At 35.8% G+C, this 57,671-nt stretch carries 55 protein-coding genes (2 of these 55 running past the window's edge); 36 read left to right on the plus strand and 19 right to left on the minus strand.

What is annotated here, in order from left to right:
- Positions 1-125, plus strand: partial view of a transglutaminase domain-containing protein gene (locus OCV67_RS00520; protein WP_147641898.1) — the end only. 1,339 nt of this gene lie to the left of the window's left edge; 125 of the gene's 1,464 nt are visible here — the last part of the coding sequence; its start codon lies off the left edge, out of view; the stop codon is at positions 123-125.
- Between the two features lie 58 nt (positions 126-183).
- On the opposite strand, the gene OCV67_RS00525 is transcribed toward OCV67_RS00520, so the two are convergent.
- Positions 184-825 (minus strand): type I phosphoribosyltransferase, encoded by a 642-nt coding sequence (locus tag OCV67_RS00525; RefSeq protein ID WP_147641899.1) that lies wholly within the window; start codon positions 823-825, stop codon positions 184-186.
- Positions 826-1,011: 186 nt separating this feature from the next.
- Between OCV67_RS00525 and OCV67_RS00530 the strand changes: the two genes are divergently transcribed.
- The 8 genes from OCV67_RS00530 (at position 1,012) to OCV67_RS00565 (ending at position 9,837) form a co-directional block, all read left to right on the plus strand.
- A complete protein-coding gene (locus OCV67_RS00530) occupies positions 1,012-1,953 on the plus strand; it encodes a glycoside hydrolase family 25 protein (RefSeq protein WP_147641900.1) in 942 nt (313 codons plus the stop codon).
- 153 nt (positions 1,954-2,106) lie between these two features.
- Positions 2,107-4,140: a carbohydrate-binding domain-containing protein gene (locus OCV67_RS00535; RefSeq protein ID WP_147641901.1), complete on the plus strand. Its 2,034-nt coding sequence runs from the start codon at positions 2,107-2,109 to the stop codon at positions 4,138-4,140.
- A 22-nt stretch (positions 4,141-4,162) separates the two neighbouring features.
- On the plus strand, positions 4,163-4,471 hold the full coding sequence (locus OCV67_RS00540; protein WP_178084944.1) for a YlmC/YmxH family sporulation protein: 309 nt from the start codon (positions 4,163-4,165) through the stop codon (positions 4,469-4,471).
- A gap of 130 nt (positions 4,472-4,601) precedes the next feature.
- Entirely contained in the window at positions 4,602-5,342 is a 741-nt protein-coding gene (rpsB, locus tag OCV67_RS00545) for a 30S ribosomal protein S2 (RefSeq protein ID WP_147641903.1), read from the plus strand.
- A 71-nt stretch (positions 5,343-5,413) separates the two neighbouring features.
- Positions 5,414-6,340, plus strand: a complete 927-nt coding sequence (gene tsf / locus OCV67_RS00550; RefSeq protein WP_147641904.1) for a translation elongation factor Ts — start codon at positions 5,414-5,416, stop codon at positions 6,338-6,340.
- A 571-nt stretch (positions 6,341-6,911) separates the two neighbouring features.
- Positions 6,912-7,532: a 4'-phosphopantetheinyl transferase family protein gene (locus OCV67_RS00555; protein WP_178084945.1), complete on the plus strand. Its 621-nt coding sequence runs from the start codon at positions 6,912-6,914 to the stop codon at positions 7,530-7,532.
- 275 nt (positions 7,533-7,807) lie between these two features.
- Positions 7,808-8,536: a LytR/AlgR family response regulator transcription factor gene (locus OCV67_RS00560; protein ID WP_147641906.1), complete on the plus strand. Its 729-nt coding sequence runs from the start codon at positions 7,808-7,810 to the stop codon at positions 8,534-8,536.
- Positions 8,533-9,837, plus strand: coding sequence for a sensor histidine kinase (locus OCV67_RS00565; protein ID WP_147641907.1), 1,305 nt, complete (start codon positions 8,533-8,535; stop codon positions 9,835-9,837). The genes OCV67_RS00560 and OCV67_RS00565 overlap by 4 nt, the downstream gene beginning before the upstream one ends.
- 88 nt (positions 9,838-9,925) lie before the next feature.
- On the opposite strand, the gene OCV67_RS00570 is transcribed toward OCV67_RS00565, so the two are convergent.
- From OCV67_RS00570 to OCV67_RS00635, 14 genes are all read right to left on the minus strand, one after another.
- A complete protein-coding gene (locus OCV67_RS00570; RefSeq protein ID WP_147641908.1) occupies positions 9,926-10,408 on the minus strand; it encodes a GNAT family N-acetyltransferase in 483 nt (160 codons plus the stop codon).
- Between the two features lie 15 nt (positions 10,409-10,423).
- Positions 10,424-11,227, minus strand: a complete 804-nt coding sequence (locus tag OCV67_RS00575; RefSeq protein WP_147641909.1) for a PHP domain-containing protein — start codon at positions 11,225-11,227, stop codon at positions 10,424-10,426.
- Positions 11,224-11,916, minus strand: coding sequence for a phosphonate C-P lyase system protein PhnL (locus OCV67_RS00580; protein WP_147641910.1), 693 nt, complete (start codon positions 11,914-11,916; stop codon positions 11,224-11,226). The genes OCV67_RS00575 and OCV67_RS00580 overlap by 4 nt, the downstream gene beginning before the upstream one ends.
- Positions 11,913-13,091, minus strand: coding sequence for a phosphonate metabolism protein PhnM (gene phnM, locus OCV67_RS00585; RefSeq protein WP_147641911.1), 1,179 nt, complete (start codon positions 13,089-13,091; stop codon positions 11,913-11,915). The genes OCV67_RS00580 and phnM overlap by 4 nt, the downstream gene beginning before the upstream one ends.
- Before the next feature lie 12 nt (positions 13,092-13,103).
- The gene (locus OCV67_RS00590) at positions 13,104-13,937 is read right to left on the minus strand and encodes an ATP-binding cassette domain-containing protein (protein ID WP_147641912.1); all 834 of its coding nucleotides are present in this window, start codon (positions 13,935-13,937) and stop codon (positions 13,104-13,106) included.
- The gene (locus tag OCV67_RS00595) at positions 13,924-14,772 is read right to left on the minus strand and encodes an alpha-D-ribose 1-methylphosphonate 5-phosphate C-P-lyase PhnJ (RefSeq protein WP_147641913.1); all 849 of its coding nucleotides are present in this window, start codon (positions 14,770-14,772) and stop codon (positions 13,924-13,926) included. Before OCV67_RS00595 ends, OCV67_RS00590 begins: the two co-directional genes overlap by 14 nt.
- A complete protein-coding gene (locus OCV67_RS00600) occupies positions 14,759-15,832 on the minus strand; it encodes a carbon-phosphorus lyase complex subunit PhnI (RefSeq protein WP_147641914.1) in 1,074 nt (357 codons plus the stop codon). Before OCV67_RS00600 ends, OCV67_RS00595 begins: the two co-directional genes overlap by 14 nt.
- Complete coding sequence (gene phnH / locus OCV67_RS00605; RefSeq protein ID WP_147641915.1) at positions 15,804-16,406, minus strand: phosphonate C-P lyase system protein PhnH; 603 nt, start codon at positions 16,404-16,406, stop codon at positions 15,804-15,806. Before phnH ends, OCV67_RS00600 begins: the two co-directional genes overlap by 29 nt.
- The gene (gene phnG, locus OCV67_RS00610; RefSeq protein WP_147641916.1) at positions 16,403-16,828 is read right to left on the minus strand and encodes a phosphonate C-P lyase system protein PhnG; all 426 of its coding nucleotides are present in this window, start codon (positions 16,826-16,828) and stop codon (positions 16,403-16,405) included. The genes phnH and phnG overlap by 4 nt, the downstream gene beginning before the upstream one ends.
- 7 nt (positions 16,829-16,835) lie before the next feature.
- Positions 16,836-17,696, minus strand: coding sequence for a PhnE/PtxC family ABC transporter permease (locus tag OCV67_RS00615; protein WP_147641917.1), 861 nt, complete (start codon positions 17,694-17,696; stop codon positions 16,836-16,838).
- Positions 17,696-18,490, minus strand: coding sequence for a PhnE/PtxC family ABC transporter permease (locus OCV67_RS00620; protein ID WP_147641918.1), 795 nt, complete (start codon positions 18,488-18,490; stop codon positions 17,696-17,698). Before OCV67_RS00620 ends, OCV67_RS00615 begins: the two co-directional genes overlap by 1 nt.
- Positions 18,487-19,269, minus strand: a complete 783-nt coding sequence (gene phnC, locus OCV67_RS00625) for a phosphonate ABC transporter ATP-binding protein (RefSeq protein WP_147641919.1) — start codon at positions 19,267-19,269, stop codon at positions 18,487-18,489. The genes OCV67_RS00620 and phnC overlap by 4 nt, the downstream gene beginning before the upstream one ends.
- An 11-nt stretch (positions 19,270-19,280) precedes the next feature.
- Positions 19,281-20,363 (minus strand): phosphate/phosphite/phosphonate ABC transporter substrate-binding protein, encoded by a 1,083-nt coding sequence (locus OCV67_RS00630; protein WP_147641920.1) that lies wholly within the window; start codon positions 20,361-20,363, stop codon positions 19,281-19,283.
- Positions 20,364-20,906: 543 nt separating this feature from the next.
- The gene (locus tag OCV67_RS00635; protein WP_262644126.1) at positions 20,907-21,701 is read right to left on the minus strand and encodes a hypothetical protein; all 795 of its coding nucleotides are present in this window, start codon (positions 21,699-21,701) and stop codon (positions 20,907-20,909) included.
- Between the two features lie 254 nt (positions 21,702-21,955).
- Between OCV67_RS00635 and OCV67_RS00640 the strand changes: the two genes are divergently transcribed.
- Positions 21,956-22,282: a winged helix-turn-helix transcriptional regulator gene (locus OCV67_RS00640; RefSeq protein ID WP_147641921.1), complete on the plus strand. Its 327-nt coding sequence runs from the start codon at positions 21,956-21,958 to the stop codon at positions 22,280-22,282.
- 109 nt (positions 22,283-22,391) lie between these two features.
- Here OCV67_RS00640 and OCV67_RS00645 read toward each other — a convergent pair whose 3' ends face one another.
- Positions 22,392-23,258: an AraC family transcriptional regulator gene (locus OCV67_RS00645; RefSeq protein ID WP_147641922.1), complete on the minus strand. Its 867-nt coding sequence runs from the start codon at positions 23,256-23,258 to the stop codon at positions 22,392-22,394.
- A gap of 346 nt (positions 23,259-23,604) precedes the next feature.
- On the opposite strand from OCV67_RS00645, the gene OCV67_RS00650 reads away from it, so the two are divergent.
- The 4 genes from OCV67_RS00650 (at position 23,605) to OCV67_RS00665 (ending at position 30,919) form a co-directional block, all read left to right on the plus strand.
- Positions 23,605-24,978 carry an MFS transporter gene (locus tag OCV67_RS00650; RefSeq protein WP_147641923.1) on the plus strand — a complete coding sequence of 458 codons (1,374 nt, stop codon included), beginning with the start codon at positions 23,605-23,607 and terminating at the stop codon, positions 24,976-24,978.
- Between the two features lie 22 nt (positions 24,979-25,000).
- Positions 25,001-28,015: a glycoside hydrolase family 2 TIM barrel-domain containing protein gene (locus OCV67_RS00655; RefSeq protein WP_147641924.1), complete on the plus strand. Its 3,015-nt coding sequence runs from the start codon at positions 25,001-25,003 to the stop codon at positions 28,013-28,015.
- Between the two features lie 19 nt (positions 28,016-28,034).
- Positions 28,035-29,330 carry a galactokinase gene (locus OCV67_RS00660; protein ID WP_147641925.1) on the plus strand — a complete coding sequence of 432 codons (1,296 nt, stop codon included), beginning with the start codon at positions 28,035-28,037 and terminating at the stop codon, positions 29,328-29,330.
- Between the two features lie 98 nt (positions 29,331-29,428).
- Positions 29,429-30,919: a UDP-glucose--hexose-1-phosphate uridylyltransferase gene (locus OCV67_RS00665; protein ID WP_147641926.1), complete on the plus strand. Its 1,491-nt coding sequence runs from the start codon at positions 29,429-29,431 to the stop codon at positions 30,917-30,919.
- 67 nt (positions 30,920-30,986) lie between these two features.
- Here the strand turns inward: OCV67_RS00665 and OCV67_RS00670 are convergent, their stop codons facing one another.
- Positions 30,987-31,205: a hypothetical protein gene (locus tag OCV67_RS00670; RefSeq protein WP_147641927.1), complete on the minus strand. Its 219-nt coding sequence runs from the start codon at positions 31,203-31,205 to the stop codon at positions 30,987-30,989.
- Positions 31,206-31,342: 137 nt separating this feature from the next.
- On the opposite strand from OCV67_RS00670, the gene OCV67_RS00675 reads away from it, so the two are divergent.
- The 22 genes from OCV67_RS00675 to OCV67_RS00775 all read left to right on the plus strand — a co-directional run bounded on the left by OCV67_RS00675 (position 31,343) and on the right by OCV67_RS00775 (position 54,131).
- The gene (locus OCV67_RS00675; protein ID WP_147641928.1) at positions 31,343-33,199 is read left to right on the plus strand and encodes an ATP-binding protein; all 1,857 of its coding nucleotides are present in this window, start codon (positions 31,343-31,345) and stop codon (positions 33,197-33,199) included.
- A gap of 15 nt (positions 33,200-33,214) precedes the next feature.
- Positions 33,215-34,225 (plus strand): eCIS core domain-containing protein, encoded by a 1,011-nt coding sequence (locus tag OCV67_RS00680; RefSeq protein WP_147641929.1) that lies wholly within the window; start codon positions 33,215-33,217, stop codon positions 34,223-34,225.
- A 55-nt stretch (positions 34,226-34,280) separates the two neighbouring features.
- Positions 34,281-34,832: a DUF4255 domain-containing protein gene (locus OCV67_RS00685; protein WP_147641930.1), complete on the plus strand. Its 552-nt coding sequence runs from the start codon at positions 34,281-34,283 to the stop codon at positions 34,830-34,832.
- Between the two features lie 19 nt (positions 34,833-34,851).
- Entirely contained in the window at positions 34,852-35,511 is a 660-nt protein-coding gene (locus OCV67_RS00690) for a hypothetical protein (protein WP_147641931.1), read from the plus strand.
- A 70-nt stretch (positions 35,512-35,581) separates the two neighbouring features.
- Complete coding sequence (locus OCV67_RS00695) at positions 35,582-37,306, plus strand: phage tail sheath family protein (protein ID WP_147641932.1); 1,725 nt, start codon at positions 35,582-35,584, stop codon at positions 37,304-37,306.
- A 17-nt stretch (positions 37,307-37,323) separates the two neighbouring features.
- The gene (locus tag OCV67_RS00700) at positions 37,324-37,755 is read left to right on the plus strand and encodes a phage tail protein (RefSeq protein WP_147641933.1); all 432 of its coding nucleotides are present in this window, start codon (positions 37,324-37,326) and stop codon (positions 37,753-37,755) included.
- A 22-nt stretch (positions 37,756-37,777) separates the two neighbouring features.
- A complete protein-coding gene (locus OCV67_RS00705) occupies positions 37,778-38,149 on the plus strand; it encodes a phage tail assembly protein (protein WP_147641934.1) in 372 nt (123 codons plus the stop codon).
- On the plus strand, positions 38,146-38,331 hold the full coding sequence (locus tag OCV67_RS13685) for a DUF6760 family protein (RefSeq protein WP_147642097.1): 186 nt from the start codon (positions 38,146-38,148) through the stop codon (positions 38,329-38,331). Before OCV67_RS00705 ends, OCV67_RS13685 begins: the two co-directional genes overlap by 4 nt.
- Positions 38,318-38,758, plus strand: coding sequence for a phage tail protein (locus OCV67_RS00710; protein ID WP_147641935.1), 441 nt, complete (start codon positions 38,318-38,320; stop codon positions 38,756-38,758). Before OCV67_RS13685 ends, OCV67_RS00710 begins: the two co-directional genes overlap by 14 nt.
- A complete protein-coding gene (locus OCV67_RS00715) occupies positions 38,755-40,074 on the plus strand; it encodes a hypothetical protein (protein WP_147641936.1) in 1,320 nt (439 codons plus the stop codon). The genes OCV67_RS00710 and OCV67_RS00715 overlap by 4 nt, the downstream gene beginning before the upstream one ends.
- Entirely contained in the window at positions 40,038-40,724 is a 687-nt protein-coding gene (locus OCV67_RS00720) for a CIS tube protein (RefSeq protein ID WP_147641937.1), read from the plus strand. Before OCV67_RS00715 ends, OCV67_RS00720 begins: the two co-directional genes overlap by 37 nt.
- Before the next feature lie 8 nt (positions 40,725-40,732).
- Positions 40,733-41,803, plus strand: a complete 1,071-nt coding sequence (locus OCV67_RS00725) for a hypothetical protein (protein ID WP_147641938.1) — start codon at positions 40,733-40,735, stop codon at positions 41,801-41,803.
- 13 nt (positions 41,804-41,816) lie between these two features.
- Positions 41,817-42,566, plus strand: coding sequence for a phage baseplate assembly protein V (locus OCV67_RS00730; RefSeq protein ID WP_147641939.1), 750 nt, complete (start codon positions 41,817-41,819; stop codon positions 42,564-42,566).
- A 32-nt stretch (positions 42,567-42,598) separates the two neighbouring features.
- On the plus strand, positions 42,599-43,009 hold the full coding sequence (locus tag OCV67_RS00735) for a GPW/gp25 family protein (RefSeq protein ID WP_147641940.1): 411 nt from the start codon (positions 42,599-42,601) through the stop codon (positions 43,007-43,009).
- Positions 42,996-45,392 carry a hypothetical protein gene (locus OCV67_RS00740; protein ID WP_147641941.1) on the plus strand — a complete coding sequence of 799 codons (2,397 nt, stop codon included), beginning with the start codon at positions 42,996-42,998 and terminating at the stop codon, positions 45,390-45,392. Before OCV67_RS00735 ends, OCV67_RS00740 begins: the two co-directional genes overlap by 14 nt.
- A 6-nt stretch (positions 45,393-45,398) precedes the next feature.
- Positions 45,399-46,859 (plus strand): baseplate J/gp47 family protein, encoded by a 1,461-nt coding sequence (locus OCV67_RS00745; protein ID WP_147641942.1) that lies wholly within the window; start codon positions 45,399-45,401, stop codon positions 46,857-46,859.
- A 12-nt stretch (positions 46,860-46,871) separates the two neighbouring features.
- Complete coding sequence (locus tag OCV67_RS00750; RefSeq protein WP_147641943.1) at positions 46,872-47,516, plus strand: phage tail protein; 645 nt, start codon at positions 46,872-46,874, stop codon at positions 47,514-47,516.
- Positions 47,513-49,198, plus strand: a complete 1,686-nt coding sequence (locus OCV67_RS00755) for a hypothetical protein (RefSeq protein ID WP_147641944.1) — start codon at positions 47,513-47,515, stop codon at positions 49,196-49,198. The genes OCV67_RS00750 and OCV67_RS00755 overlap by 4 nt, the downstream gene beginning before the upstream one ends.
- Complete coding sequence (locus OCV67_RS00760; RefSeq protein WP_147641945.1) at positions 49,198-49,947, plus strand: hypothetical protein; 750 nt, start codon at positions 49,198-49,200, stop codon at positions 49,945-49,947. Before OCV67_RS00755 ends, OCV67_RS00760 begins: the two co-directional genes overlap by 1 nt.
- Before the next feature lie 12 nt (positions 49,948-49,959).
- On the plus strand, positions 49,960-51,123 hold the full coding sequence (locus OCV67_RS00765; protein ID WP_147641946.1) for an MORN repeat-containing protein: 1,164 nt from the start codon (positions 49,960-49,962) through the stop codon (positions 51,121-51,123).
- 32 nt (positions 51,124-51,155) lie between these two features.
- A complete protein-coding gene (locus tag OCV67_RS00770) occupies positions 51,156-51,542 on the plus strand; it encodes a DUF4280 domain-containing protein (RefSeq protein ID WP_147641947.1) in 387 nt (128 codons plus the stop codon).
- A gap of 45 nt (positions 51,543-51,587) precedes the next feature.
- On the plus strand, positions 51,588-54,131 hold the full coding sequence (locus tag OCV67_RS00775) for a HAMP domain-containing protein (protein ID WP_147641948.1): 2,544 nt from the start codon (positions 51,588-51,590) through the stop codon (positions 54,129-54,131).
- A gap of 55 nt (positions 54,132-54,186) precedes the next feature.
- Here the strand turns inward: OCV67_RS00775 and OCV67_RS00780 are convergent, their stop codons facing one another.
- Positions 54,187-55,347, minus strand: coding sequence for a cation diffusion facilitator family transporter (locus OCV67_RS00780; RefSeq protein ID WP_147641949.1), 1,161 nt, complete (start codon positions 55,345-55,347; stop codon positions 54,187-54,189).
- A 55-nt stretch (positions 55,348-55,402) separates the two neighbouring features.
- Positions 55,403-57,671 carry the 3' portion of a translation factor GTPase family protein gene (locus tag OCV67_RS00785; protein ID WP_147641950.1) on the minus strand. Its footprint extends 293 nt past the window's final position, so only the last 2,269 of its 2,562 coding nucleotides appear in the window; its start codon lies off the right edge, out of view; its stop codon occupies positions 55,403-55,405.

Consider the following 57,671-nt stretch of genomic DNA (forward strand, 5'->3'; position numbering starts at 1 on the left):
TGCAAAGAAAATTAGTAAGGAGCTTGGAAATCAGCGATACGGATTTAAATTATGAGCTTAATGATGATAAGCGGTTAAACATCTGGGATTATGTTATTTTATTGCGCAGAATCAGAAGTATATAAAAAAGAGCGGTATTTCCGCTCTTTTATTTTTTTATATTTTGGTTATTTTTAAGCAGCATTATATTTTTGAATAGCCAAAGCTGTTAATAATTGCATCAACTTTTTGACCGGATTTACAAAGCTTGCAGTCATGAGCCGACATGGTTTCGTAATTATTCAGATCTTCAGAAGTAAAAATTGAATTGATTTGAATGCCGTTATGTTCGTTTATCGCACTGAATATAGAAGCAACACCGGCAAGCTGACCGTTATAATATTGCAGACACTCAACTGAACGGTTGATAGTTTTTCCCGTTGAAGCAGATGAAATCAAAAGAAGAATCTGTTTATTGAAAACGTGTTTTTGAATATTATCCCTGAAAATCATTTGATTGTTTGCATTGGTTTCCGGAGTAATTACACAAATGTCCTTTCCGCTGTTGATAGAGGTATGTCCTTCCTTTGCAAGCTCTCTTGCAAGAAAAGCGCCGATGATTTCAGTGCCTTCAAGACATATAATTGTATCGACAGACAAATTGGAAATATATGCTTTTGCAAGTTCTCTTGCAGTTTCCTTTGCTACCTTATGATGAGTTTTGATTTTTGTCATATCAATATAGTAATTAACATGTGAATGATTGGTTGCAAAATGTCCGGGAATTACTCCGATTTTTATTTTGCTGTTGGATTTTGATTTGATTTCTAATATTCTTGTTTCCATTATTTTGTTCCTCCATTAGAATTTTATTAATATAATTATAACAGATTATACATAATATGTCAATCTGAAATATAAATATTTATGCAAATTAAAATGATTTCTGGGAGAAGCTTTAATAAAGTCAGAATTTTATATTTACTTTTAATCGGTTTTATGATATTATTAATTTATGAAAAGGAGGCGGCAATGAAAGCGGTAATAAAAAATATTTTAATAATAGTTGAGCTTATACTTATTATTTTTCTGTCGGTGGTTGTTTACTTTTTATACCAAAAAAATAATGAAGCTGTAACTACAATGGGAGCCGGAAGTATATCGACTGATCAATATGAAGATATAGATAGAAAAGTAAACGAGAATTACTATGAGCTGAGCGGCAAGAAAATACTTCTGGAGGACGGTACATACGGAGAAATATGGATTCCTGTTTTGGAAAATGTTCCGGCTTTTTCCAAAGAAATTGACCAGATAAAAACAAGAAACGGACGAAAATACTATTTAGACGGTTCTGATATAACATCATTGCTCGGCGTAGATGTTTCTGTCCATCAGGAAAACATTGATTGGCAGAAGGTAAAAGAATCAGGAATAGATTTTGCCATGATTCGTCTGGGTTATAGGGGTTACGGCAGCGGCGAAGCCGGACTTGATGAAAATTATGCTGAAAATATTCAGGGAGCAAGAGAGGCGGGAATTGATGCCGGAGTATATTTTTTTTCCCAGGCAATAACAGTTGAAGAAGCAGTTGAAGAAGCGAATCTTGTTATTGAAAGCCTGAAAGGACTTGATATAAATTATCCTGTAGTATATGACTGGGAAATCATTTATGATGACACTGCAAGAACGGATAATGTATCTGTCGACGTTCTTACGGATTGCTGCGTGGCATTCTGTGAAACTATAAGAAATGCCGGATATACTCCTATGATATATCAAAATAAGCGTACTACTATTTTTAAGCTTGATTTGAACAGGCTGACGGACTATGATTTTTGGTTAGCGGAATATGGTTCGGAACCTACATACTATTATGACTTTGATATGTGGCAATATACAAGTACTGGAAGTGTTCCCGGAATAGAGGGAGATGTGGATCTGAATATAAGTTTCAAGGACTACAGCAAATAAACTTTGAAAGAGCAGTAATAAATACTGCTCTTTAAATTTCGTTTAATTTACTTTATTATTTCACATAATTTTAACTTGAATAAAATAATATTAAAATTAGATAGATAAAAGAAAGTCACAGAGGGGAAAACATGAAAAGGTGTGATTTTTCTTATGAACAAATTAAAAAAAATAATCAGTGTACTGATGATGATTACAATGGTATCTGTTGTATCGGCAGGGTGCAGCGGGAAGAATACAAATTCAGAATCTGTGTCTGGATCGGCAGAAACATCAGAGACATTATCTAGTACAAATACTGATAATACAGGATCTGTTTTAAATACTGTATCCAATACCTCATCAGATTATTTTGATGATGAAGATCTGCTGGAAAATTATAACGATGTTACAGCGGAAATATTAATGAAGGGCGATAATATTGAAATAAATGGACAAGGAGTCGTTTACAGCAATAATATAATATCTGTAACCAATGGCGGTACATTTATTTTTAGCGGAAACTTAAATGATGGTCAGATTTATATTAATAATGAAGAGCTTACACACATAATATTTAATGGGGTAGATATTAGTAATTCGTCTTCTTCGCCGTTATTTATTGAAAATGCAGATAAAACAGTCATAACATGTGTAGACGGAACGGAAAATATTTTAAGTGATGCTGAAAATTATGTGTATGAAAGTGATGAAGAAAACGAGCCTGACGCTGTTATATTCAGTAAAGATGACTTGTCTTTAAACGGAAGCGGTTTATTGATTATTAACGCTGAATATAATGAAGGCATTACCTGCAAGGACGATTTAAGAATTTCCGGGAGCAATATTAATATAAGTTCGGTAGGCAACGGTATTAAAGGAAAAGATTCTGTCGTTATAAAAGATTCGGATATAACTGTAAACTCACAGCAGGACGGTATAAAATCTTCCAATGCAGATGAAACAGACAAGGGTTATATAGTTTTTGAAAGCGGAAATTATAATATAACTGCCAAGGAGGACGCTGTTTCGTCGGAAAACATATTGACTATAAACGATGGCAGCTTTGTTTTAAAAAGCGGAAGTGAATCCATATCACAGAGCAATGATACAATGGATGCAGATTTCGGCAGATTCGGAGGAATGGAAGGTAATCAGAATAAAACTGAAAACAGTGAAAAAGGGATTAAAGCTGTTTCGGATATTATTATTAACGGAGGTACTTTTAATGTTGAAAGTACTGATGACTGTGTACATTCCAACGGAAATATAACAATAAACGGAGGAAAATTAACTTTAAATTCCGGAGACGACGGTATACACGGCGACGGTAATGTGGATATAAAAGACGGCGAAGTTAATATAGAGTCTTGTTATGAGGGAATTGAAGGAATAATTATTAATATAGACGGAGGAGAAATAAGCATTACTTCCAGTGATGACGGATTTAACGCCAGCGACGGCTCCGGAAGCAATATAATGGTGCCGGGAGAATTTGGAAATTCTTCGTCTTCCTGCGAATTAAACATAAATAATGGAAATATTTATGTAAATGCCGGCGGAGACGGTTTAGATTCTAACGGTATTATAAATATAAACGGCGGCACTACTGTCGTAGACGGTCCGGTAAGCGACGGAGACGGAGCTTTGGATTCTGGAAGTGAGATAATTATTAACGGCGGCATACTTATTGCGGCAGGAAGCTCTGGTATGGCGGAAACGCCTTCAGACAGTTCCGGTCAGAATACAATTGCAATTGCATTTTCTCAGAGTAATCGGGCACTAACTGCTGTATGCGTAAAAGATTCGGACGGTAATATTATTGTCTCATATCAGCCTTCAAAAGAATATTCATCGATTATAATAAGTTCTCCCAAACTTATTTCCGGCAGTGAGTACACTATTTACCGCGGTGGAAGTATTACCAGTGCAGATAATGATTACAGCATAGATGGAGAATATGAAGGGGGAGAACTGCTTGAAACTGTTGTTTTATCCGGTGCAGTAACTTATGCCGGAGACGGCTCAATAGGACAAATGGGCGGTATGGGTGGCATGAAACCGGACGATGGTTTTATACCTGACGGTAATGACGGAAAAACCGGCGGACATATGCCAAATGGAAATAACGGTATGGCTCCGCCTGATAATAACGGAACAGGCGGCAATATGGATCCGTTCGGAGAAAATATGGGAACTGAGCAGTAAACTTTTATTATCGGAGCATTTTATGATTTGCAATTTAAATGATTTGAAATGCAAGGAAGTAATAAATGTTGAAACCGGTGAAAAAATCGGATTTATTGACGATATTGAATTTGAACCGGAAAACGGAACAGTAATAGCTTTTATAATTTATGGAAGAATGCGTTTTTGGGGAATTTTCGGTAAAGAGGATGATATTATTCTTACATGTCAGGATGTTAGACTTATAGGGAAAGATACGATACTTGTAAAATTAACAGGCAGTTCTTATGTAAAATCATCCATAAGAAAAAATAAAAATCTGAAAAAATTAAAAAAAGGTATTGATTTTTAAAAAAACTTATGGTATAATTAAACGGTAATTCGCACGCTTATACTTTTGGCAGCCGGTGCCGCTGATTATTGCGGTTGCTGCTGAGCTAAGTTGGGCGGAGGAAAAAATAAAACCAACAGGAGGAACTACCATGGCAGTAGTATCAATGAAACAGCTTCTTGAAGCAGGTGTACATTTTGGTCATCAGACAAGAAGATGGAATCCAAAAATGGCTCCATATATCTTTACTGAAAGAAATGGAATTTACATTATTGATCTTCAGAAGACTGTAAAGAAGCTTGAAGAAGCTTATATGTTTGTACGTGACCTTGCAGCTGAAGGCGGCAATGTGCTTTTCGTAGGTACAAAGAAGCAGGCTGGCGATTCCGTTAAGGAAGAAGCTTTAAGAGCAGGAGCACACTATGTAAATGCTCGTTGGCTCGGTGGTATGCTGACAAACTTTAAGACAATTCAGACAAGAATTAAAAGACTTGAACAGCTTCACGCAATGGAAGAAGACGGTACATTTGAACTCCTTCCAAAGAAAGAGGTTGTAAAGCTTAATCTTGAAATTGAAAAGCTTGAAAAATTTATGGGCGGTATCAAAAATATGGATCAGATTCCTGCCGCACTGTTTATTGTTGATCCAAGAAAAGAAAAGATTGCAGTAGCAGAAGCTAAAAAGCTTAATATTCCAATTGTAGCTATAGTTGATACAAACTGCGATCCGGATGAAATTGATTATGTAATCCCAGGCAATGACGATGCAATAAGAGCAGTTAAGCTAATTGCCGGCGCTATTGCGAATGCTATTATTGAAGGCAGACAGGGTGAAGATACAACAGAGGCAGCAGAGGAAAATACTGAAGAAACAGCAGAAGCTGCTGAATAATTTTGAAATAAACCCGAATATTTAATACATATTCGGGTTTTTCGTAAGAATATAATCAGGAGGAACTTGTAATGGCTAATATAACAGCTAAAGATGTTGCTGAGCTGCGTAAGCAGACAGGCGTTGGAATGATGGATTGTAAAAAAGCTTTGATGGAAGCTGATGGCGATTTTGAAAAGGCAACTGTAATTTTAAGAGAAAAAGGTCTTGCAACACAGGCTAAAAAATCAGGAAGGGTAGCAGCAGAAGGTATTGTTATGTCAATGACAAATGCTGACCATACTGTTGGTGCTGTTGTTGAAGTAAATATTGAAACAGACTTTGCTGCAAATAATGATGAATTTAAGAAGTTTGTAAATGATGTTGCTCAAACTATTATAGATACAAATCCTGCCGATCTTGAAGCACTTAATGCAGCTCAGATTTCAGGTGGTACTATGACTGTTGCTGAAACACTTCAGGAACTTTTCCTTAAAATCCGTGAAAATATGCACATCAGAAGATTTAAGAGATTAGAGGGTATTCTTGTTCCTTATGTTCATGGCGGCGGTAAAATCGGTGTTATGGTAAATCTGGAAACACCTGCTGGTGCAACAGATGCGGTTTTGGCATGCGGTAAAGATTGTGCTCTTCAGGTTGCTGCACTTAAAGCTCCTTATTTAAAGAGAGAAGATGTACCTGCTAATGTTCTTGAATCTGAAAAGAAGATTATGCTTGCTCAGATGGATGAAGATCCAAAAATGGCAAATAAGCCTGAACAGGTTAAGGCTAAGATTGTTGAAGGTAAAATCGGTAAATATTATTCAGAAAACTGTCTGTTAGATCAGGAATTTGTTAAGGATGGTTCATTTACAGTTCAGAAATATGTTGATAATTGTGCTAAGGAAGCAAATACAACAATTAAGGTTGTTGATTATGTTTGCTTTGAGAGAGGCGAAGGCGTTGAAAAGAAAGAAGACAATTTTGCTGATGAAGTTGCTAGCATGATGAAAAAGTGAAAAATTTTTGAAAAGAGCATTGGAATCCCCGAAAAGTCCGTAATTAGGGCGTTTCGGGGATTTTTTGCGTTCAAAGAGAAGGTCCATAAATTATCGTAAATTACCGTATTTTCATATAAATTTGGGGGATTTTTTGGGGGAAGATTTGGGGGAAAGCGTTCCCCCAAATGCCATGTCAAACTTTGCGTCATTCTTTTCGGGAAGTCGCCTGATTATTACCCCCAACATAAAAATAGTTATCCCCCAAATTCAAAAAGTTTCCCCAAAAATCTCTTAAAAATATAGACCGTTATCATTGCTGTACTTGCAGCAGCACTTCTGATGAGGAAGGTCGTATTTCTTGGGATATACAGAATTTGACAATTTATTTATCCTTTGGTATAATAAAAAGAGAATATATTTGAAGAAATGCCTACAATTCGCAATAAAACACAGTCAACTATCAGCACAAAAACTACTCACTTTTCATAGTATATGATTGTAGACAGTGAAAAAATGAAGAATACAGTTCATGGTTGGTTATTTCTTCTTACATTATAAAGAAGGAATAGTTTTCATGGAAGTGAAGTTGATGTATATTGACAAAAATAAAGAGTTTAGTTGTTATGAACAATATTTGCCTTTAATTTCAAAAAGACGCAAGGATAAAATATCTCGATTTTATTTTGATAAAGATAAAACAGTCTCCTTGTTAACAGGTCTGCTTATCAGAAATGAAATATCACAGCGTTTAGGTATTATTCCTTCCGATATTGAATTTGGATACGGTGAACACGGTAAGCCATATGTTTTAAATAGTCGCGATTATCATTTCTCAGTGTCACATTCGGGAAATGCTATTGTATTTGTAGGTGATAGTTTTCCAGTTGGCATTGATATTGAGCAAATTGCTGATGAAAATCTCAAGATGGCAAAGCGTTTTTTTACTTGCAATGAATATGAGTACATTATAAATAGTAAACAACTTAATATAGCGTTTTATAAAATTTGGACTTCGAAAGAAGCATATGTAAAAATGCTTGGACTAGGATTATCTAAACCATTGAAATCTTTTGATGTCTTGAATGAAAGTATAAACTGTAGTTTTGTAACTAAACGAGCAACTGAGTATCTAATTACAGTTTGTTCTGAGAAAACTGTAATTAATGATATAAAAATAGAAGAATTGCCCATAGAAAGGCTGCTTAGATAGTCTTATTTTTTGCTTATTACATTCTTCTTCAACGAATTTTAAAATATAATTGCTCTTTAAAGGGTTTTAGGAATTTCCCTGATTATATAAATTTATAAAAATAAATTTTCGTAAGTTCGGGAGAATTTTTGCGTGGAATGAGAAAAGGAATATACTTTTTCTGTGCTTGTTAAGATAAATAGGGAAAACACTTGCTTTGTGTTTACATTTAATGAATTTTGTGGTATAATCTGCTTTGTAGATCTTGTTAATGACAGAACAGAAGGAGTAGAAGTATGCTACATATTGCTATATGCGATGATGACATCAAAGCTTTAGGAGAGATTAAACAGATCTTGGCTGATTATTGTAAATTGAAGAAATTAGCAGCTAAAATTTCTACATACTGTGATGGAACTGATTTGTTGGTTGCGAATGAAAAATTTAATATTATATTTTTAGATATTGAAATGCAGCGGTCAAACGGAATTGAAGTGGCACTGCAAATACGTAGGATGGATATGAATGTTCCAATAGTTTACATAACGAGCTATATTGATTACTGGCGCAGAGCATATAAAGTACATGCATTTGATTTTATTATAAAGCCGTTTAAATCTGAAGAATTACATAAGGTTATGAGAGATTACTTAGCTGCATTAAATGATGCGAGCGAGGAAATCATAACATTTCCAACTAATGAAGGTGTTGCTTGTTTTAAGGTGAATGATATATACTACTTTATGTTTGAAGCAAAGAAAAAGGTATATGTGCATACTGCCGATGAACGAGTATTGGTTAGAGAGAATCTGACGGATATATATAATAAGTTAAATAAGGATCAGTTTTATCAAACAAGGCGTGATTGTGTATTGAATCTAAAGTATGTTCAGAGAATTCAGAATGAGTTTGTAATTATAATGAAGAATGGCAGTATGTTGCCGTTGGCACAGAAGAAGAGAGAAGAGTTTATATACAAACTCTCTAATAAATTAGTGGATACTTTGAAAGTGAGGACTATATGAATGATTCAGTAGCTAGAACTTTGATTCAAATTTTAAGCTCAAGTATTACTAGTTTATTAATGTTTTTGTTGTTCTATAAATTATATAAGCCAAAATATCACAATAAAACAGTTTATATTATTACATTCTTTTTTTCAATTATATGTATTGTTCTAGTGAATCAATTTTTTATAAAAATGAATATAGCATACTTTAACTCAATATTTTTATTTGTGTATGCCTGCATATTAAATTCATTGATGTTTAAGGAAAAAACAAAAAAGACTTTTATATATAACGCAATATATATAGTTGTTTCAGTGTTTGCTAATGTATCTTCTGTATTATTATGCTCTGTAATAACCGGAAATGATTTTGCTGCAATTTCTGAAGATATAAAGTGCGTACTAATGTTTAATAACTTTTATTGTATGTTTATGGTAATAGTATGGGTGATATTTATATCGGTAATTATAAAAGGACATTTGGAAGCGATTAAATTTAGACAGCTACTGTTGATAGGACTGTTTGTGTTGTTTGCACTATTTGTGGAATACAATTTTACAATAAGAATTGATAATATATCTGATGTTATAACCGACTTGTTTATTTTAATAGGATTTTTAATTGTTAGTATCTATATAGTGTATGTTACAGGAGAAATTGCCAGAGCGTATAAAGATAAGTATGAATATGAGTTGATGAGGAACCAAAGTCAGCTTCAATTAGAGCATTATATTGAAATGAATAACAGATATGAAAAATCACGAGTTGTAATGCATGATATTAAGAAGCATTTAGAAGTTCTTAGGTCTTTGAAAAACTTAGATAGTGAACAAGCTAAAGAATATAGCGATGTTATAGAAAAAGAGGTGGATGTATTATTCGAAGGTTTTCAGTGTTCAAATAAAATTCTTAGTGTTATAATGAGTCAAAAAATTTCTGAGGCGGAAAATTTATCAATTAAGGTAGAAACAAAAATAGAGGACATTTTATTTGAATTTGTTAACGATTTGGATTTGACCGCAATATTTGCGAATTTGTGGGACAATGCAATTGAAGCTTGCCAAAAAATAAAAGTCGAAGATAGGTTCATTCGTATTTTAATAGGTCGTGTGAACGATTTTTATGTTATTTATTTTGAAAATAGTTTTAATGGCTATGTGAAAAAACGTTTTGACAACATTATTTCTACTAAAGAGTCCCATAAGGGGGTTGGGTTGTCAATAATAAAAGCATCAGCAGAAAAGTATAGCGGAACATTTAATGTACTTAATGATGATACGGTATTTAAAGTAGAGATATTGTTGCCAATAGAATAGTATTAAAAAAGTTAAAATCTAAATAAAGCATCTAAGCTTATGTTGATACACAAATTTGCATAATGTTTAGATGCTTTATTTCGTTGTTCTAGAGATTACTGTGATATTGTAGGGGCATATCAAATCCCAAATTATATAATGAAAACTTGTCTGTATCCGTTGTAAATTTAAAATGAGTAAGCTCCATATCATTTTTTTGGTAAAAGCGGTGTGCAGCTGTTCTTTTACGATTGCTTGTTACCTCAATAATCTTGCAATTCTGTTTTACAGCATATTTAAAAGCAGCATTAATTAATGACCTCCCTATTCCTTCAGAACGATGACTCTCCTCAATGATTAGTTCTATAATTTCCGCTGTTCTGCCGCAATGGTGCAGTTGATTTTCAAGCCTAAGATGCAGAAGCCCCATAACCTTTGAATTTTTCTCATAAAGGAAAACGCAGTGCTGCCTGCTGTTTAAAATCTCATCATAAATTTGTTTAAATTCACTTTCCGGAAATTCGCATTCTTCAAGTTCGGAGATAAGTTTATACACTATATCCATATCTTCCGGTACTGCTTTTCTTATCATGGATAATACCTTCCTTTAGTCAAAGATTTTTTCTATACCGCTCTGCTCGGCAATAAAATCGCCTAAGTCAACATCTGCCGGTTCAAATTCACCATGAAAATCACTTCCGCCAGTCAGGAACAGAGAATACTTTTCAGCGTATTCTCTGATGGTTTCCCTGTCCTTGGGCGAATGAGAATGGTGATTAAGCTCTAGACCGTCCAGACCGTTTTTAACAAGCTCCGGTATAAGGCTGAAATTCTGCTGCTGACCACTGTGTGCCAGAACAGCAAGCCCTCCCGAATTCTTTATGGCTTTCAGAGCCTCTAGAGGGGATATATATCTGATATCAAAGGCGCAGATACCGCCGTTTTTAAAAGTACTGTAATAGAAATTTCCGAACATTTCAGCTGCTTTTTTACGTCTGACAAGATTCTCCATGATATGCTGCTTGTATATGTATTTGCCGTCGGCTTTTCTCAGATCGTTTATATCAATTTCATAGCCGTGCTGATTGAGAATACCTATCTGTTTAAGAGAATTTTCATGACGTGCTTCCAGTGTGGGACGCACAGTCTTTTCAATCAAATCAATATTTCTGATGTTATACCCCAGAATATGTACACGAAAATTTTTCTCATAATCAAAGGCGGAAATTTCTATTCCGGCAGTCACCCTTATTCCGGAATGTTCCGGCAACTGCTTTGAGTGGGAAAGCGTGTCATGGTCGGTGATCACTATTGCATCCAGACTGTTTTCCTTGGCACGGCTGATAAGTTCAGGTATTGTAAAGCTGCCGTCAGATACTGTGGAGTGTATGTGCATATCAGCTTTTATCATTCAAAAGTTCCCTCCGAAATATTAAATACATTGTCGCAGATCCCGTCCATGAATTTCAGATCGTGAAATATACCAATCATACTTGTGTTTTCATTTTTCAGACTTAAAATCATATCACGTACCAACAACTTTGACTGGTCGTCAAGAGAAGCGGTAGGCTCGTCCAGCAGCATAAGGCGGGGACGCTTTACCATGGTATGGGCAAGGTTAAGTCTGAGCCGTTCTCCGCCGGAAAATGTGTTGGGGTAAATGTCCCACAGGTTTTCGGGCAGGCGGAAATAATCAAGCATTTTCTCAGCCTTTTCCTTTGCCTCATGAGCGCTGTGACCCGTTTCCGTCAGCGCATTCATAACGTGTTCTTTTGCAGTAGTTCTTGGCATAACATTCAAAAACTGCGAAACATATCCGATCTCATGATTACGCAGATACAGTATTTCACGTTCTGTCGCAGTAGTCAGATTTATCTCTCCGAACGCTTTACTGTTGTAGATTATTTCACCATCGGTAGGGATATATGTACGGTGAATACATTTTAATATGGTAGATTTTCCTGCTCCGGAGCGACCCACTATACCAAGGAATTTTCCCTCTTCAAGAGTAAAGCTTATGTTCCGGCAGGAATGGATTTTACGGTTTGCATTATGCAGAAAAAAGTTTTTGGTAAGACCGTTTAATTTCAGAATGTTCATACCGTCTGCCTCCTGTATTTAATTTTTGACACAAGCTTTCCATCTGCAATAACATGGGTAATAGCCGGATAATCGTCCACAATATCAGCAATTACAATATCAGCTTTTTTGCCCTTTTCAATAGAGCCGTAATTCTTGTCTATCCTCATTGCCTTTGCCGGATTCAGAGTTACTTTTTTTACCATTTCCGGCAGTGACTGACCGTATTTATCACGCATTATAAACAGACTCTGCAAAATCGCCTGAGGAAAATAATCGGAGCAGAGGATGTCCGCACACCCATGGACAATTGCGTTAGCCGCCGACATATTACCAGAATGAGAGCCGCCCAGCAGAATATTTGGAGCACCTGCAACTGTATAAAAATTCATGTCATGGGCAGCTTTTGCAGTATCTTCCGTAATAGGAAATTCACTTATGTCAACTCCCAGACGCTGGTTTATCTTCAGCTTTTCCACAGTATCATCATCATGGGATGCAACAGTAATGTTTCTTTCATGCGCCATATCAGCAAGCTCTTTTAACTGTTCAAATGAAAGCATACCCTTTTCCTTGTGATGCTCCAGAACTTCTTCAAAGGTCATAGCCTCATTTTCCATGCCATGATATTTGTCTACGGTATCACGGTAAACCTCAAGGCTGCGGTACTGCCCTTGACCCGGAGTGTGATCCATAAAGGAAATTTCGTGTACCAGTCCACGTTCCATCATTTCCTTTGCAATGTCATACGCTTCAATGTTGTCAATTTCAATTCTGAGGTGGAAACGGTGATGTATCAAATGACGGCGCTTGTGTATATTCGCTATCAGTTCCGCCATTTCCAGTACGTTTTCCTTTGTACGAAGGGGACTTTTACCGAGAAGTTCATCTTTATACAGTGAAAAGGAATGATATATGGTAGTGATACCAAGCTGGAGAAGTTCCTTTTCACATTCCTTTAATGCAAGTTCAAAGGGGAAACGTGCTGTGGGGCGTGGATAAATAAACTGTTCTATCTTATCAGAGTGAACGTCTATAAATCCGGGCATGACGTATCCACCGTGAGCATTGATGGTCTTTTTTGCCTTGATATCTGAATTGCAGATATTAATGATACGATCCTTGTGGATCAAAAGCGTTTTGTTCTCTATAATTTCATTGGGCGTAACAATTCGTCCGTTTTTTATTGCAATCATATCTTCCTCCTGTTACAGCAGTGAGTGTACAAGCTGCTGTGTATATGCATGCTGAGGGTCTTCTAATATCTGGTCTGTCAGACCGCTTTCAATAATTCTGCCGTCCAGCATGACAACCGTTCTGTCCGCAAGCATTCTTATTACCGCAAGGTCGTGAGAAACAAGCAGGATAGAAATTCCGTACTGCGCTCTTATACGGCGTATCAGGTCAAGTACTCTTGCCTGTACCGAAAGATCAAGTCCTGTTGTGACCTCATCAAGGAGCAGTATTGAGGGATTGTTTGCAAGTGCTTTTGAGATCTGTACCCTTTGCTGCATTCCTCCTGAAAAATTTTTCGGCGCTTCACCCATTCTTGATGTAAGTATTTCAACAGATGTCAGCAGTTCCTTTGCACGTTCTGTCATAAAGCCTGCTTCACGGTTTCCTGCTGCGATCAGTTTTTCCGCAATATTTGAGGCTGCGGAATAATCCATTCTCAGACCACGAACGGGATTCTGATAAACCATACCCATTACGCAGTTTTTTATATTTCGCTTTTCTGCGGCACTGGCGTTCCATATGCTTTCTTTACCATTATGATAACCGCTGAGAAATGCGCTGCCGGAAGTCGGTTCAAGATCAAAGTAAAGGCTTTGCATAAGCGTAGATTTTCCTGAGCCGCTTTCGCCGACTATTCCCAGAACTTCTCCAGGGTAAACATCAATTGAAACATTGTTTGCCGCCCATACTGTTCCGCATACTGTACAGCGGTTTTTTTCAAGGCTTTCCTTACAGTGAGGACAGCCTTCACCATAGCGTACTGTAAGATTCTCCACCTGCAAAACAGGCTTTTCATTCAGCTGCATTCAGACGCACCTCCCTGCAATATGATGTATCGGAGCACTGATAAAATTTTTCTCCCGTTTCTGAATCAAAGAGTTCATCAAGATAAGTATTTGTACTTCCGCAAAGTCTGCATTTTTTCCCCTTAAAACTTTCACGTTCAAAGGGAAAATCATCAAAAGCAAGCGATATAACATTGGTATACGGAGGAATTGCATAGATTTTCTTTTCACGCCCTGCGCCGAAAAGATAAAGACATTTTGACATATGCAGCTTCGGATTGTCAAATTTCGGGATAGGACTTGGGTTCATGATATATCTGTTCTCGACCGTACATGGATATTCTGTTGGAATTGTTACTTTGCCGTATCGAATAATGCTTTCATAAAGCTGTAACCAAATCGGTGCATAGTCCTTTTCAGCGTGCATTTTCTTGGTTACTTCCTCTCTCGGTTCAACTATTCTTAGCGGTTCAGGGATAGGTACCTGAAAAATCAGTATCTGATCGTTTTCAAGAGGAATTTCCGGTATTCTGTGACGGCTTTGTATAAGCGTTGCCTTGTGTGTGTCTGAAGTGACTTGTGCATTTGTAGTAAGCCTTACAAATTTTTTTATATTGACTGCATTGACGCTTTCATCACTGCCCTGGTCGATGACTTTAAGCGTGTCATCAGAACCGATAAGGGAAAGAGTAAGCTGAATGCCGCCTGTTCCCCAGCCTCTGCCTATGGGCAGTTCCCTTGAACCAAAAGGTACCTGATAGCCTGGAATTGCAACGGCTTTAAGAATACATCTGCGTATCTCACGCTTTGAACCCTCGTCTAAAAATGCGTAGTTATAATTTTCAGCGTTCTTCATTTTCCTGTTTCCTCCGTGTTTTTCTTACTGCGTCAAGCTTTGACTGGAATGTGACATAATGAGGAAGTTTGAGATGTGAAATAAAACCGTTCATTTCAAGACAGTCTCCGTGTGTAAGTACAAATTCCTCGTCTTGTGCCGCATAATCTCCGCCTCGTTCGATTTCACGGTCGATAACAGCCATTGCAATTGCTTTGTTTTCATTTCTGCCGAATACTGCTCCGTAGCCGCTTGCAAGCTTTAACTGATCTTTATCGCTGGACTGTGCAAACGCTTCGACCTCAGTAATCAAAATTTCCCCCAGATAAATCGTATCATTATCCGAATCGGGATAGGGGATTTCAAGTTCAATGTAACCGCTGCGCAGCTCTCCCACAGTAGGATGAACCTGTCCGAATCCTCTGAGTACGGAATAGGCAAGACCGGAAATAAATCCTGTATCTGCTCTTGTCATTGTTTGCAAGCGTGCGCTTCTCGGTGCCGGAAATTCCAGCAGCTTTTCAGTAACGTCATAAGGTTCAGTGTTGTTCTCAGGGAAACGATCAATGAGCCCCTCGTCCTTTAGCATATCGGAAACCCGTCCGCAGGACTGTACTTTTTCCGGCGTCTGTTCTGCAAGGATTTTTTGAAACTTTTTATGCAGCTCTGCGGCATTTTCATTCTCAAGCTCAAAGTGGATAAGACGATGAGTGTAATCATAGGACGCACCAAGCATTTGTCCGCCGGGAATGTCCTTGAATGCAGCTGAGATCCTGCGGACAATGCGCATTTTCCCGGTATCTGCAACATTTGTGTAATGACTTCTTTTAAGGGTAGAACGATAGGCTCTCAGCAGAAAGACTGCCTCCTCGGGCGAACCCTCACACTGCTTTAAAGCCAGCGCTGCATACTCCTTTGCATAAAGTCCCGATTCACTCATAACCTTGTCAATCAGAAGTCCGAATTTATGTACAAGTGCGTCAATCTCTAAATCCTTGCCTGTACCGCTTCTGTAATAATCCAGCAGACGTATACTTGCCTCGATCGCCTCTTCACCGCCTGATACTGCAACATATGCCATTGCTTTCTCTCCTTTTCACAAGTCTTGGAACAGCAGTAATATCGCCGCTGTCCGATATAAAGATCATATCCACGCCCTGAGGATATTCGTAATTTTGAGTATCTCTCAGTTCAAGAGCAGTACAGAATACCTCCGAGCAGGAAATCTCTGTTTCGCCGTTTATCCCCGGACCGCAAAGACAAGCATTAATGCATTTTTCGCCGTTGTCACGTATAATAATTGTCGCAGAGCAGTGAGGGTCGGACAGCGTACCAAACTTGGCCTTTTCAAGAATCTCCGGAAGTATATCGGTGTCCGTAACAAAAATATAATCCGCCGTCCTTGTGTCGGCTTCAGGGGAAAGGGTTACAAGCATTATGTCTTGTTTTAATTCCTTATTTCCAGCAGCGCTGAAGCTTACTTCGTTGTCAATTAGCGTCATTGCAACTGCAAGAAATGATGGGAAGTCTCCGAAAAGCCTGTCCTTTTCTTCTGATACCGAAACAATTCTTCCCGGATTTGACATAGCTTCAAGAAGCTTGCGGAATACTCTTTGAGTATCAAATACCTCGTCAAAATTGTGGAGAGTATTCATACCGTCACCTCCGAATCCATAGAGTGAAAATTCACCTTTGTTTTTTGCAGCATGGCATTTTCCTTTTCTGTTATTTCATTTTGTTTTGCTTCCCATTCAAGCAGTATTTTTTCATCTTCAAAAATACCCTTGTTGCAGGCTGCATCTATTACAGCCATATTCAGTGTTTTTTCAAAATCATCTCCCATAGCGGCTGCTCTGCCCACAGTTCCGTCAATTGAAACTGATGCCTCGGATATTATAACCTCTCCGATATAAAACAGACTGTTCTGCACCGGTTCACGCATTTTTATCATTGCAAGAGTCTTTTCCGGCTTTTTTATTACCGTGACCGGATATTTATCCCGTATTTTCTTTCCAAGCTCTGCTACCTTTTCGCTTTCAGCTTTGGAAAGAATTTTAAATAAACGTTTCTTTTCCATTTCAGTTTTATTTTACCCTTTCCTTAATTTTGGTCGAGAACATTTCAAGCATTACCACAGCAATAACAACGATATATGTAAGAATACCCATTTCATGCAGATTAAAATAAAAGCTTCCTGCCATATAAAGATTAAATCCAATACCGCCTGCACCGGCAGCAGCGCCTACTGCAATCGCATTAGTAAAGTTAATCTCAAACCTCATAAATGTCCATGCGACCATGCGGCTTAAGGAGGCAGGTACGATCGCCTGAAAAACTATCTGCCAGAACCCTGCGCCGCTGGCACGAAGCGCCTCGATAGTACCATCGTCGATCTCCTCGATTGATTCGGCATAAACCTTAGTCAGATAAGCAAAGCTGTGGAATGTAAGACCGATGACTGCTGCCACGCTTCCAAGTCCTGCTGATACTGCAAAAATAAGTACCCACAAAACGGTAGGAACTGCACGTATCAATGCAATTACACACTTTACAGCATTTGCCACACCGGACGGTGCAGTATTTTTAGCACAAAGCAGTGAACAGAAAAAGGCGGCAATTGCACCGAAAATAGTTGAAAGAGTGCCAAGGCAAAACGTCAAGAATAACTGATACATCACATTCTTGAATGTGTCGGTAGAAAGCTTTGGTTCTAAAAATACAGTTTTAACGTTTCTGAGAGTGGCGGCAATTGCTTCACCCAGCACTATCTCCTTGTAATCAAAGGAAATAAACGCATAAACTGTAAGTCCCAGGAGTACAGTAATAAGAATTTTTACAGCGCTGTTGCTTTTGCTATGAACTCCAATTTTTATTTTACCGCTGCGTTTTCGCCTTGCATTGCATACTCCGCTGTATTGGGTCAGAACAGGTGTTGTCTGATCCATTATAAAATCACCTTCCTTATTAGATTTGAAACAAGCTCAATGGCAATCACCAGCACAATAATTGAAACGACGACTAAGCTTGCGGAACTGAAATCAAGTCTTTTGTAATAAAGGTCAAAAAGATAGCCTATTCCCGTTGCAGTTAGTATTCCTATAAGTGTGGAGTTACGGATATTCGTTTCAATCATGTAAAGTATCCATGTTACTATTCCCGGCATTGCAGACGGGATTATTGCCTGAAAAACAGTCTGGATAAAGTTTGCTCCCGAGGCGTTCAGCGCCTCTATTCCGGCTGCACTAACCTCGTCTATGGTTTCAATAAATGCACGTGTAAGCAGTCCGAAAGTCGTAAAAAACAGAGCGAAAAAACCGGTAAGGATATTTTGCCCGAAAGAAAACATCAGCAGCATTGCCCATACAACATCAGGAACGTTTCTGAAAAATGCTGCAACGATTCTGACAATACGGTTTACAATTCCGTTAAAGCCTGTTGCCTTTGAACCGAACAAACTGAAACAGAAAGCAAATATTGCTGCAATTACTGTTACTGCAACTGACAGCAGAGCCGTTTCGATAAGCTTGTCAAGTATCTTCGGAAAACGCTCCATTGCCTTTTCATCCGGCATGAGATTATGTCCAATCCATGCCATTGCTTTCGGAAATGAGGCAAGTCCCTCACTTAAATGAAATTCAGTTGCAGATGCAGAAATGACATATATCGCTATCAGTGTTGCAAAGATAACTAAATATGTTATCTTTCGTTTAAAGAAAACTTTTTTTACACTTTCATTCATAACTTTTCACCCTGTATATCAGTTATCAGGTCGCTGCCGTCTGAACCGTAAATTGCGTGTATCTTATCATCTGTCAGTTCATCAGGTCTGCCGTCAAAGACAATTTTGCCGGCTGAAACACCGATAATTCTTTCTGAATATTTCAGTGCAACATCAACCTGGTGCAGATTGACAATACAGGTGATTTTTCTTTCACGGTTTATCTTCTGAAGATGATCCATTATTACTTTTGATGCTCTTGGGTCAAGGGACGCAATCGGCTCGTCGCAGAGAATAAGCTTGGGATCCTGCATGATTGAACGTGCGATACCAACACGCTGTTTTTGTCCTCCGGACAATTCATCACAGCGCTTATACGCCTGGTCGGCAAGTCCGAGTTCATCTAAAATTGAAAAGGCACGTTCCTTTTCCTGTTCGCTGTATGCCCCTATAACACCACAGACTGTGGATTTTTGTCCCAGTTTGCCGTGAAGTACATTTTCAATTACACTAAGCCTGTTCACCAAATTATAATGCTGGAAGATCATTCCTGTTTTTGTTCGCACCTGTCTTAACTCACGTTTTTTCAGTTTCATAACATTCTGCCCATCATAGACAATATTGCCGGAGGTTGCGTCTATAAGACGATTAATACACCTTAGAACAGTTGATTTTCCGGCACCAGACGGACCTATTATTGATACAAATTCTCCTTCATCAATCGAAAAGGAAACATTGTCAAGTGCTGTGGCAGTATTATTATAAACTTTGCTTACATTCTGAAATTCAAGAATCGGCATACATACTCTCCTCAGGATTCCATGTTGCGGATCGGGTCATACCATGAATCCTCTACTGTGACAAAGCACATTTTATCTGATTCCTTTTCAAGCAGTCCCATACCGCCTTCCGGATAAAAAATCAGTTCATTATTGGCAACTTCATCTGATGTGAACAGTTCCTGAATGGACTGTACATCCTTCGGACTGAGCGTATCGCCATTATAGGCAAACGGACCGTTGAGCACCGGAATTGACTGAATTACAGTAAACTTTGAACCTGTTACGGTATCGAACGGTGCGCTAGCATCATCATTAATTGTATAAACAGAACCTGTCGCAGCCGCTTCTCCCTCTGTACAGGTAACATAAGGTGCAAGCTCAATGTCACAGAATGCAGCAATGTCGCATTTGTTTGAAAGCAGGTTAAAGGCAGAGCCTTGATGTGAACCACCGAAAAGCACCTCTGAGAAGAAAGCATTGCTTCCGCCCTCAAGCAAATCATCTACGATCAAGTTATCTTCAGCAAAATGAGAGATGATCTGATTAGTCGGAACCTTAAAACCGGAAGTTGAACTGTTGGACACGAAAGACATCTTTCTGCCTTTGATGTTTTCAATGCTGTAGGAATCGCCGTCCAGGTACTGTTCAGCATTTTCTTCCTTTACTGCAAAGAAACTGTAATAAAGAGCGTCATCAAGAGTACCGGATTCTCCGGATTGAACAAACAGCGGATTTACCGCATCATTTGAGTTCTTTGCCTGGATATAGCCCTCTGCACCCATGCAGCAGCCGATCTGTGCCGTACCATTGGAAAGAGACTCTATGGCAATGGCATAATCTGTAGTCAGCTTTTGCTCCACAGTCTTGCCTGTAGCCTGTTCAATAAGTTTTCCCACTTCGTTTCTGGCTTCCTGATAATCTTCTGCTGATTCATTCGGATACCATACAAGTGTTATTGTATCAGTATAATTATCCGACTGTTTTGAATCTGCGGAAGATTCGGTGTTTGTTTTGCTCTTCGAAGAAGAATCTTCTGTAGTACCGCATCCTGTAAAACCAGTGCCGAGCATAGTAATTGCCATAATACCTGCAAACATTTTTTTAGCTTTCATTTTAAAACTCCTTTTTGGATTTTAAATCAATACTCTGCGAAATTTTATCGCACAGTACCAGTTTAAGTTTACCATTACATTTTATCATACCGTTTGTAAATTCTGCTATCTTTTTTAAGTAAAGAATGTGTTATAATCTACCTTTCTTTATAATCATAATTATGAGGTAAAGTGGTTAACGCATTAAACCATGTGTTTACTTTAAAGACTGTTAATTCTAAAAAGAATGTCAGTAATTCATATAAATGTGAAGTTGAAATGCTGCTCACGGCGATGAGTAAACCATACTGACAAAGACGGTAAGTTAACAAAGAGTTACAGATATGACGTTTTCAGCGTTTAGAAAGATATTGTTGATTCTTCTTCTTCATCTGAAGTATAACTATAATATTGAATAATGTCGGCTGGTATAGTTGCAACCATTACCCATCCTTCGGGAGCACCAAGTGCAACAGATATTACGTATATATACTTTTATAATAACAATACCTCCTATGGCATTTATTAATACCATAGGAGGTTTATTTTATCGTTATTCAGAATTTATGGAAAGAAAAAGCCTGCTGTCATATCAAGATAATTTCCACCGTTGTAATTAGGATACTGTTTTTGTACTTCATTCTTGAATTCTTCTGCATTTGTACAACTATCGGCAATCATTTTTAAATTTTCTAGATAAGAAATTTTTGTTTCTGCGTCCTTCAAATTCTCCGGCGTATAGTGGGAGGTTAGAATTAAATCATATCCTTTTGCAATATAATCTTTAAGCTGAGTAATAATAGTGTCTGCATGCTCTGATCCTGCAACGATAGAGTGACAATCGTGTCCGAGCATATGTGTATAAACGGTATTAATTTCCGGAATTTCAATATCGAATGCGTCATTAGTTTGTTTGATAATAAAATCAATATCGCCGATTGTGATTTTTCCCTCTTCAATGAAGTTTGTGATCTTGTGAATTGATCTGTCAAAAATCTCACCGAATGTATCGGTAAAGTTATCAATTAGAGTTTTTCCGCCGCCGTTTGAAGAAAAGTCTGCTGCATTTTGTGTGGCATATTTAGGAATGTCCGGCAGGAACGTTGCTCCTGCACCGTGGTAAGAAATGAGCATTCCCTCAACCTCAAGATCATTCAGATATTCTGACAGTTCCTTGTTATTATCAAAGAAGCATGGTGACTCAATAATAACTGCCTTGCCGTTTTTCTCTACTACAAATACCTCATCATCGATAAAATCATTGGTTTTGTAAGCATGTAGCTTTACTCTTCCGAAATCGTAAATGTTCATTTCGCCTTTTTTGAGCTTTACTGTTTTAAATATATTTTTATTCATCATAAAAACCTCCTGAAAATTGTCTGGTTTATGCTTTTTCAGGAAATTGAAGCGCTTCATATTTTTCCTTGATTTTATAATAACACAGTTTTCAGGTATTGTAAAGCAGGCACTTTTTTGTGACATAGTTACCTCAATGTAACAATTGCAGTGTTTGGGGAAAATCTATAAAAAATTTATTTGATTTATTTTTAATAATATGATAAAATGTATCTGAAAGCATATTACATCCAATTATATACTAATGGAGGTTATTTATGATTCATAAATCTGAATTACCGGCTTGTCCGGTGGAAACAACATTGATGCTAATAGGCGATAAATGGAAGGTTTTAATTCTTCGTGACCTGAGAAACGGTACCAAAAGATTCGGTGAGTTAAAAAAGTCTGTAACCGGTATTTCTCAGAAAGTATTAACGTCCAATCTGCGTGATATGGAGAATAATGGATTGCTTACCAGAGAGGTTTTTGCGGAAGTGCCGCCCAGAGTGGAATATACTCTGACTGAGCTTGGTCATAGCATGACGCCGGTTCTGGATTCAATGGAAGCATGGGGAAAAAGCTTTCAGATGAGTATTAAGTAATAAAATATTAAATAAAATAGCCGCAGTGAATAAAATACTGTGGCTATTTTGTGTTTTTAATGACAAAATAATAAAAATGGGTTTATAGGTATGTTATAAATTTTATTATTTATATATTATTATCTGAAATATTTTGCTTTTTACGGTATTCTTTAGGTGGCATTCCAACCTGTTTATGAAAAAGTCTGCTGAAATAAAGTGGATTATCATAACCTACAGCTGAAGCAACTTCTGCAATGGAATAATCTGTACTTTCAAGCAAACTCTGAGCATTGGAAATTCTTAAATTTAAAATATATTGCAGAGGAGTTGAACCAGTGACTTGCTTGAAACAGCGAATAAACCAACATACGCTTAATCCTCTTGATTCTGCATATTTATCAATGCTTATTTCTATATTATAATTTTTTCTGAAATAGTGCATGGCAAATGCAACTTCTTTTTCGCTTGTATCACTGAATTTAATATTGTTTTCAATACTTCTGCTAATCAGAATAAATATATTTTTCAAAAGCAGAGAAATAAGTTCCTCATATTTTGATCTGCACAGTTGAAGCTCCTGAATAATCTGACTGAAAAGCCATTGGTAGTCGGGAGATGTGCCGACATACTGAATGTTATTTTCAATATGAATGTTATAATCATCAAGAATTTTTCCTGTTTCGCTTCCGGTAAAATGTACCCAATAAACATTTGTTTTATCTTCTTTATAGTAAACGTACTCTTGCGGTTCATCCGGCACATAAACAATAATGTTTCCTGCGGTAACGATTTTTTCTTTCTCATTAATAAAAAAATGCGCTTTACCGGACGCTATATAAAGAAGCTGATAATCTTTTCTCCCGTTTGGACGGTGTGTAACAACTTCTGAACGGGTTTTGACTCGGTAGTTTCCGCAGCTTGTTACAATAAGTGGTTTGCTTGTATCTACCTTTGCCAGCGTAGAATTATGAAGATATGCCGCATTAATAAACATGAAAATTCCCTCCGTGAAAGTTTGTTTTATTATTATATCACTATTCTTTGCATACCTCAAGATGATTATATTATTTTGTGCATAAATTCGATTACTTTATGCATTTTATATTGAAAAAAGCGTGATATAATGTAATCAGAGAAAGAAAAGAATAATAATAAAAAAGACGTCTTTTAATTGCAGATTCAATCCTGTTCTCAACAAAATAGTATTTACAGTGGATAGACAAACGGATTTATAAGTTTTCTTTACAATATAAATATCCGTATGAAATTATTAAAATTTTATAAAATTAATTATTTTGTCTATAAATGGACATGCTAAAACTGAAAGGAGATTTTTTACTATGATTGAAAAGAGATATTTGAAATGGTACAATAAGGTGGGGTACGGATCCGGTGATATTGCCGGAAATGTAGTGTATGCTTTACTCTCATCTTTTGTAATGATTTATCTGACCGACACAATCGGCATGAGCGCCGGAATTGTCGGAACTTTAATTGCAGTTTCCAAAATTTTTGACGGTATAACAGACATATTTTTTGGCGCAATGATTGATAAGACAAAGTCAAGATTCGGCAAGGCCAGACCATGGATGCTTTATGGTTATATCGGCTGTGCAATAACACTGATAGCAATCTTTGCAATTCCGATAAGTATGGGAGATTTCGCACAGTATGCATGGTTTTTTATCTCTTATACATTGCTGAACAGCGTATTCTATACGGCAAATAATATTGCATATTCAGCATTGACAGCGCTTGTTACAAAAAACAGTAAAGAACGCGTACAGATGGGTTCATATAGATTTATATTTGCATTTGCAACAAGTCTTCTTATTCAGTCTGTAACATTAAAATTTGTTTCATTAATGGGCGGCGGTGCAGGCGGCTGGAGAACAGTGGCAATTATTTACGCTATTATTGGTCTCATTGTTAATACGATTTCAACATTTTCTGTAAAGGAACTCTCAGATGAAGAACTTTCAGAAGGTGAGCATACAAAGGAAGAAGAACAGAAATACGGTATTATTGAAGCATTCAAGCTTCTTATTCAGAATAAGTATTATATGATGATCTGCGGCACATATATATTGCAGCAAATTTACGGTGCAATGATAAATGTTGGCGTTTACTATATGACGTATGTTCTGTTTAATGAAAATATGTATGGTGTATTTTCGTGGTTTATCAATATTCCATTGATAATTGCGCTTTTATTTACTCCGATGCTGGTTCATAAGTGGAAGGGAATGTATAAGTTAAACAAATACAGCTATATGTTAGCTACTCTTGGCAGACTTCTTGTAGTAGTAGCCGGTTATTATGGAAGCGTACCTTTAATGTTGGCATTCACCGCATTGGCAGCTTTTGGACAAGGTCCATGGCAGGGTGATATGAACGCTGTAATTGCTTCATGCTCTGAATATACATGGCTGACAAAACATAAGAGGGTAGACGGAACAATGTATTCCTGTACGTCTTTAGGAGTAAAAATCGGCGGCGGACTTGGTACAGCAATTGCCGGATGGCTGCTTGAATGGAGCGGTTATAACGGTTCTCTTTCAGTACAGCCTGAATCCTGCATCAATATGCTTCATTTTATGTATCTCTGGATTCCATTCATACTTAATCTTGTTATTACAATAATCCTTTCAAGAATGAATGTTGAACAGGCCAACGATAAATTAAAAGCAAAAATAAAAACGACAGAATCGTAAATCGGGAACGGAGGAAAAAATTATGAAATACGCATTAGACTGGCTTTCAGATCCGGAAGTTTTTGCAGTAAACAGAACAGCTGCACATTCTGATCATAAGTATTACAGAAATTATTATGAGATGGAGGAAAAGAACTCCTCCTTTATTCAGAATCTGAATGGAATATGGAAGTTTGCATGGGCAAAAAATCCATCAGAAAGAATTGAAGATTTTTATAAGGAAGATTTTAATACTGACAGCTTTGATAACATCAGGGTTCCGGGACATATTGAATTGCAGGGATATGGCAAGCCGCAATACGTTAATACAATGTATCCTTGGGAGGGGAGGGAGACCCTTTTCCCTCCTTATATCTCTGAAAAGGATAATCCGATCGGAAGTTATGTAAGGTATTTCGACCTTGAGGACGGCTTGAAAGGCAAAGATGTATACATTTCCTTTCAGGGAGCTGAAACAGCAATTTATGTTTGGCTCAACGGCAGCTTTATAGGGTACAGCGAGGATTCATTTACGCCTTCCGAATTTAATCTTACCGACTATATTAAGGAAAAGGACAATAAACTTGCAGTTGCAGTTTTTAAAAGAAGCTCGGCAAGCTGGCTTGAGGATCAGGACTTTTGGAGATTTTCAGGTATTTTCCGTGATGTATATCTTTATGCGATACCTTCAGTTCATATCAGGGATATGAAAATTGTTGCAGACTATGATTACAAAAACGGAAACGGTCATTTTACGGCAGAGCTTGACATTATTGCCAAAAATGCAAGGTATGCAGTAGCGGCAAAACTGATTGCTGCCGACGGTATTTGTGTATCGGAAGCGGTTGTTACAGACAGCAAAATTGATTGGAATATTAATAGTATAAGCCCTTGGAGTGCGGAAATGCCAAATCTCTATACACTAATAGTTGAGATTACTGATGAAAATGGAAATATAATTGAAATCGGTACGGAAAAGGTAGGTTTCAGAAGATTTGAACTTAAAAAAGGAATTATGTGCATAAATGGTAAGAGGATTATTTTCAAGGGTATTAACCGTCATGAATTTAATGCAAGGAACGGACGTACTGTTACAGAAGAAGATATGATGTATGATATTAAGTTCATGAAAAAGAATAATATCAATGCCGTACGTACTTGTCATTATCCGAATAATTCAAGATGGTATGAGCTCTGCGATGAATACGGTATTTATTTGATTGATGAAACCAATCTGGAAACGCATGGAACATGGCAGAAGCTTGGAGCTTGTGAACCGTCAATGAATATTCCAGCGTCACTGCCAGAATGGAAAGCCGCTTGTCTTGACAGAGCAAGATCTATGTTTGAACGTGACAAAAATCATGCCAGTGTTTTAATCTGGTCCTGCGGAAACGAATCCTACTGCGGTGACGTTATTGCCGCAATGGCTGAATATTTTCATAAAGCCGATCCTTCAAGGCTTGTTCATTATGAGGGAGTAGTATGGAATCGCATATATGATAATATTACTGACATGGAAAGCAGAATGTATGCAAAACCTTCAGATATAGAAGAATATCTGAAAAAGAATACAGGCAAACCTTATATCAGCTGTGAATATATGCATGCAATGGGCAATTCGTTAGGAGGTATGTCGCTTTATATAAATCTTGAAGATAAGTATGAAGCTTATCAGGGAGGATTTATCTGGGATTATATTGACCAGGCAATTGAAATTGAAAATAATGATGGCAAAAGGACTCTTTTGTATGGCGGTGATTTTGAGGACAGAGCGTCTGATTATGGATTCTGTACAAACGGTATCGTATATGCGGACAGAACATATTCACCGAAAGTACAGGAAGTAAAAGCCTTGTATTCAAATATAAGAATGACAATCAAGCAGGGTATTTTGACAGTTGAAAACAAAAATTTGTTTATTAGTACGGATAATCTTAAATTTATAATTTATTTGAAAAAAGACGGAGTTGAAATTAAAAAGGATTGTATTGATTTGTTGGTAAATGCAGGGGAAACAAAAACCTGTAAAATTGAAATGACAATACCTGAATTTGCAGGTGAATATGTGTATGAAGTATCAGCTGTGTTGGCTGAAGATACAATCTGGGCAGAAAACGGTCATGAAATTGCTTTTGCACAGGAAGTTTTTACTGTACAAAACAACTCAGATTCTAATATGGAATATACAAAGCCCCTTATTGTTTATGGAGACGTTATTATAGGTGTTCACGGCAAAAATTATTCCATGATGTTTGATAAAAAAGAAGGCGGAATCAGTTCGCTTGTTTATTATGGAAAGGAATTTATAACAAGAGTGCCGAAGGTAAGCTTCTGGAGAGCGATGACTGACAACGATACAGGAGCAGGAGAACCTTCAAAGCTTTCACAGTGGCTGATTGCAGGTAAATTTGCAGTATACTGTACTGATAAAACTGTATCAAAGGAATTAAAAAATGCTCTTGAGGTTACATTTGTTTACAAAGCTTCTTGTACGCCGTCGTTTGAATATAAGATTATTTACACTGCTTTCTATGACGGCAGACTTGGAGTTAAAGTTGAATATCCCGGTGTGACAGGAATGTCAGATATGCCGGTGTTTGCAATAGATTTTAAGCTGAATAAAGTATATAAAAATTTCAGTTATTATGGAATGGGGCCGGATGAAAACTACATTGACAGAGCCTGCGGAGCAAGACTAGGATTGTGGGATTCTAACGCTTATAAAAATTTGTCTGCATATTTGAATCCGCAAGAATGCGGAAACAGAACCGGAATAAGATTTCTTAATGTTTACGATAAGAATAATATTGGAATCAGATTCAGTAAGAAAAAAGCGCCTTTTGAAATGAGCGTACTTCCTTATAGTGCATATGAACTTGAAAATGCATTGCACAGGGAAGAACTGCCGGATATTTGTTATTCCTGGGTCAGAATTGCTGCAAAGCAGATGGGCGTGGGCGGAGATGATTCATGGGGTGCGCCTGTACATGATGAATTCAGAATAAATTCTGAAAAGAATATGACGCTTGAATTTGTTATTTCACCAATAATTTAAAAGTAAGAAAGGGAAAACAATGCTTGTAAAGGACTTTATTAAGGAAGTAAAAGGCGGCGGACTGGATAATTTATTTAAGAAAATTTATAAACCAATTGATATTGAAAATCAGAAGATACGTTATATAAGCGCTGTGGAGAAATTCACAGCGCTCTACCCGAACCGTGAAGAGATCCATGTTTATTCTGCACCGGGCAGAACGGAAATAGGCGGTAATCATACAGACCATCAGCATGGCTGCGTACTTGCAGGCGCAGTTAACCTTGATGTTATCGGAATCACTTCATTCCATAATGAAAAAATTATCCGAATAAAGTCGGAAGGATATGAAGAATTTGCAGTATCATTAAAAGATTTAGATATTCACATTGATGAAAAAGGTTCTTCCGCTATAGTAAGAGGTATTGCAGCAAAGTTCAAAGAAATGGGAGTTGAAATCTGTGGATTTGATATGTATACAACATCAGATGTACTTTGCGGCAGCGGCATTTCTTCTTCAGCAGCATTTGAAACGTTGATTGCAACAGCTATTGACAGATATTACAATCAGAATAGAACTGGTCCAGTAGAGATTGCTAAAATCGGACAATATGCGGAAAATTATTATTTCGGTAAAAAAAGCGGTTTGATGGATCAGATGGTATGTTCCGCAGGCGGATTTGTTTTCATAGATTTTAATGATATTGATAATCCTGATATACAGAAAATCAATTTTGATTTTAATAGTACAGATCATGAACTTGTTATTACAGATACAAAAGGAAATCATTCCGATTTAACCGACGATTACACTGCGATTCGTACGGAAATGGAACAGACGGCAGAATATTTCGGAAAAAAGGTTCTCAGGCAAGTAGATGAAAATCTTTTCTGGCAGAATATTTCTGAAATCAGAAAGAAAGTTTCAGACCGTGCCGTTCTTCGTGCCGCACATTTTTTTGGTGACAACAGAAGAGCTGTACTTGAAGCTAAGGCTTTGTCAGAAAATAATTTTTCAGAATTCCTTAATCTTGTAAATGAATCGGGATCGTCCTCTGAAAATTATTTGCAAAACCTTTATTCATGCAGAAAAGCAACAGAACAGGCGATACCCATTGCAATTATGACAGGGAAACGAATTTTGAATGGTAAAGGTGCTATACGTGTTCATGGCGGCGGATTTGCAGGAACAGTTCAGGCATTTGTACCGGCAGAACTTGTAAATGATTATAGAATTGAAATGAATCGTATTTTCGGTGATAATTCATGCTATATTCTCACCATAAGACCGGTAGGCGGAATTGAAATAACAGGTGACGGAGATGAGGAAGTATGAATATTCTATTATTTGGAAATATATATTTGCACAATTTAAAATAACTAAAAACTTTATTGAATGAATTGGGAATGATTTTGAAAAGCGAGGTGTCGGCAATGGTATATGATCTTATTCAAGAACTTATTGTTTATGGAATTCATAATAAGCTTATTACTGAAGATGACGAATATGTGGTACGCAATCAACTTATGGATATTTTTCAGTTGGACGACTGGGAGGATTCGGATGTTACAAATGCAAATGAGTCAATTGAAGCTATTTTAAACAAACTTGTTGACTATGCATGTAAAAACAGAATAATTCAGGATACGGCTACATCAAGAGATTTATTTGATACAAAGCTTATGGGGGTATTTACACCGTTTCCTCATGAAGTGAATAAAATTTTTCAAAATAATTATTCTGATTCTCCTTCAGCAGCTACAAACTGGTATTATAATTTTAATAAAAAAATAAATTATATTCGTTCGGAAAGAATTGAAAAAAATTTAAGCTGGACGTATGAATCTGAATTCGGTACACTGGATATTACCATAAATCGCTCAAAACCGGAAAAAGATCCAAGAGATATTGCAATGACAAAAAAGCAAAAAGCTTTAAATTATCCGAAATGTCAGCTTTGTGTGGAAAACATGGGATTTTCAGGTCACATGACACATCCGGCAAGACAGAATTTGCGTCCTGTAAAACTGAACATCAATAATTCAGACTGGTTTCTTCAGTATTCTCCATATGGTTATTATAATGAGCACTGTATCTTGTTCAACAAAAAACATACGCCTATGATTATTGATTCTTCAGTTTTTAAAAAATTATTTGATTTTATAGAACAGTTTCCGCATTATTTTATAGGTTCGAATGCAGATTTACCTATTGTAGGGGGATCAATTCTGACTCATGAGCATTTTCAAGGCGGACATTATACTTTTGCAATGGAAAAAGCACCGATTGAAAAATCATTTTCCTTAAAAAATTATATGAATGTAGATGCAGGGATTGTAAAATGGCCTATGTCAGTTATACGTCTATCTTCTGAAAACCGTGATTTACTTGAAAAAGCGTGTGCGGAAGTGCTGGGTAAATGGAGAAATTACTCAGATAAATCTGCTGAAATTTTTGCACAAACAGGTAATATACCTCATAATACCATAACTCCTATTGTACGAATGAAAGATTCAAAATATGAATGCGATCTTGTTTTAAGAAATAATCGTACTACCAAAGAGCGTCCATTGGGTATTTTTCATCCGAATTCTGCGCTTCATCATATTAAAAAAGAAAACATCGGTTTAATTGAAGTTATGGGACTTGCTGTTCTTCCTGCCAGACTTGCAGAAGAGCTGGAAATACTAAAAAACGCTATGCTATCTCAATCCGATTTGTACAAAATTGAAAAAATTGCATCTCATGCTGATTGGGGAAATTGGATTTTGGAAAATCATCCTGAATTCAATAATGATAATGCTGAGAATATTATACGCAATGAAGTCGGCAGGGTATTTGAAGAAGTTCTTCGTGATTCAGGTGTGTTCAAAAGAACAGAAAACGGAAAAAAAGCGTTTGAAAAATTTATTGATACTATTTGATATTATAATTTAATAAAAATGAGAAACAGCAATACATAAAGCTGTTTCTCATTTTTTTATATTTTATTTAAAAGCATATGTTAAATGGCATTTTAAATATTCTGGAAGCGTTGATCTGCGGAGGCAGACTCATCGTCATTATTCCGTTGTAAATTATTCCGATCCTGTCATTGATGCGAAAATTACATACGCAGGATTTATTTACAACGACTTCCTGAGACGTAGCATTGTCCCGAACCAGCAAGCTGTTTTTGTTTACTTCCAGAACAGTGGCACACATAAGCATAATTATCACCTCGTGAATACATGTTCTATATATTTTATGCTGTAATTAGCATCATTGTGAATATTTTTTGTTCGACATAAATAAAAATATCTTTCATAATATATAAATATAGATAAAATATAACGAGGTTATTATGAATGAATTTTTATAAAAAAAATAATGCTCCATATGAAGAAATATTTGATCATATAGCCGATATATGCAATTTAATGAGATTTTGTTTTGAATCAGATAATTTAGAAGAAGTGATTAAAGCGTTTAATTATTTAAGAAGCTGCGAAGATATGACTTCTGAAATACAGTTACCCATGGTACTTATACGTAAAAGATTCAGTCTGTCCGGTTTTGAATATATGTGTCTTATGCTTGCTTTAGCTTCAGCTTTAGAAGGTAAAGGAAGTCCGACATTTTTTGAAGCGGCAGAACATTATCCGTTTTTTCAAAATGCAGAAGTATTTGCAAGTTTAGTTGAAAATAATACTCTGAAATATCTGCTTGATTCAGAAGAAGGGTGCGGATTGTCGCGGCATTTTCAAATAAAAAGTATTGTATTAAATTTTATAATCAAAAAAAATATATCACATAATAATATATTTTTTAATACATACATAAAAAAATATCCTATTATATATAAAGACTTATACCAACGTATATTAAACTTTATTTCAGCTAATAGTGTGTCATGTATTTTTATAGAGGGTAAAACAGGAAGCGGCAGACGGGTACTGGCTTCTCAGATATGTAAGGAGCTTGGAAAAAATACGGTTACCGTTTATTCGGAGGATATAGAAAACATTTCGGAATTTTCTGCAAATTTAGTGGGATTATGCGTTATGACGGAAAGCGTACCTTTGGTGATAGCAGATGCGGAAATAAAAAATGCTGTAAAACTGATAAATTTAATAACTGATTTTTTACCTTTTGTTTTTATTTGCAGTAGTATTAAAGATACGAAAATTTCACTGAAAAACAGATATTTAATGTATTTTAAAATGGGAGCAATTGACGAAAGCAAACGCCGCTGCGTATGGAATTATTATTTGGATTTTAATGAATCTGACATAAAAATACTTTCTAGCCGTTATCACCTTACTGCCGGACAAATAGCCGGTGTTTGCAGAAATTGCAATTTAAATGCAGATATGAAGTCGTTAATTAGTGAAATAATGCTTTTAAATAGTGAAAATTCTTTATCACAAATAATACATCCAATGTTTAGAATAGATGACTTAATAGTAGACGAGCATATTATAACAGTTTTGAATCAGATTATAAAAACGGCAAAGAATCTTTCCAGTTTTTTAGCAAAATACGGATTTGAAGAACTGTTTCCTTATGGCCGAGGACTGGGAATATTATTCTACGGAGCTTCAGGGACAGGTAAAACCATGTCTGCGTATATATTGGCGTCTGAGCTTGGACTTGATGTAATGAAAGTGGATCTCAGCCGAATAGAAGATAAGTATATTGGTGAAACGGAAAAAAGAATATCTGAAATCTTTGAAAAGGCAGAAGAAAATAATTGTTTGCTGTTTTTTGACGAGGCAGATTCTATTTTTGCAAAGCGTACTGAAATATCTGATTCCCATGATCGTCATGCCAATGGACAGACGGCTCATCTGCTTCAGAAAATGGAAGAATATGATGGAATAGTAGTGCTTGCTACGAATTTAAACAGTAACATAGATCCGGCGTTTAAACGTCGTCTTCATTTTACTTTGGAATTTTTTAAACCTGACGCTGAAACACGAATGACTCTATGGCGCAGATTTATTCCTGACAAAATGCCTCATGAAGATTTGGATTTTAAATTTCTTGGTGAAACTTTTGAGCTTACGCCTGCTGAAATAAAATGGGCGGCGCTTTCGGCGGCAGTACAAGCGGACGGTTCGCCTATGACTATGGGTCATATATTTTCAGCGTTAAAATATGAATATGAGAAGTCAAATCTTGCAATTCCCAAAATAAATTATAAAAATATTCAATTACAATAGGAGTAGTGTTTTTATATGTATAAATATAATAAAAAGCAGGACGAAATAACCGATACATCCGAAAAAGGAAAAACCGGTATACCGTCAGTTATGAAAAAAAGCTTTGAACAGTCCAGCGGATTTTCATTTGATGACGTCAGAGTTCATTACAGTTCCGAAAAGCCTGCACAGCTTCATGCGCATGCATATACTCAGGGAAATGATGTTTTTGTTGCTCCGGGACAGGAAAAGCATCTGCCTCATGAGCTGGGACATGTGGTTCAGCAGAAAAGCAATATGGTAAAGCCTAATGAAGAAATAGGCGGACTGCCTCTTAATACAGATCCTGCAATGGAACATGATGCCGATGATATTGCGCAGAATGCTGAAGAAAATATGCCGTTTTCAGCTGATACCGATGATGTACCTTTACAGGCTAAGGCAATAGACGGAGTAGTACAGATGGCAAACAGCCAGGATTCTTATAACTGGACAGCTGGAGTAGCAAGTACCATATTTACGGGATTGGGAATGATAGGAGCCGTTGGCAGTTTTTTATATTCTAAAAATAAGGACAGAAAGCATAAATATGTAGAAGATATGGAAAAAGATGCCGATGCGGCAGAAGAAGCAAGAGATGAGGCAGAAACAGCATATCTTGAAGTAATTAATACTGATGATGCTGCTGAGAAAAAAAGTAAAGCAATTGAAACAAGAAAGGCAGCTCTTAAAGCAACAAGATTTGCAAAGAATGTAAGGTTTAAATACAGAGCGGCTAAACCGGGAGGATTGAATAAACTGCCTCTAGTAGGAGATAATCCTCAGAAAAATAAAAATGCAGTATATGCTGTTAAAAGAGCAAATAAAGCTGAAGCTGAAGCTAAGCAGTTTGCAAATAACGCAAATAATGAAGATATAATCAGAGGGAATGATTTGAATTTTAATCCAGCAAATCACCAAAATATGGATGAATATAATAATAATCAAAGTGTTTTAGATGGTTTAGAAGATACAAATCCGCCACAAGAGGAGGAAGAAGATAGTTAATAGTAAGAATAAAAGATTTAAGAATAATATATTCTAACCATGACTGGAGAAAACAATGACAAATTTAGACAATGCACTGGTTAAGCTGCTTTCCGAATCGCTTTCGGATATTCTGGTCGGTTCAGGGAGAGTGGGGATATGCACACCTGCGGAGCCTGGAGATTTTTTATTGGGTCTTTATTTGTATAATATACGTCCGTGTACGGATATAAATCCGCCGTCTGTTATACGTAAAGGAAGCAGTTTTCAGGAACTTTCTCCGCACTTTTTAACGCTTTATTATCTTGTAACAGCTTACAGCAGAGCGGATGGAGTTTATAAAACGGCGGAGGATCACCGTATACTTTTTCGGGCGATTCAGACTTTTCAGAATATGCCGGTTTTAACAAAACGTGAATTAGGTTACAGACCGGGTACATATATAGATAAGCTTCAGGTTCAGATGGTCGATCTTGAACCGGACGAAATTGCAAATATATGGATGTTTCGGGAAAGTGAATACCGATTATCAGTGGCGTATAAAATAACTCCGGTCGAAGTATCAGCAGAAGCAGGCAGTTTTGTAACAAGAGTTTCCGATACGAATTTTAAAGGTATTCAGAGATGATAAACAGGGAGTTGCTGAAATGAAATTACAGTTGATAATTCAATGTATAGATACATTTGAATTTAAATCGCCGACGGATAAGCTTTATTTTTTTATAAACGGTAATCCGATTGAGACTATACATAAAGATAACGGTTTTTATTCAATAATTGAAAAGCTTCCCGAAAAATTTATTCTTTTGATTAAATCTTCCGTTTATTATTCTTATGAGTGCACTGTAAATCTAAAAGAAAAATGTAATTATTTATCTGTAAATCTGATAAGAAAAATTCCGCCGCTTCACGAATCGGCAGTCTGGATTGATACCGTAGGTTATACAAAAGCAGTACTGGGATTTGGATATTTTTTTCTTGCAGACTCGTTGAAAAATACGGATATATTTATATCTGTAGATAATTCGTTTCGTTTTTGCCTTGAGGGACGTAAATTTCTTATACGTGATACGCAATCTTTGAAAGAAGAATTTATCACGATTGAAAAAGCCGAAAACAATTTTATGAACATATATAATATAAAAGGATTGACAAATAATTATGATGCCGAAATTTCTTTAATACTTCCAGCATTTGATCTGTATCAATGTTCAAAAATACCGTTTAAAAAACCAGCGGAGCTGCCTGCGTTAATATGGCTTTATGACAGTAAAGGGAATTCTGAAAAAATAGAAATAAAAAATTAGACAAGCGGGAATAACTAAAGCCTGTTATGAATACTATGTATTAACACATTAAATCAGGAGGAAAAATTTAATGCCAGAATATTTATCTCCCGGCGTTTATGTAGAGGAATTTGAATCAGGTTCTAAGCCAATGGAAGGCGTAGGAACAAGTACAGCCGGATTTATAGGACTTAGTGTAAAAGGACTGGACATAGGCGTACCGCAGCTTGTGACAAGCTTCGCAGATTTCAGAAGAAAGTACGGCGGATATTTATCCCAGTCGGAATTTGAAGAATATCGTTTTTTGGCATATTCTGTAGAGCACTTTTTCATTAACGGAGGTACACGAGCCTTTATTATGAGAGTTGTACCTCCGGATGCAAAATGTGCTGAAAGTGTTTCAGAACAGGAAATTATTAAGTTTACAGCAAAGAATCCTGGAAGATGGGGAAATTTTATAAGAGTTATAATTACACCGTCATCTAAGGCAAAAACGCAGATTTTAAGTGTTGACGAGCTTCCTCAGGGAAAAGTGTATAAGATTAAAAATGCGTCGGGATTTCAGACGGGAGATATTGTTGCTTTTTCAGACGGTAATGAAATTCAATATAATAAAATTTCTTCCGTTCAGGATAATTTAATCAGCTTTACCAAAGAATTTTCAGGAGAGGTTACTGATAATAATATCCTTCCGTCAAAAACAATTTCCACATGTGAATTTAATGTTGAAGTAAAATATGAGGATACAGTTGAGCTTTATGAAAATGTTAGTCTAAATGTCCGCGCGGCAAATTATGTTAAAAATAAAATGGCCAAATCCGATATGCTTAATATTAGCTGTAATATTTCAGAAACTGAAGAATTGGATGCACCGTTTAGTATGCTTGCCGGCAAAGATAAGAATATTTTGGTTATCGGTCTTGACGGAGGAGCAGACGGTACTAAAGAAGCTTTGAGTCCCTCGGATTTTATCGGAACTGATAACGGTCCGGGAAAACGTACCGGAATACAGAGCTTTATTGATAACGATATAGTAAGCATAATAGCCGTTCCCGGAGTTACCGACGCCAACGTACAGCTTAGTTTAACTGCACATTGTGAAAGTTTGGGCAGCAGATTTGCAGTGTTGGATTTACCCAGGGACAGTAAAAAAATTGACGATGTTATGGCTCATCGTAATATATTTGATTCAAGCTATGCCGCTTTGTATCATCCGTGGATAGAAATATTTGATCCATTGGATAAAAAGAATACTGCAATACCGCCGTCAGGTTCTGTAATGGGTATTTATGCTCGAAGCGACAATTCAAGAGGAGTACATAAAGCTCCGGCCAATGAGATCATAAGAGCCTGCGTAGGTCTTGACTGTATGTATAATAAAGGTGAGCAGGATATATTAAATCCAAAGGGTGTAAATCTTATCAGATCTTTTCCGGGACAGGGCATAAGAGTCTGGGGAGCCAGAACGTTAAGTTCTAATTCTCTATGGAAATATGTAAACGTCAGAAGGCTGTTTATTTATCTGGAGGAATCCATAAAGGCTAACACCAATTGGGTGGTTTTTGAACCCAATGATGAACTTTTATGGGTTAGGGTTAAAAGAACAATAGACGTTTTTCTTAATACGGTATGGCGAAGCGGCGCTCTTGCAGGAGGATCACCTGCCGAAGCATTTTTTGTAAATGTCGGCAGAGAAACTATGACTCAGGACGATATAGATAATGGACGGCTTATATGCGTAATCGGAATTGCTCCTGTCAAACCGGCGGAATTTGTTATCTTCCGTATAACTCAGAAAACTTCGTCAGATGAATAAAAAGAAGGGAGAAATAAATGGCTGACATTGTATATCCATATACTAAATTTCGTTACCGTTTAGAAATTGACGGTATAGACGCAGGTGGATTCAGCGAGGTAACGGGATTTGATTCTTCTATTGATGTTGTTGAATATCGTGAAGGAGACATGGTGCCGACACCTATGAAAGTTCAGGGACTGCGTAAATACGGAAATGTTACTCTGAAATGGGGATTGACTTCATCAACAGTTTTATATGACTGGCTTACAGAAGGTATCAACGGACCGGTAAGCCGGAAAACTGTAACAATTACATCTATAGACGAATCGGCGGCAGATTGTGCGTCATGGCAGATTATAAATGCATGGCCATGTAAATATACTGTTCCTGATTTTAATGCAACATCGTCTGAAGTTGCGATTGAAACGCTGGAATTAACCCACGAGGGTATGACAAGGATAATGTAATTTATTGAAAGGAAATAAAAAAATGCTTATACAAACGGAATATGAATTTGAGCTTCCTCACGGATATGCGGACGATAGCGGCACGCTTCACAGGCGCGGAACAATGCGTCTTGCATGTGCGGCGGATGAAATTCTGCCTATGAGCGATGTCAGAGTACAGCAGAATCCGGCATATCTTACTATTATTATTTTGGCAAGAGTAATAACCAAGCTGGGTACAATTCCGCAGGTTGATACCAAGATTGTAGAAAAATTATTTACTGCCGATCTGGCTTATCTGCAGGATCTTTATCAGCGTATAAATCAGAGCGAAGCTCCTGTTTACAATACAATTTGTCCAAAATGCGGTCAGGAGGTTGAGCTGTCTGTGAATTTTTTTCTTCAGAACGAATAACTCGTACTCCTGTTGAACAGCTTTACAGAGAATCAGCGTTTATTGCATATTATTTTCATTGGCAGCAGGATGAAATATTAATGATGCCTCATAGGGTACGGCAGCAATGGTGCAGTCGGATTTCTGAAATACATACTGAAATTCAGTCCGATAATAAAGATAATATTTTTGAAATCAGGTGATATTATGCATAATCTTCTTCATGTATATTCGTTTTTTCTTACTTTCGGACCTTTAAAAGCGGGATTTCAAAAAATCAGCGGTATAGGTGAAAGCATGGAACCTGAATATATTTATGAGGGAGGACAATGTCGGCCGTATCCTATACAGGGCACTAAAAATAAGGCGGGCAGAATTACATTTGAAAAAGGTCACGGTTACTTAAATCCTTTTTTAAGTAAAAACGGATTTACAGCAGGTAGTCGTATTTCCTTGCCGTGCAGTATAATAATTACGGATAAGAACAACAAACCGTTAAGGATTTTTGCATTTGACAGCGGAATGCTGGTTTCATGGGAGATATCGGAGCTAGATGCGCTCAGCGGAAATGTTCTAATAGATAAGGCAGTCATTGAGCACAGCGGAATATATGAACTTACAAAATTATGAAAACTATAAATATTATTAAACCTATAAAAATAAGCAAACTATCGGTCAATAAAAATATATCTGAAATCATTAGCGGCAGATATGAAATTTCTTCTGTTCTGTCTTTTCCGGTAATGCTTTATCTTCCGGTTACGGCTGATATCGGTAGATCGGGTATTAGCAATAATATTAATGTTAATGTAAGCAAATCAGATCCGTCTTTGTTTTTTAAAGCAAGTCTCATAAATTCAGGGAATTACAGTCGTATGAGAAAGTCCCTGAACAGCGCTGTTACATTACGAAATTTGTTTAGATCCAATAATGCTTTAAATCATTTGGTAGACGCACTGTGGAGTATTTATAAGAGCAATAATTTGACGCTTAGTCATAGTCTGCTTAAACTTATACGTCTGATTACTGAAAAAAACAACAGGGATTATGCAGCAGATAATAGCGTATTAGCACATATCATGCATGTACAGAAAAAGGTAATTAAAGTTTTAAAAAATACTGATTTTACATTAGTAAAGCACATATCTGCATTACATCGGAACATTTTAGTTTCAGATAATAAAACAAAAGAAATTTACAGTAGTTTAAATTCAGCGGAACATTATTATAACAGCAAGTCTGTAGCAGTTTCAGATATACTTTCAAATTCCTATACAATGACGCCTTTGCTTGAGCATATATACGAAAGCATAGAATCGGGTATGTATTTATATAATGATTCCAGCTATAAAAATGCCAAAACTCTTTACAGACTGACAAATTCTCTATGGAAAGTATATCTGGGACAGAATCTGGAGCTAAGCCGCAGCTTTTCACGGCTTATCAAACGCGTCAGTGAAGAGAACGAGAGTATGGAATATAAAAACAGAGAAAATAATTTATTCAGTACTTCCGGTTCGCTTAAAAATCTGGTTAATGCATTAAGACAGGCATTTACAGGCAATAATCTTGAGCTGCGTAACAGTATGATAGATTTGTTTGGTAATATAAATCAGGCGGTTAAACAAAGAAATATAAAGGTCGGCCGCAAAAATAGCTTCAAGTCAACAGTTAATATTAAGCTTATGCATAGGGACATAATACCCGTACGTGAAAATGTCCGGATGATTTATAAAAAAGGTTTTCTGAACAATGATTCTGAAACAAAAAATAAATACAGTAGCTTTGAACAGGAAACAAAGAAAAAATTGAAAGAAATTGAATCAAAATTTTCCGGATCATCGTCTGATAATATTGAAAGTATGATAAAAACAGTACTAGACAGAATTAATAAAGAGCAGAGGATAGAATGGCGTTTGGAAAAACTTCAAAGGGGGATATTTTAGATGTGGAAAAAGCAGTAATAATACTATACGGAGAAAATAACTGTCAGAAAAAAATTCCGGTTTTGTTTAACCCGTCTGATTATAATATATCCAGAAATGTTAACTATGCTAAACTTGATATTCCAGGAACTGACAGTCCTATTATGCAGTTTATAAACGGAGGAGAAACGTCATTAAAATTAACTCTCCATTTTGACACGCAAAATGATTATATTCATAATAAAAACTCAGATGACGTAAGAGATTATACGGAACCTATAATGAGCGCTTTATGGATTGACGGAAAACTTCATGCTCCTCCTGAAGCGGCATTCAGCTGGGGCGGTTATTTTTTTAAAGGAATTATAACGGACGCTCAGCAAAGCTTTACTATGTTTTTACCCAGCGGACTTCCGGTACGCTCTAAGCTGGATCTGACATTTAAAAGCTCAGATAATGAATTGGAAGGACGAAAAAAATCTCCGTTTGAATCTCCCGACCGCACAAAAACGCGTTATGCGGAAAAAGGCGCTCAGTTATGGCGTATGGCATATGCAGAATACGGGCATTGGAAGTACTGGAGAGTAATAGCAGATTTTAATAAAATACATAATCCGAGAAAGCTGCCTGAAGGAAAGCTTCTGCATCTTCCTCCCCTTAAAGAATTATGAAAGAACTTATGACGACAAAGACGTTCAGTTACAGTGAACTGAGCAAAAAATATAATAATTTTCATACGCCATGCTGTGCTGTTAAAGCAGGTACTACAGACGTAAAGTCATTAGGACTTCTGCCTTCGGAGATTGAAATACGTCAGACTATAAAAAACAAAGCAGGAACGTGTACTTTTGTTATAAGCAATGGTTACGACGCTGTTTCACAAAGCTTTAAAAATGAGATCGCAGATAATTTTCCTCTGGGACAAACTGTAGAAGCAGGTATAGGCTATATAACTCCTGTTTATATGTTCAAGGGATTTGTAACTGATATCAGTTTTTCTTTTGAACACGGTCAGCCGCCTAGCGCCAGAATCACATGCAGTGATATACGCTCTCTTATGATGCAGGGCAAGTTGAATGCTATGCCGGAACTTGCAAGCTTTCCTATAATGATGCCTCTTATAATGCTTATGTATACGTCTATTTTGAATATGAGGATAGTTTATTATGATTTATGGAATCTTGCGGAAGATTTCAGACAGAATACCAATGATTTTAATTATTTATATAATTATGGCTTGAAGCGCGGGTATGAATTTTTTATATTAGGAGAGCACTGTTATTTCAGAAAAAAATGGCAAAACACTTCACCGCTTATGACTTTAAAGTGGGGAGAAAGTATAATCAGTTTTAACAGAGGAACCAGTTATTCTTCCAATAAACTAAGCGGTTCACTGAGAGGATTGCTGAGTTTAATTCCATTTTTTTCAGATAATTTACTTACTCCGCAAGGATATCCGCATAAAATGGCAACGCCTAAAATACCTAAAGTTGACATGGATACTTCAGAAGCTAAAAATACTCTTGACCTTATTAATATTATGCTGACAAGTCTGCATAATCTTGGAGACAGTATGGCGTCGGGAACAGTAACATGTGTTGGTATACCTGAAATAATACCGGGACGGTATATACGTCTGACCGGTCTTGATTCCAGATTTTTTGACGGAGATTATTATATTGAAGAAGTAACTCATAAATTTTCTTCAAGCGGATATATAACTTCATTTCAAATAGGATCAGGAAAATAAACGGAGGTACAGTATGCTAGATGACATTGCCGATATGATGACGGATGAGGATCATAAACAGCCTTATATTCTTATAGGTACGGTGATTTCAAACTATAATCCCTTAAAACCAGCTTCTGTTAAGGTAAGCTTAAGCGGAAAACCTGTTGGAATGGGTATAACTGCATGGGCGAAAGTTGCAATGCCTTCAGCGGCTGACGGCAGCGGAATTTACAGTCTTCCTAATGTAGGAGACGAGGTTGTCGTAGCTTTTTTGGAAGGTGAAATAGATATGCCTATAGTAATAGGTTCATTATACGGAGGAACTAAACTTCCTCCGGTTGAGGTCATGACTCCGTTAAATAATGTAAAAATGATCAGAACCAATTCAGGAAATATGCTGAAAATTGACGATTTACAGGGTATTAAGCTTGTTTCCTCAGCAAATCAGAGTCTGGAATTAAATGATAGTCAGCTTTCTGTTTCTTTGAATGACAGTACAGGTCAGACTGGAATAAATATTAATAACGGTTCTGTATCAGTCAAGGGGCTGAGTGGAATAAATATAAAATCAGGAGCTTGTGAAATAAGTATAGACGGCAGTGGACAAAAAGTAACGATAAAAGGGATGAGTATTAATATTGAAGCAATGCAAAATTTAGTTCTTAAAGGAATGCAGGTAAGTATAAGCGGACAGATGGTTTCAGTATCAGCTGATGCTCAGCTTGACATGAAGAGCGCTGGAGCTGCAAATGTTAAGGGAACAGTTTTAAAGTTGAATTAAAGAATACCGGCTATGTCTATGGAGGAAATAATTTGGATGATCGTTCTTTTTTAGGAAGAGGCTGGAGCTTTGACGTAAAACCTGACCGTATAACGGGAAGGATCTGTATGTGCAGCGGAGAAGACGATATTGCGCAGGCAGTCCGATTAATTTTGAATACAAAAAAAGGTGAAAGGGCAATGCGTCCTGACTTTGGCTGTAAATTATATTCCTTTGCTTTCGAATCATTTTCGCAGTCTGTTTGTTCGGCAATGGTACAGGAAGTAAAAAATGCACTTATAATGCACGAGCCAAGAATACAGGATATACAGGTTACGATTGATGAAAGTAATACTGAAGGCTGTTTGATGATAAATATAAGTTATGTTGTAAGAGCTACAAATAATCCTTATAATTTGGTATTTCCGTTTTATCTGGAGGAGGGCGGTGGTGACAGTTACTGATTTTATTCCCGAATGCGATGGACGTAAATATGATGATATAATAAAAGAGATTAAGTATTTGGCAGAAAAATATACTCCTGAATGGAAATTTTCTCCGGATAATCCTGACGCCGGTACAGCTCTTGCATGTGTATTTGCACATCGTATGTCAGAGACTATAGAACGATTTAATAAAATGCCGCTTAATCATAAGAGGCAGTTTTATAATATGCTTGGCGCATCTGCTTTACCGGCTGTTCCGGCGTCGGGATATATACTTTTTAATTTAAACGGGATAAATGAAAGTAATTCATTTATAGAAAAAGGATTTAAGCTTTTTTCTCCGGCTATTGATGAACAGGGAACAAGGCTAATATATGAAACACAGCAGAGCGCTCTCATTACCACTGCAAAAATTAAAGAAATTATTTACGCAGATTGTAATGCGGATTTATTATGCTTTTGTAAAAACAGTGAAGAAAAATTTGAACCGTCTTATAGTTCCAGCTGTAATAAAAGACTTATTAGTTTCAGACATGATTTATTTGATAATTTCAATAAAAACTGCAGATTTTATATAATTATTTCCGGTTCGGAATCGGATAAATGGATGGAAAGATTATCTGATCCGTTATATGCAGAATTTAGTCAGTATTTAGACGAACATGAAACAAGAATAGATTGTTTTAAAGAAGGCAGCAGGATCAGAATCGGACTGACATCGGATTGTGACGGGATTAATATTAATATACTTAATATTAATGAATTTCATATGCTGCCATTTGGTGATCTTTATATAACTTCAGAAGGAAATGATTTGGCTCCGGACAGTATCTTAATTAACGAGGAGTTTGAAAATAAAAATCATTTTTATGCTTTTGGAGAGTCCCCGTCGGTATATGATAATATGTATATCGAGAGCAATGCTGTATTTTCAAAAAAGGGCGCTGTTATTACTCTGAATTTTAATTTGGGATTTGATGAAATTGATAATGGGGAAATTCCGGAGCCTGTAATTCCAAATAAGCTTTTCGTAAGGAAAAAGAGTATACATAGGATTACACGTTCAATTATAACTGTTGAAAATGTTGTATGGGAATACTGGAACGGCTATGGATTTACTCCGTTGAAGGAGCTTAACTGCTTTGAAAATATTTTTTCAGGTGTTTCTGAATATGAAAGTAAGGTAAAAACTGCATCTTATAAATTAACATTTGTTTGTCCGTCTGATATTTCTCCCGTATTAATCGGCGCAGATTTGCGCTTATGTATAAGGGCAAGAATCAAAAGAATAAAAAATGCATATGCATTGCCGTCGCGATTTTATGTTCCTTGGCTTGAAAATATCAGTATATCTTATAAATACGATAAACCGTTAAAGGTTACTGATATTAAAACTATTAATAATTGTGAAGAAAATATGGTGATTCCTGTTTATCCGTTTAAAAAGCTGCCGTCATCATCACTCTATATTGGATTTGATCGTCCTTTGTATCAAGGACCTTTTACACTTTTAATATGCTGCGGAAATTTTATAGAAAACGGATTAAGTAATGCATCATGGAGTTACTTAACCGATATTGGGTGGGAAAGTCTGGAAATAAGCAAAGAAAATACATCGTTAACTTCCGAAGGGTTCTTTAGTTTTAATATACCTTATAAATTAATACGGAGTAATATATTCGGAAAAACTGCTTATTGGATCAAGGCTGAAAATTCAGAATGTCAGGAGATATCAATTGAAAAAATACTGTTAAACTGCGTACCTGTTATGCAGTGCGAAAGTATAGAATCTTTTTGTTCAGATCCTGTAGTTGAGACGATAAAATTAGATCATAAAAATATAATTGAATTGCAGATCTATATAAATACCAGTAAAAGAAATGAAGAAGAAAAATGGGAATGTCTCAGTCATGGCTGGACTCTGGATAATGCAGAAGGATTAATAAAATTCAGTCCGAAAATATCACTGAATCCAAACAGTAGGACAATAAAACTGAAATATTGCTGCGGAGGAGGAAAAGCAGGCAATCTTTCTGCCGGACAAACTTTTGTTCCTGCTATTTCAGACGGATTAATCAGCAGTGCAGTAAATCCGTTTTCATTTCAGGGAGGAACTGACAGGGAAAGCAATTTTAATGCTGAAAAACGCCTGTCATACGAATTCCGGCATCAGAATCGTCCCGTAACTAAAAAGGATTATGAAGATCTTTTAATAGATGACGACGTTATTTTAATAGAGATTAAAAGCACAATTAACGGAGGAATGAATATAAAAGCGACCGTATCATCGGAATTAATAAATAAAGATGTAATAAAAAAAAGAATATACAGTAAATTATCCGGAATACTGCCAATTGATATGGGTGAAATTAGAGTTAAAGTTGTTTATAGAAACGAGTGATTTAAATTGTTAAACCTTGAAGAACTGGACGATATGAGTTTTTCTGATTTAATGAAAAAATCAATAACAGAAATATCTGTACTGTGTCCTGAATGGACGGATTTTAATGCACATGATCCCGGAATAACATTTCTGGAAATGCTTATGTGGCTGGTAGAAATGCAAAGATATTATACGGCGCAAATTACTGAAAATCATCTTAACAGTTATTTGAAATTAATTGATACTGTACCTCATACGGCTATTGCAAATGTTGTGGCAGTCAAGCTTTATCCGGATAACAATAGGATAATTAATATTAAAAAGGATTATGTTCTAAAGATCGGAGATGTGCCGTACCGTTTGATAAGCGATGTTATTGTTCCTGCTGACGAACCGGAAATGTCCTGTGACGTTAAAGGCAAATGGTATAGATCTGATCAATTTGAAACTAATTCTGATAATTCTTATTTTTATATTAAACAAAATTTAATGCCGTTCAGAGGCAAAGTACTGCCCCTTTATTTTTCATTGATGTCAACTGAAAAAGAACCTTTAGTAAATATCAGTTCCGGATTTTATACACAGGCAGTTGTTAAAATATATATTGAAACTGACAACGGATGGGAAGAGTGTATTATAAAGGATGAAACATATGGATTTACTCAAAGCGGATTTATTAACATCAGCATACCTGACAATATAAACGAAGAAAAATCAATTCTAAAGATTGTTATTTTTTCTGATGATATTTTTCATATGCCGTCAATTGAATTTGTAAGCAATCATATCTGTGTTTTGGTTCAGGAGAATGAAAACAATGAAACAATGGGAGCTTCAGGAAAAGTAAAAGAAAATTTAGTTTTCTGGATAAATATTGACGGATATGAAATTAAGGCGGTTACATATAAAGAACTATATTGCGGCTGTAATGATGAAAGTCCTTACGATGCCTTTGAAAGATATAGATCAGAACAACTGCGCTTATCAAGAGCCGTTAATAAAGATGATTATATAAGAATTGCTATGGAAACTCCAGGAATCAAAATAGATACAATAAATGTATTTTCAAACGAACCAGGGAAGGTTTGCGTTTGTGTGAAGCCTTGCGAAGGAAAATTCTGTAAGCATACAGTTAAAAATCTGAGAAAAGTATTATTTGAGGCTAAGCCGATAGGAACGGAAATTGATATATTAACTCCTATATTATTTCATGCAAGACTTTTTGTGGGCGCTGAAGTTGAAGGATGGGCAAGCAGCGGCAAGCTTGTAAGGCATATTAAAAAAAGCGTAAAGTTTTTAGAAGAGAATATGGGAATAACGTATAAATTATCTGAACTTTTTATGAGTATTAAAGCACTTAATATGGTTTCTGATATTAAATGGCTTATTTTAAGGTTTGACAATGGAAACGAATTAACTCAAGAGGATATTTTAATACTGCCTGACGACGGATTGATGATACTTGACGACATTATTATACAATGAAAAGAGAAAATTATGGAGAAAAGAATAAATCCCCTTGACTATTTACCTGAACTGTATCAAAATTGTGAAAATAGCTTTACGGAGAGGTTTTTGACAATATTTACAGATATTTACAGTCAGTTTGAAAGAGAAATTGATACCAGCAGTAAAATATATGATCCTGAATTATGTCCTGATGAATTTATCGAATGGCTGGGAAAATGGATATCGGTTGAAAATATGCAGCTGTTTCCGGACGATAAAAAAAGAGAACTTTTATTGCTGACACCGTGGCTCAGTAAGCACCGCGGAACAATTTCGGGAATGAAAAAACTGCTTAAGCTTTACTGTGGCACAGATGTTTTTATAGTTGAATATTACCATGTAAAACGATATTTTTCTTCATGTAAAGAGCTTGAACGAATTTATAACGGAGGACGTTTTACAGTCTGGATCATTTGTCCGCCGATAAAAAATAGAGTAGAAGCTTTATCAGTAATTGTTTCTTCACAAATTCCTGCCAATATTACTGCTAAAATAAAAATTCTTTCAAATATTACAGAATTGAATAATTATTGTTATTTAGGAATAAATTCGGTACTATCAGGTATGGAACAGGGAATATTAGATGGGAAATCGGCTATGGATTATGTTTATTTAGGGAGGGATAAACAATGATTTCTAACAAATTAAAGGTATTTGAGCGAAACAGGTATTTTTACGGAAAATTACTGACAGCCGAAGATTTTATAACAGAACAGATTTACTTTAACGATAAGAGAAGATTACTTAATAATATGCTTTTCGGAAGCGGTGTTGTAACCGGAATGAGCGTAGTTAAAGCAGATGATCAGAGCATAGCAGTGGATTCGGGATTTGCACTTGATTCTTCGGGACGTGAAATAATTGTTTCTGAACCTAAAGTTATTAAAGTAAATGAATTAAATGGGTACAGTTCGTTTATACGCAGCCATACTGATTATACAACGGCATATTTGTGTATAGAATATGATGAGAAACAGTCTCAGCCAATTCATTCAATAGCTAAAACAGTATTGGACGATGAAAACGAGGGGCCGGAATATAACAGGATTACCGAAGGATATTCACTGTATATTACTGACGAAGAACCTGAAAAATTTATGTGTGAATCGGAAAATTTAGCTTTAAAACGTAAAATACTCATATCAGATGGGATAAATGTTTCTATTATATGTCCTTCAATTGTAAGAGAAGGCGAAGAGTTTATACTGGAAACTCAGGTAAATAAAGTAAATACTGAAAAAAATATTACCATTGATTTTGATTTAAGACTTAAATTATTTACTGCTGAAAATTCAAATAATTCCACAGGTAAAAATATTGTACATATATCATATGATCAATGTGACAGTTCAGATTCTGAAACTATAGTTATTCGTACTAAATTAAAAGCAATGGGTTCGTCCGGCAGAAAAGGAATAATCAGAGCGGATAATATCCATGCGGCTTTTGGAAAAAGAAAATCAGCCGCATATCCGGTTCAAATTGAAGTGGATATAGCAGAAAACAGAGCTGATTCAATAATAAAAATGTTAAGAAAACAACAAACAGATAATAACGAAAAGCTTTATATTGCAAAGTTAGAACTTTTTGTTTCGCCTCAGTATTATATACTTGAATCAGTAGAGGATCTGCCGTTTTGCCAAGCGGTTCCTACAGCAGTAGATATGCGTTCGTTTCAGATACGTTCGGAATTTATTTGCCCTCCGTCTGAAAATAAAACAGTTTCTCATATGATTTCTCCGGCAAATCAGCCTGTTGTAAATACCGGTACTGCTTATGTACTTATTCCAGAAAAAGCCAGAAAAGGAAATATTTATTACAGTAATAATATTCCTCACGGTCTTGGAACAGGTGTAGTATTTATTAATGCTGGATATGTTGATGATAAAAAAATAATTTTTGAAGAATCTTCATTATTAAATAATAATTTTTCATATAGCATAATAGTAGATGAAGATTCAGGTACATTTTCTGTAGCGGTCAGAATTAATTCTGATATAAAAAAAACAAATTTAAAATTCTGCTGGACTGCTTCTCGTTTTCCGGATATGGGGAACAGTGAAAGAAAGATAGAAATAAACCCTAGTGTTCGGTATGCAGGAAGATATGAAACGGTACATTTTGATGTTAGCCATCCTGATGGTAAGGTATGGAAAAATGGAGAATTAGAATGGTCTGTTCATCCGGATAACGGAGGTCAGATAACCTCGTCCGGTATATTTACAGCATTCGATATACCTGGATTTTATGAAATCAGAGTAAAAAGTATAGCTGAACCGGACTTAAATGCAACAGCATTTTTGGTAGTACAGTAATGTATATTAAAGAATTTAACGTCATATATACGGAAAAGAAAACAGATGAATATAGGTTGTATATATGTAAAAAATCATTAGAAAATCAATTATACCGTATTTTTGAATTGGCAGACCGAAATAAAATTGCGGAATATATAAAGTATTTTAATTCATTGAATTTTAAGGATTTTTACGGAGACTTTTCTATAGATGAAAAATATTATATTGTATTTAAACATCCAGACGGTATAATTGCAGGAGACTCCGACTGGAAAAAATTATCGGCAAAGGATATCGTCAAGGCATTGGTATTACAGAATCCTCCTTTAGAAATTGCAGTACCGATGTTGTCTTTCAATAATATTTTTGTTTATGAAAAAGAAATAAGGTTTGCATATGTACTTCCTATGCTGGATAACAGAGCATGCAAGGGGCTGCTTGAAGAAAAGCTGGCGGATATGATAGATTTAATATGGTCTGAACACAGAACACCGGAGGCAAAGCGGTGGCTTGACTCCTTACGCAGCGGAAAATTTTCACATTTGGTAATTGCACTGAAATATATGCCTGAAAATGAAAAAGCTATACCGGAATGCAAATCAGAATATTATGACAGAATAAAAAAAATATTATTGAAAATTGCCGTGACTGCTGCTGTGCTAGCCGGTATATTGATTATAATATTTAAACTTATGGCAGAGTATGATACAGATAAGTTAGAATATGATAAAATCGACTCGCTTGGCGGTATTGACTTAATTGATTAAAGGTGATTATTTATGCCTGAAAATTTTATTGATGGATGCTTTGTGTATATACATAAAAAAAAGCTGATAATACTGCTGATTTTACTTTCCGCAGTATCAATTGGATTTTGTTTTGTAGTGTTACCGAAAATAATGGCTGATAAACCTAAAAAGATAATAGTAAACGAACCTGAAATGGAAGATTACAGCGGAAAAGCAGTTTTAATTTATAAAGATTCTGAAAATGTACTATATGAAGGAGATATGGTAGACGGTCATGCCGAAGGATTTGGTATGTTATATTCTGAAAACGGAAAATTAATATATGAAGGCGGATTTTCCGATGATATGTATTGCGGTCAAGGAAAATTGTATGCCGAAGACGGTTCCGTTATTTATATAGGTTTATTTGAAAATAATAAATATCATGGACATGGAACTTTATATAATATTTTGGGGGAAGTTTTATATACAGGCGGATTTTCCAACGGTGTATATGACGGTACCGGAGAACTTAGTTCAGCAGGTCTGGTTTATTCCGGACAATTCAAGGAGGGTTTACTAAGTGGAGAGGGAACTCTCAGTCAGGATAATAATTTGATTTACAAGGGCGGGTTTCAGAAAAACCTGTTTAACGGTTCTGGAATATTGTATGGAGATAATGGGGAAATAATTTACCGCGGAGGCTTTGAAGACGGAAAATACAGCGGTGACGGTGAGTTTTATAATAACAGTCAGCTTGTTTACAGAGGAAGTTTTTCAGAAGGAAATTATAATGGAGAAGGGGAAATATATTCAGGCAAAAATCTATTTTACCGAGGAAGTTTTGTTTCAGGCACAAGAACAGGAGAGGGGACAGAGTACGATGAAAACGGAAATATAGTATACAGCGGTAATTTTGAAAACGGAATATATAATGGCTCAGGTTCCTTGTATATAAACGGTATATTATTTTACACAGGAGATTTTGTAATGGGAAACAGAACCGGTCAGGGTAAGGAATTTGATTCAAATGGTCATTTAATTTATGAAGGAGGTTTTTTATGCGGATTATATGATGGAAACGGTACCTTATTTGACAGGGAAACCGGATATGTGGTATTTTCGGGAAATTTTCGTGATGGTAAAGCTCTTGAGTTGCCCGCAGAAACAACTCCTGTTATAAATGAGACGGTTACTGTAATTGCCAATAATTAAAAGCAATTATTATATAGCAAGAGGTGAAGTATATGGGTTTATTAGTATGTGCAGGAGCAATTTTGCAATGCAGCTTTGGCCAGTCTCCTATGCCGTTAATGGTTATTCCGCAGTCGGGCGTTACTAATATTATGCCGGCTGCAAATATAACAGATAACAAACCGATTATTAATATTCCTTCTTTTATCATGTGCAATTCTATGGCTAATCCTACGGTTGCCGCCGCAACAGCGACTGCTTTGGGCGTTCTTACACCTATGCCGTGTATGCCTGTAATATTATCTCCTTGGTTTCCGGGAAGCAATACTGTGTTGATAGGAGGACAGCCGGCGCTCAATAACTCGTCTCAGCTTCAATGTATGTGGGGAGGGTGCATTCAGATAAAATCCGCCGGACAATTTCAAATTATGGTATCATGAATTAATTTAAAGTGCATTTTTATATAATTCAGTGAAGGAGATATTATGTTAAAACGAATAATATTCGCTTTTTTCATAGCAGTCGCTTTTCCGTTAATTTATATACTGATTGGTCAGAAGCAGGATTGGACGGCTGATGATACTATTTCTGATGATAACCAAAACAATTATACATGTTTTCATAACAGCTCTGATATAATGATTGTCAAAACTGATAGCAATAGTGAAATTTGCGGAAAATGGATAACGCAGCATTCGTATGGTTATAATTTTACCAATGTAGAGGCTATGACCGCTTATGACGGAAATTTTTATTGTGTTCTTACGGAAATTAACTCAAAGAATTTCATGATAGTACAAAGGAAATGGCTGAAAATTGACTTTGAAAATAATACTGCCGATATTTTATATAATTTAAAATATAATGGAATTCAAAATGCATACAGTACTTCTCTCACTGTTTCAGATGGTCGGATGTACACTGTTTCCGCTTTACTTGAAGGAATACAGATTGTTGACGTATATAATAAAAGGCAGAAAATATTGAATCCCGGTATAGAAGCAATAGTTAATTATGCAGCTGCTCTTCCTGACGGAAGAATAATATTTACGGATATATTAAACAGAATTTACATAATGGATCAGGACGGCGATCCGGCTATGATTTATGAAACATCTCCAGGCAGTTTCAGTCAATGTACAGTAGACAATAACGGTTATTGCTATATTTATGATTTAAATAACGGATGGTTGGTAAGCAGCGACAATTATTATATAGGAAAAATCAATTTTATTAATTCAGATGTGTTTAAGGATTCGTTTACGTCATCGGTTTCAACTGGTTACAATAAGAATTTTATTATTTTCTGCGTAGTTGGTATAGCAGCAGGAGTAATTATATTTATAATTTTATCATTGAAACGTATATCAATTTTGCTGAAAATTTCTGGAATAATCGTATTGAGCCTTGGCATTGGAGGAATTATTTTATTTTTGTTTATTGATTCAATTATGGAAAAAGTTTATCTTCAAAGTAAACTTGACAGAGCAGTTATGTCTGCAAAAGTAATTGAGGCGAAAATTGATTTGGATCAATTTGCTGATATCAACTGGAATCATCCCGAACAAAATAAATATTTTTATGAGCTTTGCAGTTTTTTTGAATATACTGATGGAAATGATAAAATAAAAGCTGTAATTGATAATAATCATTCTTCAGAAATAATTTTAGATGATAATAATTATTGCTGTTTATATATTTTAGATAATAAAGGAATAAAATCTGGTATATGTGATGAACATCCGGTAAATATACCAATTGAAAATATTGAATCAGAAGAAATAGCAGACGTATACAAAAGCGTAGCAGCGGGAGAAAGTGAATCTATTATGTACGGAGCATATGCCGATGATTTTGAATGGGTTCTTGCAATTTCTCCGCTTAAGGATAAAAACGGTAAAATTATTGCTTTGATTGAAACAGGCATTTCTAAATATAATTATATGACTTCTTCAAAGAAAAATTTACTTAATATATTGTTTATAGTTACTGCAGTTGAAATTATGTTAGGCATTTTAATACTTGTAATAATTAGAATTACTTTATTTCCTTTAAAAAAACTTCATGAAGCAGTTGAAGCGGCAGGAAACGGTGATTTCAGCATTACTGTTAAAGCTAATGGAAGAGATGAAATTTCAGGTATAGCAAAGGCGTTTAATATTATGTCCTCTCAGATTAATAGTCATACGCAAAATTTAAGCAGTTTAAATGAAGCATATCTTCGATTTCTTCCATCAGGAATTATTACGACTATAGGAAAAAATTCAGTACTTTCTGTTTCAAGGGGCGATTACAGTAATATTTCAAGTTATATATTACATATAAACATTATCAACTTTACTGAACAGACAAAAAATATGACTAATGACGATATATTTATTTTCATCAATAATCTAAGTAAAGAGATAATGGAGAATATTATATATCATAAAGGCGTAATAGAAAGTTATAACCAGGAAGAATATATATGTATTTTTAACAATCCGGATTCTGCCTATGAATCGGGTATAAATCTTGTCAGACGTTTGCGCAGTATATATCCGTATTTGATGATTTCATTGGTTCTTGTTATGGATAGTATACTCCTTGGTATTGTAGGTCATGAAAAACGTTTAGGTACTATTATGCTTTCTAATGGTATAAGACTTTCTAAAAAACTTGGAAAAATAGGCGATGTTTGCGAAACTAAATTAATTGTAACTTCTGATATTAATTTTACTCGTCCACATCCGCAAAGGGTATTGGGTAAAATAAATTTTGACGGTAATAATTATGAATTTTTTGATTATTTTGAATGTGATGAAATAAATGTATATTTAAATAAATTGGAGGGACGTAAAAAATTTGAAGCAATGATTGAACTTTTTTACAGTAAAATGTGGTATGAATGCCGTAAAGCGGCATTATCGTATCTGGAAATTTACTGTAATGATAAAACAGCTATAAAATATTTATTTTTATGCGAACATAATATAAATAATCCTTCTGAAACAATTGGTATTGAAAGTATTTCAGACAATAATACCTGAGCCGAGTATAAAATACCCGCTGTATTTAAAAAATACAGCGGGTATTTTAAATTTTTTATGGTTTATCAAAAACAATTACTGTATAGTAATTGATATTTTCTTTTGACAATTGCATGTCGATCTTTTGTTTCAGCTCTTCGTTACTGTACTTGCATTCAAAAGGAACAACCAGATCAAAAATTAAATTAGTATGAGATTCACCGCTTACTATTCTGAAATCATGGAGGTCAAGCGAAGAATCAATTGAGTGTATAATATTATTTACTAATTTTTTACATTTATTAGTAAGCATGTCGTTTACTTCAATCGGATCCATATGAATAGTCATTAAAATATTAAGATTATTGTGTATTTCACGTTCAATACTGTCAACAATATCATGAACTTCCGTAAATGATTCATTGCTTTTAACTTCAACATGGCAGCTTCCGATCATATTTCCCGGACCATAGCTATGAATTATTAAATCATGAATGCCAATTATTTTATCATTTTTTAAAACATATTCTTTTATATGATTAATAATTTCAGGATCAGCCGGTTTGCCAAGAAGTTCGTCAACAGTATCCTTAACAATATCGTAACCGGATTTTAAAATAAATACCGATACTAAAAGACCCATAACTCCGTCCACAGGCAATGCTGTAAATAATGAGCATATCAATGCAATAAGTGTTGCAGATGTTGCTATTACGTCGCTTTTGCTGTCTTTTGCAGTTGCAGTCAATACCGAGGAATTAATTTTTTTACCTAATTCAGCATTAAAAACCGCCATCCATAGCTTTACAGCTATTGAAAAAACAAGTGAAATTAAAACAGCAAAGCTAAATCTTATTTCTACCGGATTTATAATCTTTTCTACAGAATTTTTTAAAAGCTCAATTCCTACAAATATTATCAGAGCTGCTATTATAAGAGAAGTCAGGTATTCCATTCTTCCATGACCAAACGGATGGTTTTTGTCAGCCGGTTTTGAAGCCATTTTATATCCCAGAAGAGTTACAAGGCATCCGGCACAGTCTGACAGGTTGTTAAATGCATCGGATACAATAGAAATAGAGTGAGATAAAGTTCCCATTGCATACTTGATAAGGAATAAAAGCACATTGCATATAATTCCGACAATACTGCTTAAGGTACCGTATTTTTGACGTATTTTTGGATTTTCTGTATTCTCTGAATTTTTTATAAATGTTTTAATCAGAAAATTTACCATAATAATAACCTCATGTTTTATTCATTAATATTTTATAGTCAACAAGTAATATTTGTTACAAAATAAAATCTCGTATTGCTTTTTCTACGGATTTTACTTCTTTTTGAAATTCAGATGCTGAAATTCTGAAAGCTCCGTTTCCCAGTATTATAATCTGTTCAAGATTATCAGATGTGGCGACTCTTACTCTATGCTTTTTTCCGATTTCATGGGTAACCTTTTCAATATACATATCGGCAGTTTCAGCTTCTTTAGTGTACACAACATTAATGTTATGTATTTTTTCAATGTTTCTTTGTCCGCCTTTTATTTTATATGCGTCAAATACTAGGATAAGCTCGCATTGTTTGAATCCCTGATAATTGCAAAGTATATTAATCAGCTGATTTCTTGCAAGATCCAAATTGTCTTTGGCAATTTCATTAAGTTCATCCCAAGCAAAAATTATATTATAGCCGTCTACAAGCAGATATTCCGGACCGGTCGGAATGGGCTTGGCATGATAATTATTATTGATTGAATTATTTTTTCTGACAGGTTTAAAAGAAGAATTTTTATCACGGCGTATTGGTCCATAGGTACGTTCAAATATTTCCATTAATTCTTTATCTTCAACAAGACGCTTCTGATAACTGTGAATATGATTCTGTGAAATATCTTCTTGTTGATAATTATGATTAAGACAGCTTTCAACATGCATATGCTGCGTTACTTCATTCCATTTAACAGTATATCCTGCACCATGAGAGCAGAAAACAGAATCAGCAGTATTTAAAATATCACTGTCGCAATTGTATCCGATTTCGGAAATGACTTCTTCCGTATTGTGACATGGTTCATATCCCTTAAGACTGTAAAATAATCTGCCTTTACCTTTAGTATATTCAAGAACTTCATTATGATAATCTCTCATTTCATAAGCCGGTACATTTCCTTCGATAACAGACATATCTCCTGATACTTCCGGCGAAGAAAAATTTCCGCACATTCTTTGAATATCTGATATGGCACGTCCGGTATTCTCAGAGGGTATTTCCAGACGGAATTTATACCACGGTTCAAGCAGAATACTTTTAGCTGAACGCAGTCCGTGTCTGACGGCTCTGTAAGTAGCCTGACGAAAATCTCCTCCTTCGGTATGCTTTAGGTGTGCTTTGCCGGCAGTTAAAGTAATTTTCATATCGGTTATGGGAGACCCTGTAAGTACTCCTATATGCTGCTTTTCTTTTAAATGAGTAAGAATAAGTCTTTGCCAATTTTTATTAAGTATTTCTTCACGGCAGTCAGCTGCGAATACAAGTCCGCTTCCTGGTTTACCTGGTTCCATAAGGAGATGTACTTCTGCATAGTGACGCAGCGGTTCATAATGGCCGACGCCTTCAACAGTATTTTCAATAGTTTCACGATATGCAATGCTTCCGTTGACGAATTCAACTTTCAGTCCGAATCTGTCATTTATAATGCTTTTTAATATTTCCAGCTGAATTTCACCCATAAGCTGAATATGAATTTCGTGGAGATGTTCATTCCAAATAACATGCAGCTGAGGATCTTCCTCTTCAAGACGGCGCAGTATATTCAGCCCCTTGTTAGTGTCAGGTTCTTCAGGCAGTAATAATTTATAAGTAAGAACCGGTTCAAGCAAAGGCGATTCAGAATCTGTTTCTGTTCCCAGACCTTCTCCGGAATATGTTTTGGTAAGTCCTGTTACAGCACAGACTGTTCCTGAATCAACTGTTTCAGCAGTCTGATATTTTTTGCCGGAATATATTCTTATCTGATTTATTTTTTCTTCTATTAAATTTCCGTTAAAATTATAATTAATAGTAGTTTTTACTCTAAGATTACCTCCGGTAACTTTTAAATGCGTAAGACGGTTTCCCTGTTCATCTTCTGATATTTTAAAAATTCTTGCGCCGAAATTACTGCCGTATGCTTTTTCACAGGTATATTTTTCCAGAATATCAATGAATTCATCAATGCCGTCCAGTTTAAGCGCTGAACTGAAAAAACATGGAAAAATATTTCTTTCAGAAATTGAACGGCTGATAGTTTCTGTACTTAGATTACCTGTTTCAAGATATTCCTGCAAAAGATTTTCATCATAAAGTGAAAGATTTTCTAAGAATTCTTCTGAATTTCTGTCAGTGTGAAAATTAATACAGCCGTCTGAAAAACGGCGTTTTATACTATTCATAATATAAGTTTCTGAAAATTTTGATATATCCATTTTATTTACAAAAATAAATGACGGAATCTTGTATTTTTGAAGAAGTTTCCAGAGTGTTTCTGTGTGGCTTTGTATTCCCTCAGAGCCGCTTATA

It is taken from the genome of Porcipelethomonas ammoniilytica, assembly GCF_025567485.1.
Classification (GTDB): Bacteria; Bacillota; Clostridia; order Oscillospirales; family Ruminococcaceae; genus Porcipelethomonas; species Porcipelethomonas ammoniilytica.

Bases quoted from the DNA above. Each gene is read 5' to 3' on its own strand.
- OCV67_RS00525 (WP_147641899.1), bottom strand. From the start codon at position 825: ATGGAAACAAGAATATTAGAAATCAAATCAAAATCCAACAGCAAAATA.
- OCV67_RS00530 (WP_147641900.1), top strand. From the start codon at position 1,012: ATGAAAGCGGTAATAAAAAATATTTTAATAATAGTTGAGCTTATACTT.
- OCV67_RS00535 (WP_147641901.1), top strand. From the start codon at position 2,107: ATGAACAAATTAAAAAAAATAATCAGTGTACTGATGATGATTACAATG.
- OCV67_RS00540 (WP_178084944.1), top strand. From the start codon at position 4,163: ATGATTTGCAATTTAAATGATTTGAAATGCAAGGAAGTAATAAATGTT.
- rpsB (WP_147641903.1), top strand. From the start codon at position 4,602: ATGGCAGTAGTATCAATGAAACAGCTTCTTGAAGCAGGTGTACATTTT.
- tsf (WP_147641904.1), top strand. From the start codon at position 5,414: ATGGCTAATATAACAGCTAAAGATGTTGCTGAGCTGCGTAAGCAGACA.
- OCV67_RS00555 (WP_178084945.1), top strand. From the start codon at position 6,912: ATGTATATTGACAAAAATAAAGAGTTTAGTTGTTATGAACAATATTTG.
- OCV67_RS00560 (WP_147641906.1), top strand. From the start codon at position 7,808: ATGCTACATATTGCTATATGCGATGATGACATCAAAGCTTTAGGAGAG.
- OCV67_RS00565 (WP_147641907.1), top strand. From the start codon at position 8,533: ATGAATGATTCAGTAGCTAGAACTTTGATTCAAATTTTAAGCTCAAGT.
- OCV67_RS00570 (WP_147641908.1), bottom strand. From the start codon at position 10,408: ATGATAAGAAAAGCAGTACCGGAAGATATGGATATAGTGTATAAACTT.
- OCV67_RS00575 (WP_147641909.1), bottom strand. From the start codon at position 11,227: ATGATAAAAGCTGATATGCACATACACTCCACAGTATCTGACGGCAGC.
- OCV67_RS00580 (WP_147641910.1), bottom strand. From the start codon at position 11,916: ATGAACATTCTGAAATTAAACGGTCTTACCAAAAACTTTTTTCTGCAT.
- phnM (WP_147641911.1), bottom strand. From the start codon at position 13,091: ATGATTGCAATAAAAAACGGACGAATTGTTACGCCCAATGAAATTATA.
- OCV67_RS00590 (WP_147641912.1), bottom strand. From the start codon at position 13,937: ATGCAGCTGAATGAAAAGCCTGTTTTGCAGGTGGAGAATCTTACAGTA.
- OCV67_RS00595 (WP_147641913.1), bottom strand. From the start codon at position 14,772: ATGAAGAACGCTGAAAATTATAACTACGCATTTTTAGACGAGGGTTCA.
- OCV67_RS00600 (WP_147641914.1), bottom strand. From the start codon at position 15,832: ATGGCATATGTTGCAGTATCAGGCGGTGAAGAGGCGATCGAGGCAAGT.
- phnH (WP_147641915.1), bottom strand. From the start codon at position 16,406: ATGAATACTCTCCACAATTTTGACGAGGTATTTGATACTCAAAGAGTA.
- phnG (WP_147641916.1), bottom strand. From the start codon at position 16,828: ATGGAAAAGAAACGTTTATTTAAAATTCTTTCCAAAGCTGAAAGCGAA.
- OCV67_RS00615 (WP_147641917.1), bottom strand. From the start codon at position 17,696: ATGGATCAGACAACACCTGTTCTGACCCAATACAGCGGAGTATGCAAT.
- OCV67_RS00620 (WP_147641918.1), bottom strand. From the start codon at position 18,490: ATGAATGAAAGTGTAAAAAAAGTTTTCTTTAAACGAAAGATAACATAT.
- phnC (WP_147641919.1), bottom strand. From the start codon at position 19,269: ATGCCGATTCTTGAATTTCAGAATGTAAGCAAAGTTTATAATAATACT.
- OCV67_RS00630 (WP_147641920.1), bottom strand. From the start codon at position 20,363: ATGAAAGCTAAAAAAATGTTTGCAGGTATTATGGCAATTACTATGCTC.
- OCV67_RS00635 (WP_262644126.1), bottom strand. From the start codon at position 21,701: ATGATGAATAAAAATATATTTAAAACAGTAAAGCTCAAAAAAGGCGAA.
- OCV67_RS00640 (WP_147641921.1), top strand. From the start codon at position 21,956: ATGATTCATAAATCTGAATTACCGGCTTGTCCGGTGGAAACAACATTG.
- OCV67_RS00645 (WP_147641922.1), bottom strand. From the start codon at position 23,258: ATGTTTATTAATGCGGCATATCTTCATAATTCTACGCTGGCAAAGGTA.
- OCV67_RS00650 (WP_147641923.1), top strand. From the start codon at position 23,605: ATGATTGAAAAGAGATATTTGAAATGGTACAATAAGGTGGGGTACGGA.
- OCV67_RS00655 (WP_147641924.1), top strand. From the start codon at position 25,001: ATGAAATACGCATTAGACTGGCTTTCAGATCCGGAAGTTTTTGCAGTA.
- OCV67_RS00660 (WP_147641925.1), top strand. From the start codon at position 28,035: ATGCTTGTAAAGGACTTTATTAAGGAAGTAAAAGGCGGCGGACTGGAT.
- OCV67_RS00665 (WP_147641926.1), top strand. From the start codon at position 29,429: ATGGTATATGATCTTATTCAAGAACTTATTGTTTATGGAATTCATAAT.
- OCV67_RS00670 (WP_147641927.1), bottom strand. From the start codon at position 31,205: ATGCTTATGTGTGCCACTGTTCTGGAAGTAAACAAAAACAGCTTGCTG.
- OCV67_RS00675 (WP_147641928.1), top strand. From the start codon at position 31,343: ATGAATTTTTATAAAAAAAATAATGCTCCATATGAAGAAATATTTGAT.
- OCV67_RS00680 (WP_147641929.1), top strand. From the start codon at position 33,215: ATGTATAAATATAATAAAAAGCAGGACGAAATAACCGATACATCCGAA.
- OCV67_RS00685 (WP_147641930.1), top strand. From the start codon at position 34,281: ATGACAAATTTAGACAATGCACTGGTTAAGCTGCTTTCCGAATCGCTT.
- OCV67_RS00690 (WP_147641931.1), top strand. From the start codon at position 34,852: ATGAAATTACAGTTGATAATTCAATGTATAGATACATTTGAATTTAAA.
- OCV67_RS00695 (WP_147641932.1), top strand. From the start codon at position 35,582: ATGCCAGAATATTTATCTCCCGGCGTTTATGTAGAGGAATTTGAATCA.
- OCV67_RS00700 (WP_147641933.1), top strand. From the start codon at position 37,324: ATGGCTGACATTGTATATCCATATACTAAATTTCGTTACCGTTTAGAA.
- OCV67_RS00705 (WP_147641934.1), top strand. From the start codon at position 37,778: ATGCTTATACAAACGGAATATGAATTTGAGCTTCCTCACGGATATGCG.
- OCV67_RS00715 (WP_147641936.1), top strand. From the start codon at position 38,755: ATGAAAACTATAAATATTATTAAACCTATAAAAATAAGCAAACTATCG.
- OCV67_RS00720 (WP_147641937.1), top strand. From the start codon at position 40,038: ATGGCGTTTGGAAAAACTTCAAAGGGGGATATTTTAGATGTGGAAAAA.
- OCV67_RS00725 (WP_147641938.1), top strand. From the start codon at position 40,733: ATGACGACAAAGACGTTCAGTTACAGTGAACTGAGCAAAAAATATAAT.
- OCV67_RS00730 (WP_147641939.1), top strand. From the start codon at position 41,817: ATGCTAGATGACATTGCCGATATGATGACGGATGAGGATCATAAACAG.
- OCV67_RS00750 (WP_147641943.1), top strand. From the start codon at position 46,872: ATGGAGAAAAGAATAAATCCCCTTGACTATTTACCTGAACTGTATCAA.
- OCV67_RS00755 (WP_147641944.1), top strand. From the start codon at position 47,513: ATGATTTCTAACAAATTAAAGGTATTTGAGCGAAACAGGTATTTTTAC.
- OCV67_RS00760 (WP_147641945.1), top strand. From the start codon at position 49,198: ATGTATATTAAAGAATTTAACGTCATATATACGGAAAAGAAAACAGAT.
- OCV67_RS00765 (WP_147641946.1), top strand. From the start codon at position 49,960: ATGCCTGAAAATTTTATTGATGGATGCTTTGTGTATATACATAAAAAA.
- OCV67_RS00770 (WP_147641947.1), top strand. From the start codon at position 51,156: ATGGGTTTATTAGTATGTGCAGGAGCAATTTTGCAATGCAGCTTTGGC.
- OCV67_RS00775 (WP_147641948.1), top strand. From the start codon at position 51,588: ATGTTAAAACGAATAATATTCGCTTTTTTCATAGCAGTCGCTTTTCCG.
- OCV67_RS00780 (WP_147641949.1), bottom strand. From the start codon at position 55,347: ATGGTAAATTTTCTGATTAAAACATTTATAAAAAATTCAGAGAATACA.